Below are 42,365 nucleotides of genomic sequence, written 5' to 3'. Positions count from 1 at the left end.
TTTGCCGAATCGAGCTGCCATTGGCCGAAAGGCGGGCAATCTCGCATCGATCGTCCAGGGAAAGCTGATCGTAACTCCGCCCCATGGCAACACCTCCCTAAGGAAGTGTTGCACTTCGTTTGTGAACTCAGGGGACCCATACGCCGCGGCGGATGTTGTTGAGGCGAGCGGGCGGACGGCTTTCTTTGAAACAACTATTCCCTGTGGTTATGGGTCCCGGCGTTCGCCGGGACGACAACGGAGTGTGCCGATGATGAGCGCCATCTTCACTTCGCCGCAGCCGCCGCCCGCTGCTTCTCGATCCGCCGCTGCAGCAGCGAGAAATACTTGCCCGGCCGGAACCGCTGCAACAGGTCCATGAATTTCGCATCGCCCCCGATCAGGACGCGCGGCGCGTTGGTCTCGATGCCCTTGATGATGGTCTGCGCCGCCACGGCCGTCGTCGTCTTGGCGAACTCGTTGTCGAAGCGCTCGATCGATTCCACCCGGCGCGCATTGTCGGTGATCCCTGCGCCGGTGCGCATGTTGCGCACGATGTTGGTCTTGATGCCGCCGGGATGCACGACCGTCAGCTGGACCGGGCTCTTGGCCAGCCAGAACTCATGCCGCAACGCCTCGGAAAAGCCGCGCACGGCGAATTTCGAAGCACAATAGGCCGTCTGGCCCGCCGGCGCGATGATGCCGAAGATCGAGGAGATGTTGACGATATGCGCCGCCTTTTGGCGTTCGAGATGGGGCAGGAAGGCGCGGCTGCCGTGCACGACGCCCCAGAAGTTGATGTTCATCAGCCATTCGAACTGCGCCTGGTCGATCTCGTTGAACTGGCCGAGCAGCGCCACGCCGGCATTGTTGATGACGATGTTGAGCCCGGGATGGGCTGACGTGGCGGCCTGCGCGAAGGCCTGGATCGCTGCGGGATCGGAAACGTCGAGGCGATGCGTCGTCACCTTGCCCCCGCGGGTGGCGAGCTCGGCGGCTGTGGAAGCAAGGCCCGCCTCGTCGCGGTCGGCGATCGCGACGTCGCAGCCGCGCGCGGCGAGCTCGATCGCCAGCGCCCGGCCGATGCCGCTTGCTGCCCCCGTTATCGCGGCGGCACTTCCGTTGATCGCAGTCATTGCGGCACTCCAGTCGGCTTGGTGAGGGAAGAATTCGCGCTGCAACCTATACGCACCGCCGGCTTTGGCAACCGGCGCGGGGCCGGCATGCTTTCGCCGTCAGGGCAGGTCATGACGGCAGCCGGGGCGGCTTCCGCCATTTCCCGCGGCGTGGTAATTGCCGGGCTGACGCTGTCTTTTCTCCTGACCACGCTGATCGTGGTCGCTTCCCCCGGCACCGGCGTGCTCTACACCCTGGCGGTGGCGCTGGCGCAGGGCTCGCGCGCGTCCGTCGCGGCCGCCTTCGGCTGCACCCTCGGCATCCTGCCGCAGATGATCGGGGCCATGCTCGGGCTTGCCGCCATCCTGCACACCAGCGCGCTGGCCTTTGCGGCGCTGAAATGGTGCGGCGTGGCCTATCTGCTCTACATGGCCTGGCAGGCGCTGCGCGAGACCGGGGCATTGGCGATCTCGGCGCAGCCCTCGCGAAGGTCGGACCGGCGGGTGATCGTCACCGCCGTCCTGATCAACATCCTCAACCCGAAGCTCTCGATCTTCTTCTTCGCCTTCCTGCCGCAGTTCATCGAGGCTGGCGAGGCGCATCCGGTCGCCCGCCTGCTGGAGCTGTCGGTGGTGTTCATGGCGATGACCTTCGTGGTGTTTGCGGCCTACGGCCTGTTCGCCGCCGCCGTCCGCGACCGTGTCATCTCGCGGCCGAAGGTTCTGGCCTGGCTGCGCCGCAGTTTTGCCGCCGGCTTTGCCGCGCTCGGCGCCAGGCTCGCGCTGGCGGAGCGGTAGGCGGAGAGAAGGCAGATAGTCTCTCTTCGTCATGGCCGGGCTTGACCCGGCCATCCACGTCTTCCTTTGCCTCGCCAAGAACGTGGATGCCCGGGACAAGCCCGGGCATGACGGCGGCGAGGAATCTTGCTCCCCCAGGAATCAAAAAGGCGGGCCGCCGCCCGCCATCTTCCAAAAATCAACTCAACAAAACCCTTGGCACCGATTGAGCGCCCGGGCAGAGCGCGCGGCGCTCCGCCCGGGCTGAAGAGCTACTTCTTACCCTTCTTGGCCTTCTTCGCCTTCTTCGCCTTCTTGGCCTTCTTCGCTTTCTTAGCCATAGTATCCTCTCAAGGGTTTAATGGATTGAACGCGACTCCGAGGCATGCATTGTGGCGGAGGGCCAACCTCGCAACATCCTCACGTACATTTCCAACAGATTCGCGGGCTGCTGCCGCGTGCTGTCACGACGCCATGATGGCGTTATCCACAGCTGTTATGCGTTTTGAGGGTCTTTTTTTGAAATTTTCCTGCGCCGCGTCGGCGCGACGCGCGGATCGATGGCGGCGCCGCGCATGCAACAAGGTTAACGCGACACCAATTTCCGCGCGTCATTTGTCTCGCATCGAAGGCGATTGAGCGCATTCATTAAAATAAAACCACGGTTCCGATTGTGCGCCTGCGGTCAGACTCCGTTAAGCCGCCGCGCTGCACCTTGCAGGCAAGACAGCGGGGCAAGACAGCGGGGATTGTCTCAGGCGGTGCACCCAACGGCGGGGCGGTCTTAACTAGGGGAGAAGGGACAATTACTGTCCCGAATTTCGCGATGCTGAGCGTTCCGACGCTTTGGACCGTACTGGTCATCAATTTCCTGGCGCTGGGCCTGATCTGGGCCTACGTGCAGCGGACCTATCCCTCGTTCGAAGCCGCCCGCTACTGGACCGGTTCGGCCTTCATGTGCGCGACCGCGGCCGCCGTGGCGACGCTGCGCGGCGTCATGGACGCATCGCTGCTGCCGCTGCTTGCCGGCGGCACCATCATGGTGCTCGCCACGTGCCTCGCCGCGATGGGCATCCAGTGCTTCTACGAGAAGGAGGTCAACTGGCAGCGGACCGCGCTCATCACGATGAACGCGTTCTTCGGCATGGGCTTCTTCATCTACGTCTATGACAACGCGCCGGCCCGGCTCACGATCTTCACCGTGGCCCAGGCGCTGCCGCTGATATTGTCGCTGAAGATGCTGCTGTCGCCGCCCGATGGCCGCAAGAATTCCGGCGCGCAGCTCGCCGGCATCGTCGTCATCCTCATCGTCACCATCTACTCGCTGCGGCTGATGTCCGGGCTGACCGGCGCCGCCGGCGGCTTTTCCTTCTCGCACTACACCCAGATCCAGTCCCTGCTGACGCTGGTGCTGGTGTTCCTGTCGATGGCGGTGAATTTCGGCTTCCTGCTGATGGCGATCGACCGCCTGCGCTCGGAGGTCGCCGACCTCGCGCTGATGGACGATCTGACCGGGGTCGCCAACCGCCGCCATTTGCTGCAGCGGCTGACCGAGGAATGCGCCCGTTCGGAGCGTTCGGGCGAGGCGTTCTCGCTGCTGGTGATCGACCTCGACGGTTTCAAGGGCATCAACGACACCCACGGCCATGCCGCGGGCGATGCCTGCCTGCAGCACTTCACCCTGATGGCGCAGACGCGGCTGCGGCCGGGCGACATGCTGGCACGCACCGGCGGCGACGAGTTCTGCATCGTGCTGCCGTCCTCCACCTTGCGCGAGGGTGCGCTGATCGCCCGCCGCGTGCTCGAGGTCTGCCGCGCCGATGCCGCCGAATGCGCCGGGAGCGAGATCCCGATCTCCGTCTCGATCGGCGTCGCGCAGTGGACGCGGACCATGGGCGCCTTCCCCGACCGGCTGATTGCCGCCGCCGACCACGCGCTCTACGAGGCCAAGCGCGACGGCCGCAACCGTCTTGCCGTCTACGACCCGTCGCCCCCGCTGATCCCCGGCCTCGAGGCCGATCCGGTCGCGGCCGCCATGCGCAAGCACGCCTGAGTCCACGACATAGCGTTTTCAAGCGAAGCCTGCCCCGGACGTGATCCGGGGTGGGCACCGGTTCGCGTCAAGAAAACGCGTCAAACCAAAAAACGTGCTAAGGCAATAGCGCCACCGGATTTCGACTTCATGAAATTTCGCCTGCCGGCGATGGCGCTCCTCGCCGTCGTTTTCTCATTCCCTGCCACGGCGCAAACCGACCTCGCGACGCTGGCGCGCGCCTCGGGCACGCCCGAGATTCCCGGGCTGAAAATGGTCTGGCTCGCGCCGTGGGGCGACGTCGCCAGGGCGCATCCCTGGAAGAACATCATCGTCCACCAGACCGAGGGGCCGGCGGGTTCGGCCAAGGGCGGCGCGGCGCTGCAGAACAGGAATCCGACGCGGCGCGGCGTCACGGTGTGGGTCGAGACCGACGGCACGGTCTACTGGGCGGTGGCGGAGGACCTGGTGCCGACCCATGGCGACGGCGCCAACCGCAATGACAACAAGTATATCGACAACCGCCCGACCTTCCGGCAGGTGCTCGGCACCAATTCCATCGGCGTGGAGTTCGCCGGCAATTTCCCCGACGTCACCCGCGGGCCGACCGAGGCGCAGATTGCCGCATGGCGCGTGCTGGTGAAGGTCTTGCGCGCGCGCTACCAGATTCCGCTCGAGCGCGTCTACGCGCACAACTGGATCGACTACAAGGACGCGCGCTATTGCGAGGGCTGCCAGCTCGCGAAGCTGGCGCGGGAGTGGGGGGAGTGACGATGACGCCCATGACGATGACGTTCATGACGATGACGGTCGCGCGGCCCATGCGCCGCAAGGCCATGGCTGCCGTGCCGGCGATCGCGCTTCTCCTCTGCGCCTCGCTGCTGGCGGCGCTGGAAACCCCGAGCAAGCCCTTCCTCGACAAGAACAGCTTCTATCTGTCCTCCGCCGGCTTTCGCGTCCAGGTCGCCAACGACGCGGCGGGCAAGAAGGCGCTGCGCGCGCTGCCGCCGCATCGCTTCGTGATCCACCGCTACGGCAACGAGGTGCGCTACCTCTATGCCGAGCCGAACCATTGTGTCTGCATCTTCATCGGCACCGAGGGCGCCTGGAGGAGCTATCGCGACATGTTGGCCCAGCCGATCGACCAGCCCGACAACGTCGCGCCCGACTACAAGACGCAGGCGAGTGCGCTGCTCTATGGCGATCCCTACGATTTCAATTCGGTCGACGAGCCGAACTCGCTCGCGCAATATCTGCGCGATTATTATTGACCACCACCCGAAACGCAGAGCTTGTAGGGCGGATTAGCGCAAGCGTAATCCGCCATTGGATGCCGGCGGATTACGCCTTGCGGCTAATCCGCCCTACGAAAACTGACTGCTACCCGAAACGCAGAAGGCCGGCGTTTCCGCCGGCCTTCCTTGTTCGATCCGCCTGTAGAACTCTCAGTGCGCGGCTTCGAGCGCCGCCTCCTGCTTCGCGATGGTGCCCTTGACCGCGGACTGCACCTTCTCGAAGGCGCGGACCTCGATCTGCCGGACGCGCTCGCGGGAGACGCCGAATTCGGCGGCGAGGTCTTCCAGCGTCATCGGCTCTTCGGCGAGGCGCCGCGCCTCGAAGATGCGGCGTTCCCTAGGGTTGAGCACGTTGATGGCGCCGCTCAAGGCCTGGCGGCGGTGATCGAATTCCTCGCTCTCCGCCATCAAGGCTTCGGCGTTGGGCGAGTTGTCGACCAGCCAGTCCTGCCATTCGCCGGCTTCGCCGTCGTCGCGGATCGGCGCGTTGAGCGAGGCATCGCCGCCGAGACGGCGGTTCATGTCGACAACGTCCTGATCGGTCACGCCGAGGCGCTTGGCGATCACCTTGACCTGGTCGGGGTGGAGATCGCCCTCGTCCAGCGCGTTGATCTTGCTCTTCGCCTTGCGCAGGTTGAAGAACAGCTTCTTCTGGTTCGCGGTGGTGCCCATCTTCACGAGCGACCAGGAACGCAGGATGTACTCTTGAATCGACGCCTTGATCCACCACATGGCGTAGGTGGCGAGACGGAACCCCTTGTCGGGTTCGAACCGCTTCACCGCCTGCATCAGGCCGACATTGCCCTCCGAGACGACCTCGGAAATCGGCAAGCCGTAGCCGCGATAGCCCATGGCGATCTTGGCCACGAGCCTGAGATGGCTGGTGACGAGTTGGTGTGCCGCGTCGCGATCGTCGTGCTCGCGCCAACGCTTGGCGAGCATGTATTCCTGCTGGGGTTCCAGCATGGGAAACTTGCGGATCTCGGCGAGGTAACGGGAAAGGCCGGATTCTCCATTGAGAATCGGCAACGTAGCTGTACGGGCCATTCAGCGCCCTCCAGATGTTCAGGCCCCCGATAGCGGCGGGCCCGGCAGGCGGCCGCTTTGTCAAAGCCGGGCGCGCTGCGATGTTCCGCGCTGGATATTCAGCGCAGGTGCAATATACCCCAAATCCGGGCCGATAGGGAAGGATTGTTGACCTCACGTCCCCGTGTGGCCGGCTTAATCTTTTGTAATAATTGGCGTTTTCCGGTCGCCCTGCGTCATGGCGCCGCGCGCAGGGTTTTCTCCAATAGGAGCAAATCCTCCGGCAAAGCCGTTTCCCAGTGCAGAATTTCTCCGCTTCGGGGGTGCTCCAGGACCAGCAGGTAGGCGTGCAGCGCCTGCCGCCCGAGGGCGGAAAGCGCCGCCTGGGCCTCCGGCCCGAGGTGCCCGGCCTTGGTCTTGAAATGGGGTCCGTAGACCGAATCGCCCAAAAGAGGATGCCCGATATGGGCGAGGTGCACCCTGATCTGGTGGGTCCGCCCGGTCTCGAGCTGGCAGGCCAGCAGCGAGGCCACCGGCTTGCCATCGCGGCCACAAAAGACCTCGCGGATCTCCCAATGGGTGACGGCCTCGCGGCCGCCTTCGCGCACCGCCATCTTCTCCCGCGCAAAGGGATGGCGGTCGATCGGCGCATCGACGGTGCCGCGCTGCCGGTTCGGCACCCCCCAGACAAAGGCGAGATAGCCGCGGCGCATCTCGCCGGTGCGGCCGTGGTCGGCGAATTGCGCCGTGAGCGAAGCGTGCGCGGCGTCGTTCTTGGCGACCACCATCAGGCCCGTGGTGTCCTTGTCGAGCCGGTGCACGATGCCCGGCCGCTTGACCCCGCCGATGCCGGAGAGGCTCTCGCCGCAATGGGCGATCAGCGCGTTGACCAGCGTGCCGGTCTCGTGCCCCGCCGCGGGGTGCACGACGAGGCCCCTGGGCTTGTCGATGACGATGATGTCGTCGTCCTCGAACACGATATCGAGCGGGATTTCCTCTCCCTTGGGCTCGGGCGGGACTGCCTCGGGCACGTCGATTGTGATCGAATCGCCGGCGCCGACATGATAAGCGGGGTCGCGGACGGGGGCGCCGTTGGCGGTCACTGCACCGGCCAGGATCAGCGCCTTCAGCCGCGAGCGCGACAGGTTTGCGCAGCGCGCCGCCAGCACGCGGTCCAGCCGCGGCGAGCCTTCGTCGCCCGCGACCGTGACCTGAAGCCTCTCACCGCCGTTTGTAGAAGTTTCCTGCAAAGAAGAACCTTATGACCGAAGCCGCCATTCCCGAACCCACCCCCGAACAGGCCGCGCTGTTTGCGCGGGTGCGGCGGATGATGCTGATCGCGGGCGCCACCACGGGCATCGCGGTCGCAGCCGTGCTGTTCGCCGTCGGTTACCGCCTTTTCAAGAGCGAGGGAAGCGTGACCACCGCCGCCACGGACGTCACCGCCGCCCTGCCGAAAGGCGCCCGGATCGTCTCCACCGCGGTCGCCGGCGACCGGCTGGTGGTGACGCTGGATGTGGGCGGCTCGGTCGAAATCCGCACCTTCGACGCCAGGACGCTGAAACCGGCCGGAAAGCTGAAATTCGTCAGCGAACCCTGAAGGATTCTCGTCATTGCCGGGCCTGACCCGGCAATCCATCGCCTTCGTAAGCAGATGGATGTCCGGGACCCGTCTCCGCCAAGGCTACGCCGGGCCACGAATACGCGAGGCCGGCGAAGCCGGCAAGCTTGGGCATGACAAAATAGAGCCGCCCCGCCTTGCAGCAGGCCCATTTCAACGCTATTGCCTGAGGCGCACGCTCCCTTCGTCTAGCGGTTAGGACGCGGCCCTCTCAAGGCTGAAACAGGGGTTCGATTCCCCTAGGGAGCGCCAGCAAACTCAGGTACTTAGGTAGCCATCGGCCTCGTTCGTTGAATAATGGTTGAATAAGACGCTGGTGAACAGCGGCGAACGCTTGGGGAATTTGCCGCCGACATCAGCAGACCATTCTCGGCGCGATGCCTCACTGTGGCTGGCGCATTCGCGAAAATTTCCTCGTCGCCCTTGGTGTCCGGAAATATTCAAACCATCGCTGTCGTGCGCTGTCGTGCGCGAGCGCGCTCGGGTGCTCGCATTGACGTTGCTCGTTGCACAATCAACTCTTGTCCTGTCGAGCCTTGTGCGAATTGGAGAGCTACGTGAGATACAATCGACGAGAGAAAACTGGCGGTCAACAGTCACAAGTCAGTCTATTCGCTCCGAAAGCCGCAGAATCGAGCACGATGCCATTCGCCCAGCGGCTCACCTGCACGATTGACGATGCATGCGAAGTGACCGGCTTGGGACGTACGAAGCTTTATGAGTTGATAGGAGCTGGGCGTATCGTCACGACAACGATCGGACGTCGGCGACTAGTACTGGTGCGCTCACTTCTGGCGCTCCTTGACGCCAACATGTCGAACTAGTGGACGTGCGACTTAAGGAAACAACCTCAGCTAGGCTGAACTCGGTCCATTCCGCCTGTCGCAACTCGCCAGATCGCACAAAGACCAGCGGAGGCAGTTTCAGCGCATAAGCGATTGCACAAGAGTCGAGTTCATAAGGCATCATGACGTATTTGTGCGCTGGGTGGATGTAACGATCGCGAGAAGGAGGGTATGCGTGAAATCTGCACTCTTCTTGTGTCATGCCTCGACCGAATCCTGGGCACTGCAAACCCAAAAAGAACAGAAGAAAATAACATGACCGCAATCATACTGACCCGCGTCGATGAGTGCAGGCATATGGCGCGCTACTACAAGCTGGATATTAAGCCCACGCTGTTTGGCGAGTGCTCGCTTGTGAGAAGGTGGAGGCGCATTGGGCGTGCCGGCACTGTTCGGATCGAAACGTATTCGTCCCAAGGGCCGACATAGCTATGATTTCAAAATAGGCGCAAAGCAGAAGCGAGGCTATCGGTGAAACAGTCCGAAGTGAATTGGAGAGCCGGCATTTTCCATCCCCTACACTCCGGAACAATCGCCCAGGCTACCGGGCGGTGACCTGAGCATTTTGCTCGAACGTGATCCCAGTTAGGCCAATGTGTAGCCGATAGCCGCTGTGGGCAGCCACCATCACCATCACCAGCAGGGCTACCAGGGCCGCCAGTCGGTCTTTATTCAGTTTGCCCGGATCGTTTAAACCGTTCGGGGTCATAGTGTAGCTCTGCCTTTCCGGACATCACCTCTGGAACCAGCCGCAACGCGGCGTCGATTACCTGCGAGCGGTTCATGCCCAGCCGGCTGCACACCTCATCCAGTTGCTTGAGGCGTTCGTCCGAAAGTCGAACTGAAATCACGCGCTTGGTCATGTCCAAAACATACGGGCAATTCCTAAATGAAAGCTTAAGTATGTAATACGCCGTACGCGGACGGGACTTGCCGCCATCTGTTGCCGGGAGGACTCGGGTCACAGCTTTTTGCCCGCTCTGGCCGCAAAGCGGGTGGTCATCGCGGCTTCTTCGGCGCTATTGTGATTCGATGAGGTCGATCGCTAGCGAAGATTCAACGGTTTGTTGGGCTGTATCGCGGCATATTAGGGCCGCGCCCCTCCTGAGGATTTAGTCGTGCGAGATCGGGATGTCAGACAGGCTCTGCACCGAAAGGTGCTGAAAGAGCATCACGGCGACGCCGACACTTTGGTGCTCGACGAGTTGGGCCTGCGTCATGGCACCTGCCGGGTCGATATCGCCGTCGTAAATGGCTACCTGCACGGTTACGAGATCAAAAGCGATTCAGACACGCTGGAACGGCTTCCCGCCCAGATCGCCACTTATGGGCTCGTCCTGGACCGGGCGACGCTCGTTGTCGGCGAGCGCCATTTGGAGAAGGCGAAGCCGCTGATCCCGCAATGGTGGGGTATCAAGGTCGTGACGGCGGGACCGCGTGGCGGCATCAGCTTCGAGACTGCGCAGGCCTTTGCGCAGAACCCCACCATCGATCCGCTCGCCCTGGCCGAATTGCTCTGGCGACCGGAAGTCGTTGAAATCCTCCAGGAGCGCGGCGCACCGCCGGCTTTGCTCAGAAAACCGCGCGGCGTTCTCTACAAATACCTGGCCGAAACCGTCGACCTGCAGGAGCTTCGGCCGCTTATTCGGCAGCGACTGAAAGCGCGTGCGCGCTGGCGAGGTCATCGACCACCTTCGTCAGATGCCGGTTCGTCGACACCCACACCCACGTCGACAGATTTCCCGTCGTGACGGTGCCTGCCGCGCAGTCCGCGATATAGGCGTCGCCGGCCGAGAACGCGCGGCCACTGAAATAAGGCAGGGCAACCAGCGTCGCGCACATCTGCTGGTACTGGCCGAAGCCGTGGGTCCGTACCGGCGTCCCGCGGGCGACATGCCAGTGGTCGGTGATGGTGTAGCGCAGCTTCGCGAACGGCTTAATCATCCGCATGTCGAGCTCGACCAGGTCAGGGTGGGCGACGGCGTAGTCCCCGAAGGTCGGTATCCGCGTCTCGTGACCGATGGTTGCGATGAACGCGCGATAAGCCTGCCATTCATGGCGCGGCAGCAACTGGTACGGCGCGGCGATGTTCGCCACCGAGTTCGGGTAGGACGTGCCGGCGATGGTGACGGTGCGCCATTGGTTGAGCATGGGGACCCGGGCCATCAGCGTCTGCATGATCGTCACCATGATCGCGATCGGCACATAGGTCGGCGTGCCGAGATCGATCACCAGGTCGCATTCGCCATAGCCGTCCGCCATGGGGCGCAGCAGGTTCTCGATGTCGGCCTGGAGATTGTGCCGGTCGAAGTCGGGAAGGGACAGGCGCAGGCAGACGCCGCGCCGGTCCTGCCGGGAAACGGTGGCCACGGCCGCCAGGAATGCGGCGTCGTTTGCGAAACTGACGACCGGGATGGCCGCGCAGCCTTCGGCGCGGGCAGTCTCGAACAGAACCTCGACGCAGTGGCGTCCCCCAGCGCATCGGGTCGCCGCGGGCAGGTGCTTCAAGTCAACAAAGCAGGGCCGGGCCTGCCACTTGGATTTCAGGCGCTTGCCGAAGTCGCCCAGGTGGTCGTCTGCGCTCTCCTTGTTCCGCTGCGTCTCGAAGTCGAACCCGACCGGGGGGATTTCGAGGAGGGGGGTGATGCGGTCCTTGACCGGCCCCGCCAGGCGGCTGAGCGCCTGGTACTCTCCCATTTTCCATTTCAAAATTGGCACGTAATGGCGATGATTGAACACAAAGGCCTCCAGAATTGATTACAAAATGGCGTCACCACAATCAGGCTGGCATTTATGTAGACAATTTTGATGGAACTGTCAATCGGCTCCCCATTTTGTTGCGAAATTTTGACTGCGGTCCCAAAAAGCTCGCCATGAAGGGCCGGCCCACGATGGACGGTGCATCGCGGAATAGCTCGCATTTTCAACGGGCTAAATTGGGAAAAGAGGCCCGGAGCGGATGCTCGATCGGGCCTCTCTAAAAACTTGCGAGAGTATGCAAATGAGGACCCAAGCGGGCGTACGTCTAACCTCTAGCCTTTCGAGACATCCTGTCCCTGTAACGGCCGCTGGTTTCTCGATTGGGTCAAGCTGCGAACGGCTCCGTGCTCGAATAGCGGTCGATTATGAGCCAGCCAAGCTGGCCCCAGCGTCGACTTGGGGTAACGTCTCGCCATGAATTACAGCGAATACATTGTCTACATCGACGAAAGCGGCGATCACGGCCTCACCAACATCAACCCGGATCACCCGGTTTTCGCGCTCGCCTTTTGCGTGGTCGAAAAGGCCAAATACATCGAAAAGATCGTGCCGGCTTTCCAGCGGTTCAAATTCGACTTCTGGGGCCATGACAGCATAGTGCTGCACGGTCATGAAATCCGCAAGGCGACCGGCGATTTCAACATCCTGCTAAATCCTAACACGCGGGCATCGTTCATCGACCGGGTAACCCAGCTGATCGGCGACGCTGAATTCACACTCATTGCCGCGGTCATCGACAAGGCTAAGCACGTCAAGAAATACAGCGACCCGGCGGACCCCTACAGCATTGCCCTGGGCTTCTGCATGGAGCGCCTGCAGCGTTTCCTGATCGACAAGGGCCAGGCGAACGTCCAGACCCATTTGCAGGTCGAATGCCGTGGCAAGACCGAGGATGCGAAGCTGGAGCTGGAGTTTCGCAGGATCTGCGACGGTCAAAACGCCGTCGGCAAGATGCAGAACCTCGAAATCCGCTTCATGGACAAGAAGCACAACTCGACCGGCCTACAGTTGGCTGACCTTGTCGCACACCCCATTGGGCGCCACGTCATCAAGCCAGATCAGCCCAACCGGGCCTATGATGCCCTGAAGTCCAAATTTCGGGCGAGCCCTAACGGCAAGATCGAGGGCTACGGCTTGAAGATTTTCCCCTAGCCCAAAAAGCGAAGGGCCCCGGTGTTCACCGAGGCCCAGCGCCGATCGAGCATTCCCAATCCATTTGATCCCTAAATAGGACGTTTTGTCCTAAAAGTCAAGGTGTCCCCGAGACCCTTGCGTCTCCCCCGGGAGACCCCAAAATCTAGGCGGGGCGACTTTAAACACTTCCCCCCGGAAGACCGGCCCGCCCTCCAAAAAAGGATACGCATAATCACACGTCATTCCCATACGCCCATTGCAGCATTCCAATACGCATAGGGGGAGGGCTCCAGGGTCTCCCCGGCGAAGTTGCGCAACGGCGAAACACGCTCATATTGGCGGCAACACGTTGTTTCGGGAAAACACTATGTCGAACACAGTGCGGATTCCGACGAAGTCGCCCGGGTGTACCGATATGAAGTCGCCCGGGGATTCCGAGACGATGTCGCCCACCTCTCCGATTTGATCTCGCCCGGGGGCGAGGCGTTCTAGCTGCTGAGGTTCTCTGGCATTGGGCAAGCCGCACGGTCAACTGGAATCGCGGCTTGAGCTTGTTGTGTTTCTGTTGCGTTTGCTGTGGGCATGTGGGCAACGCCTTGGCGTTGTCCAAGCGCAGCGGCATGTCCACAGCGTCACGGGCTCAGGTCTTTCGGGCGGATTGCCGGGTTCGGCGCAGGCTCTCGCCAGTAAGGTCGAGCCGATGGGCATTGTGGACGAGGCGATCGAGCACGGCGTCGGCATAGGTAGGATCTCCAATGAGCACATGCCACTGGTCCACGGGGAGCTGGCTGGTGACGATGGTGGAACGATGACCATAGCGATCTTCGAGGATTTCCAGGAGGTCGTGACGGGCACCAGCGTCGAGCGGCTCGAGCCCCCAGTCATCGAGGATCAGCAGATCGACACGGCCGAGCCCGCGCAATAGGCGCGGATGGCGACCGTCGCCGCGCGCGAGAGCGAGGTCATCGAACAGCCGCGGAACACGTTGATAGAGCACGGAGCGATTGTCACGGCAGGCCTTGTGGCCGAGCGCCGAGGCGAGCCAGCTCTTGCCGACGCCGGCCGGGCCGCAGATCAGCAGGTTGGCATGGTCATCGATCCAGCGGCCCTCGACAAGCTTGGCGAACAGCGGGCGGTCGAGGCCGCGCGGGGTGCGGTAGTCGATGTCCTCGACGCACGCTTGCTGACGCAGCTTCGCATAGCGCAGGCGGGTGGCGAGCCGCTTATCGTGGCGCAGTGATGCTTCACGTTCGAGCAGCAGCGCGAGCCATTCGGCGTGACCGAGGCTTGCGGCCTCGCCGGTTGCTTCGATATCGACGAAGGCATTGGCCATGCCGTGGAGGCCGAGGGCGTTGAGGCGGTCGAGGGTCGGATGGGTGAGCAAGGGATGGTCTCCTAGTTGTAGTAGCGCGGTCCGCGGATGTTGGCATGCAGGATCGGCGCATCGTCCGCGGAGCGCTGATGAGCGGGACGCCGATCGAGATTGTTGGCGAGGATCGATTTGACCGAGCCGTAGGTGCGCGCGCCGATGTCGATCGCCCGCGCAGCCGCGGCGTCCAGCCGTCCGCGCCCATAGGAGCCGGCGAGCCTGAGGATGCCGAGGCAGGCGCGGAAGCCTTGCTCGGGGTGCGAGCGCTCGTCGAGAATGAGGTCGCACAAAGCGCTGGTCGCCGGCCCGATCGCGGCAGCGTCCTGTCGGATGCGCGCGATGGTCCAGCCGGCGTAGCGCCGATGGCTGGAGGCCATGTGCTCCGGCACGGTGGTGTGTTTGTGATTACCGCTCATGCGCTGATGCGCGGCGATCCGCTCGCCCTTGTGGAAGATCTCTACGGTGCGGGCAGTGAACCGCACCTCGACCTCGGCGCGCACAAAGCGATGCGGGACGCTGTAGTAATGCTTCTCCACCTCGACGTGGTAATCGAGGCTGACGCGGCGGATCCGCCATTCGGCGAGTACGTAGGGGCTCGCCGGCAATGGCTTGAGCGCCGGCCGATCGACCTCCTCAAGCAGCCGGCGGCGCGTCACGCCGAGCCGCCGGATCGGCCGCTCCTCGTTGAGCCTGGTGAGCAGCTCGCCGATCGCCGCATTGACCTCGGCCAGGCTGTAGAAGGTGCGATGACGCAGGCGGCCGAGCAGCCAGCGCTCGACGATCAGGACGGCTTGCTCGACCTTGGCCTTGTCGCGCGGCTTGCGCGGCCGGGCCGGCAATATGGCGGTGCCGTAATGCGCCGCCATCTCCGCATAGGTCCGATTGATCTGCGGGTCGTACAGGCTCGCCTTGATGACCGCGACCTTGGTGTTGTCAGGCACCAGCAGCGCCGGTATGCCGCCGATCGCCGCGAAGGCGCCAACATGAGCGCTGATCCAGTCGGCGAGCCCCTGCGTCCACGTCGCCTGCGCGTAGGTAAAGCTCGAGGCGCCGAGCACGGCGACGAAGATCTGCGCCATTCTGCGCTCACCGGTGAGACGATCGACCACCACCGGCACGCCGTCGCCGGCATAGTCGACGAACAGCTTGTCGCCGGCTGCGTGCGCCTGGCGCATCGTCACCGACAGGCGGCCCTCCCAGGCGCGGTAAAGCTCACAGAAGCGCGAGTACCGGTATCCGTCGGGTTCGGCGGCGATGTACTCCTCCCACAGGATCGACAGCGTCACGTGCTTGCGCTTGAGCTCGCGGTGCACGGTCGTCCAATCAGGTTCGGCGATGCGGCGGTGACCCTGCCGGTTGCCATTGCCGGTCTTGGCGAACAGGCGGAGTTCCAGGGCCGCGTCCGTGAGCTCGTCGGGCAACGGCCAGGTCAGACCCGCGGCCTCGAACCGCCGGATCGCCAGCCGCACCGTCGAGGGCGCCGCTCCTACCCGTCGCGCAATCTCGCGGCTCGGCAGACCGGCCGCCTTCATCCTGATCACATCGCGCACACGGCGCATCGCAAGCCTCTCCGTCGGCATCCAGGGTCCCCCTTCGCAAAGCCGAAAGGGTTGACCTATGGGAGCCAGAAGAGGCCTCGTCACCCGGGCGACATCATCCCGGAATGGTGGGCGACATCATCTCGGAATGGGTGGGCGACTTCAAATCGGAATGGTGGGCGAGATCATCTCGGAATGCTGGGCGACATCGAGCGGAATCCGCAAACACAGCACCAGCACCGGAAGTTACCCAGCTTAAGGTCAACGAAAAGAAGTGGACCGCCACCTTGATGAAGGCCGGGTGGACGGTCCTGCCGAACGTCATCTTTGAACGCCAGCGTGCCCTGGGGCTGGATGCGATCGACATCAACATCATCCTGCACATCGCGTCCTATTGGTGGACGGCAGAAGGCAAGCCGTTTCCGTCCAAGCGAACCATCGCAGCGGCCATGGACATCGAACCGCGGACCGTTCAGCGCAGGATTGCTGCCATGGAAGCGGCTAGACTAATCAGGCGGGAAGAACGGCGCAGCTCAGCAAACGGTAGCCAGACCAATGTCTACCACCTGGACGGCCTGATCGCGGCCGCCAAGCCATATGCGCTCGAAAAAATCCAGGAGCGTGATGAAAAGATTCAGGCAAAGGCCGCAAGGGCAAGCAGGAAGGGCAAGCCCAAGCTTTCGGTTGTGAAGGGAGGGGCCTAACCAGCTTCGCGCCGTAGCTCAACCGGATAGAGCCCTGCCGTTCTTTGAAATCCTAGCTGACACTTGGAGAGTAGGGGCAGGAGGTTGCAGGTTCAAGCCCTGCCGGCGCGTCCATACCCCCGGTTTTTAGTTCACTTTGAATCGTGCAATCGTATTTGCGATTGCACGGTCGTCCTACACCGTGAGTTTGTCGGTCGTGACCAAGTCTTTCAGCTTCTTTGCTGACGGCGGGATTCCAGGCCCAACGACCGGCTTGCCATCGGCTTCAGCCGAGGCGACAGCTTCGTTCAGCTCCAGCAGTGCTTCCAACACATCGGCCTTCTTGGACATGCCGTAAGCGTCGCGTACGGCGTCGTCCAGCGCTTTATGTGCTTTCTTCAGGGCGTGTTCTCCGGGCCCTTCGATCGCCCGATATAGCTCTCGTAGTGAAAGCTCATGCTTCGCCCGCAGATGTGATCGCAAGCGCCGCACCTCGACCGCCCGCTTGGCGACGAGGCGAACCGCCTCGGTTGTCGGCTGCTGAGGCCAGGGGAAGCTGTCGAAGACGGTATCCGACGTATAGCGAAAGTCTGCCTTCAGCGTTGAGCAGCGATTGATGAACCACTCCCAATGGATGCCCGACTGGAGGATACCGAAAGAGTAGTCATCTTCCAGCGCGAACACGCTCAGTGCATCATTCGGATGAATGGCCGTCGAAACAAATTCGAAGATCGGCCGGTGTGTGACCCGTGCACATACGATGTATCGCGACAGCGGGGCGAGGGTCCGCATCAGGTCTTCGCGCGGGTAGGACATCAGCCACCAGCGCTTTAAAAAGTTTTCGTGGTGCTTGTTGACCTTCGCCTCGGGATCGTCGTCCAAGGCTTCCTTATTTCGTGCACGCTCCTTCTTTGCCGCTTCCTTCCGTGCGGGGAGCACCGTCTGCTCCAGATGCTCAAACGGTTGCTTGAATGCCTTGGCCTTCAAAAGATCGCGCGGCTGAAAGTCGATGACGTATCTGCATTCGAGTTTGTCTACAGCGCCGAGGAAGTCGTCGGCGATCAAGAACGGGAAGAGCACCTGCGCGTTCGCCTTGTTGGCCTTCATCATCGCTTTCGCTTCGGTCGGCTCTAGAAGGAAACCCTTGTGACCGTGTGTCTGACCCTGGTAGCAGCCGCCTTTTTCAGCGTTCGCCTTGATGCGTTCCGCTTGGCTCACGTCAGTCGAAAACGAGAGCGAGGTATTGATCTCTTCCAAATCTTTGTAGTCCCAACCCCCGGCGGGGTCGTTTCCCGACTGGATGTATAGGCGTTTCTTGCCATCGTCCTCGCCCTTTACCCAGTTCACGATCGATACGTGGACGACCGCGTCGCCTGACCACGGCATAGTCGAGACCGCTTCGGTGATCGTGCCATCATGCTTGACGATATGGTCAAGGCCGCTGATGCGGGAATAATTCTGGCGAATCGTGTTTGTGCCGACCAGGCCCGCCCTCTGACCCGGCTTAAGCTGGTCGTGCGCTTTCCTAAACCAGTAGACGCAGTAGTCGGCCCGTCCGTCGATATCCGGAAAAGCCCCTCGAATAGTGTTGAGATAGGCGCGTCCGAATTCTTGCTGGGCCTTGTTCTTGCTCTGGTACGGCGGATTGCCGATGATCGTATCGACCTCGGGCCATTCTGACAGCAGCGCGTCACGGCACAGGATATTTCCGTCGAGATTGTCGAGAGGAAGAGCATCATCTTCCGCCAAGGGCAATTCGATCTGGTCGCGCTCCAGAACATCGGCGGCCTCGTTCAAGGCGAGCTTTTTCGCGAGCATCAGCGTGACTTTTGTAAGCTCGACGCCGAAAGAGTCCCGATCAACGCCAAAAAATTGACGAGGACTAATGAGTGACGTGGCCTGGGCCTGCTTCTGAATGGTCTTCCAGCTGAACTCTTTGTCCAGCCTGGCCATGAGTCTGATTTCGAGGCGTACCATCTCTCTGTAGGCGACATAAAGGAAATTGCCGCTGCCACAGGCCGGATCGAGCACACGGAAGTTGAGGAGCGCTTTTCTAATCTCCAACAGCTCCGTCATTGTCTTTGCGGCGTCAATACGCTCCCGCCAGGGGCGCACGATCGTAGGCCCGACGATCCGTTGAATGTCGGCCTCGTGAGTGAAATGCGCGCCATAGGCGTGCCGTTCTCCCTTATCCATGCTCTGCTGGAAGATGGTGCCGAAGATCGCTGGATTTATCTTGGCCCAGTTCTGCCAAGCGGCCCCTTCATCCTTCTTGCCGAGCAGCTCCAGCTCTTTCTTGGTCAGCTCGACGGGCGCAACCGTGGCAAAAAGACCGCCGTTGAAATAGGGAACGCCTTTGTAGCGACCGCCCTTGGCAGCTGTCTTGTTGTTCATCTGCTGGAACAGGCCGCCAAAAACATCGTATGAGTTTTGCCCGTGCTCAAGGCAATCCTGCACCAGTCTCAGGGTCGTTCCGGCCGGCATCATGTCGATGTCTTCGGCAAACATCGCGACGACCGCCTGCAACACGAAACGCTGCGCCTGCTCTCGCGGAACGCCGCGTGCGACCATCGATCGGAACAGCTGAGCGACCTTTGCTGCAGCAATACGCGAAACCTCTTCGCGGTCGTTGCCGAAAAGAGGGTCCGGATTGTCCGCGAACAGGAAGTTTAGCGCCGTGTAGCGGTTCGGCAGGTCTTCGAGCCGCACGATATCCACGGGCTCGTTGAGCTGCTTGTCGAAATCGTAAATCCAGAACTCTTTGAAGTTGCACAGAACGACGTAACGAGGGCGATTGGGAACCGCGTTCAGCCAGTAGTCGAAAGCCTGTTGGTAATGAAGATGCAGCTTTTCGCTGCCCTTCTTCATTTCGATAAGAAGTCGCGGCTTCCACACCAGGTCGGCGAAGTTCGTTCCTTTGCCTGAAGCCTTTTTCACTCGGTATTCGAGTTCGGCACCGGCCTCTTTGTAACCCTTATGGCCGAAAGCCTGGAATAGCCGGTCGCAAAAAACCTGAGCTTCTCCCTTCTCGTCACCCTTCAGGGTTTTTGCGTAAGCGACGAATGCCTCAATTCCCTTTGCGAGTTCGCTCATCCCGCTTTTCTCTCGGTGTCAGCGTCATGCTCCAAAAGCTGCACATCTAGGCTCGGAATCTCCGGCATGGCCTTGCCGGCGATGGCCTGAAGGTCTCCGACCATGCCAACCGTGGAGTCGACGACCGCCAATATCTGCGTCTCGCGCTTGGCCCACTGGCGCCCCATGAATTTGCGTTCCCTATCGAGATCGTCGCGCATGTCGTTGAATTTCTCGACTACGGCTTCCACCCGCTGCTTGAATTTGGTTCCGGTCAGGTAATGGTAGACCTGCTCCATCTTTGTCTGCTGCCCTTGCTGGACGAGACGAGAGCTGCTCACGTCGACCAGCGCTTGGCGCAGAGCGACGGCAACCGGCAAGGCACAGCGCGGGTGAGCCACCCATATGCCGTCAACCAGGTCAAAATGCTCAATGTGTTTGGGCAGGGTATGAGAAACGATGAGCGCCACATCGGCCCCGGAGCGGCGCTGATCGTCGCGCAACTTGGCCAGCCACCCATCGCTCCAGGCTTTGGTGCGCTTGGTCTCCCACAGGATGATGCCAGCAGGCTGGCCAAGCTGGCCATTGACCTGCTGGATCATATCGGCACCAAGTTCACCCTTGCCGACGGGCTCAATGACGTCCATGGGAAAACGGCTCTTCAGAAGTTCCTCAAGCTCAAGTTCGAGAACCTCACCCTGCGACTGCTGCGATCCTTGCTCGGCCTTACGCTTCAGCTCCTCGATGGTCCGCGTCATCGACTCTATGGTCTGGTCTTTCTCCGCAACCCGCAGCCGTGCGGCCTCATCGGCTTCCTGCCGGGCTTTTGCGTGAATCTGGTCGACCGACGCTTGGACGCGCTTTTCGATGGTTAGATCGAGTTCACGCTTTTCCTCATCGAGCGCCCGCTGCTTGCGCATCAGCTCGGCCTGGGCCTGCTGCGCTTCGGCAAGCTTGAGGTTGTTGGCCTCCAACGCTTGGCGGAGCTCGGCCGTCTCATCTGCCTTCGCCTTCAATTCGGCTGCGGCAGCTTCGCGCGCCTTTTTGGCCTCAGCGGCAACCAACTGGCTCCTCTCCGCGGCCAGGCGTTGCTTGACTTGGTCATCGAGCGTTTCCCGATCCTTAGCGAGCTGTTCGCGCTGCTGGCTCAGCTCCTCGGATTTGCGCGCGACCTCGGCATCCTTGCTGGCAAGCTGTTCCTGAAAACGTTGGCGAGTCTCCGCGAGGAGGGGGGCCGCCAGTGACTCCGTCAGCCGGATTTCGTAGTTGCAATTGGGGCAGTTGAGGAGGGGTTCGTGCGCAGTTCCAGCCACGGTTGCTTTGAATGACATGAACCCCCCAGTACCTTTAGGCCGGAATGAACGTGATCCGGCCGGCCTCGCCGCGCTTCCTGTGCGGCTTTACCGTTATTTCGACATCCTGGTCGAACGCTGTCAGCATCCGCATCAGCTTTTCCACTGAAACCAGCTTAAATTGACCCCGGAGCAGCTTGGATAAGTCAGGTTGTTTCATTTCGACCAGTCTAGCGGCTCGGTCTCCTTTTGTTGCCTTATAAATAGACTCGGCGTCCCGCAGGCGTTGCCGAATCAGGTCAACGTGCCTTTGCGGTGTGGCAATTCCCCTGGTGGATTTCTTCTGAAACGCGTGCAGGACGTACAGGACCCTCCAGCCGCGTTGTGTAGGCCGTCCGATAGGTATCGCCGTCAAAGTTGTCGCGAATCTCCAGTACACCGCTGAAGCCTTTAAGCGGCTTCGCATTGCGCGGATGTTCGCCGAGCTGCGCTTCAAAAAGGGACTGGCCGATCTCGCTTCAGGCGGCCACGGGGAACGGGGTGCCCCCAGCCTGCAGCTTGACAATACAACCTGACAGACATCCACTGCACAATCCATGATTTTATCTATCTATACCTACAATCGGTATTGGGGTGGCCATGACAGGCGACAGCGATTTATTTGATTGGTGTGCGGCACGTCCCAGCTGGCAACAGGAAGCCATCCGGCTCTTGACCGCCAAGCCCAAGCTGGACGCTGAAGAACTCGACCAGCTTGAGGAGGCAGTAAAGAGGGACGCAAGGATCGCTGCGGGAACGTCGCCGGTCTGGCCTGCCTTGACAAAGACGCATCTCAAGGCCGGCAACAAGTTCGCTCCCGTCACCGTTCTGGGCTCGATCGGCCCGCTTCGCAACATCGACCGTCTGGCGGCGGGGCAACCACCGATCAAGTTTGCTATCAATGGCATCACACTCATCTACGGGGCCAACGGTTCGGGCAAGAGTGGCTATTGTCGCGTCGCCAAGAAAATCTGCCACTGTCTGCATGACGTGACCTTGCGCGGCAACGTGTTCGAGCCGGCCTCAGCCGATCCACGCGAAGTCACCCTGACCTTCCGTGTCGATGGGGAAAAGGCCCGTACCGTCGTTTGGGATGATCGGAATGCGCCGCCGCCCGAACTGGGCCGCATATCCGTCTTCGACAGTGATGCGGCCGGGCTTTATGTCGACGCTGAGCGCAACATCGAGTTTTTACCCTTCGAACTCGCACTGCTGACCAATCTCGCTGAGGCGGTCCGCACCCTAGACGGGCGCTTCAGGGCCGAAGAGGCGCGATTGGTCAAAGCCCACCAGGCCCCATTGCCGCAGGGATATGACAAGCCCACGAAAATCTCGACCATGCTGGCAAGGCTGAAAGCTGACGAACAGCTACCAGACGAGGCTTCCATGCGGTCTTTCGCCGTGTGGGAGGAGAAGGACGAGGCTGATCTTCAGGCAATCAAGCTGGAGCTGGGGAGCGACCCGGCACTTGTTAAGAGGGTCAAGGAGGCGGCCAAGTCAGCGGTCGATACGTTTGTCGCCGATGCGAACGCTATCTTTAAGGCCCTCGGCAACGATGGCCTAGCGGCCCTGAAAGAGGCGCGGCAGAAGGCTGCTCAGTCACGGGACGCCGCGAAAGCAGCCGCTTCCGCCCTTGCAGCTGAATCAGCGGTCCCGCAGCTGGGCAGCGATACTTGGCGTCAGATGCTGATGTATGCGCGCGATTTTGCGGCCGAAGCGTTTCCCACCGTTGAGCCGCCCCAGCTGGCTAATGCCAATACGTGCGTGCTCTGTCATCAGCCGCTCGATGCGCAGGCACAAGAACGCTTGGCCGCTTTTGATGCGTATGTTGAAGGCCGCGCCAATGCCGACGCTGAGGCCGCCAAAAAGGATTTTGGCGAAAGGGCCAAAGCGATCCTCGACCTCAAAATCGTTGGCGGTCAGGACATCAAGGACAAGCTGGTTAATTTCGTCGAAGCATCGAAACCCCGCCAAGCGCTGGTGGATCGGCTTGACCAGTTTTACACCGCCAGCCAAGAGCGCCACAGTCTTGCTTCATTAGCCATTAAGGCCGTCGACTACGCGAGTCTTGGTGGTCTCCCAGATCTAGACCGCATTGTGATCGACGATCTGGTGGCAGAAGCCACTGTCCTCGCGAAAGAGATCGACGACCTGAAACCGACGCCGGATCAGGCCGCCAAACGCATTCAGCGTCAGCAAAAGCTCGATGAACTTGAAGCGCGGAAGAAGTTCTCCGCCGATATTGAAACGTTCGTGGCGCGGCGCAACTCGCTTGAGCTGCTGGTCAAGACCAAGGCTTGCACGACAGCCTGTTCGGTGGCCGGCATTACGTCGCTCATTACGCGTATGCGGCGCAAGGTTTTGACCACATCCCTGCAAAATAGCCTTCAGGACGAGATCGGCGCCCTCGACCTCGGGCATCTGCCGCTAAAACTGTCTGACCGGGGAGAGGTGGGCAAGAGCAAAGTCCAGATCGGGCTGGAGGCGAAGCAGAAGGTCGGCAAGAACAGCGACATTCTGAGCGAAGGGGAAAAGCGCGCACTTGCTCTGGCAGGCTTTCTTGCCGAGCTGAAAGAGGTCGGCGTGAGGCACGGCATCGTCGTTGATGATCCGGTATCGTCGCTTGACCACGCCCGGATGGAGGCGGTTGCAAAGCGGCTGGTGAAAGAGGCAAAAGCCCGTAGGCAAGTGATCATCTTCACGCACAACCTGTTCTTTCATCACGCCGTATTCGAAGAAGCTAAGGATATGAAGGTCCCCCTGCGGCAAGAATGGATTGCCAAGCATGGTGACGGACGCTTCGGCATTATCGATGACGGCCAGCAACCGTGGGTTTCGATGAGCGTTACAAAGAGGCTTCCGATCATCGATGGTCTGCTCAAAGCAAAGAAGCCAACGTATTCGGAAGCCGACGAGGCCGAGCGATCGTTTGTGACTAGTATCTACACCAAGATGCGCGAGACCTGGGAGCACACCATCGAGGAAGTTCTATTCGCCGGCGTGGTCGGGCGATTTCGACCAAACGTGGCCACCATGCAATTAAGAGCAGCCCATGTCGACAAGTCGGACTATGAGACGGTGTACGCTGGAATGACGCGGTGCTCCAAGTACTCCGGCCATGATCAAGCCGCAGGCGTCCCCGCCGATCTACCCAAGTTCACGGAGATCGAGGCGGACTTTAACAAGCTCAACTCATATGTGGTTGCGGCGAATACCCGCCGGAAAAAACTCGAGGACGAAGGCCGCAATTCTGAAAAGAGTCCGATGCCAGCTGACACTCTTTGAAGCATGGGTCATTGACCCTCGGGCGGAATTCGGTCACCGCAAATGCCGCAATCTTTATGAGCTTCCGTGCGCGGAATAACTCTGGTTTGTCCGCAGTTCGGGCAGGAAGCCTTCATGCCTGCCGGCACGAAAATTGGTTCCGGCTTTTTGACTGGCGGCCAACCCTTGTAGGTGCCGGGTACAAACCGGACTTGCCACTGACGATCCTCGTTCTTTCGGACAGAATAGCCGTTGTCCCGCAGTGAATCCTTGTTGGCGTGCCAAATAGGCCAAAACCCCGGCTTGACCGGCCCCCATTTCGCATGCCGCGGCGCCCACCTGGGTTTCGACATCAAGCCTCCTGCCTATCGATACAATCGAGAGCAGTTAAGACATTCAAGTGCTCGGGAACTAGTGTCGCTTCACGCGACTGGTAAGCGGGTCGGCCTTATTATCCAGTATCTTCAGAATCCCGACCGCTTTCAGCCGAGCGCTTCTCATCCATGTCTCGTCGATTCTACCATTGACCACCGCCGCCTCTCCAGCGGCTGCCTTCAACACGGTCTCTATCGCTTGCGCTGCATCGTTGATCGCGACGGCGTACATTTCGTGACCGATTTGATCTTTGTCCTTGGTGACCAAGACCGTCACCATCCAACGCGCCATGTGAATTTCCTGGTTAGCCCGTGAGGGGCGCGTCGGCACATACGATCCGCCATTTCCTAACCAGTTGCGTCCACGGGTTTCAACCGGGATATCGTCGAGCAGCTCACGTTGAAGCCGGAGGCAACTTCCTCCATCCGGCTTCGCCGGAAGCGGGCTCTACTCGCTTCGCTCTCCGAGCCGCCTGCGGCGCCTCGGCCCTTCGGGTACCCTTCTCTACCGATCTCGTCGCTGCATCCGGTCCCGCGTGCCGCCTTCGGTGTCGCTATGCTCATGCTCCTGCGGGGGGCCGTTTTCTGCTGAGGCGATGCGGCATTGGCGCGCTGATCGAGCCTGCGGCCTTAAGGCGAAGCCCGCCCGGCGACGCATGCGTATAACGCGACCAAGACATAGGTGACCTTGCCGTGACGAGCGGCCGCTGGTTTTGCCCGTCATACCGCCGACCCGGGCGGGTCTTCCTTGACACCGCGGGCGACGATCCGCAGCGTCGCGTCGGGTAGAGGCCGCTGCAGCTTTTAGCGCTTCGTCCGAAGGAGCCGTCGTCCAAGTCTCAACCTCTTCCGGCGTCGTCAGGATCACCGGCATCGCCTTCGGGTAGACGGCGCCGATCTCGGCGTTCGGCTCCGTCGTGAGGAATGCGTAGAGGTCATTCGTGGTCTCGCCTTCCTTGACCTTCCGCACGGACGTTCAGTTGATCCAGATGCCGGCGAAGCAGGCGAGGGGACGGGGCTCATCGAGCGCGAACCAGATATCGCCGCCTTCGGCCTTGTTGAACTCACTGAACGAATTGAACGGTACCACGCAGCGGTTTTCGACGCCGAGCCAGCGGGTCCAATGTTTGCTCTTCACGTTGCGGATGTTGGTCGTGCCGTTGTCCGGCTCCATTCTGAGCAATTCATTGAAATCGACGGTCTTGCCCTTGGCCTGCAGTTCTTCGGCCCGCTTTTTAGTGGCGGCCATCAACGCCTTTGATGACGACGGCATTCCCCACCGCGCGGTGGCGAGCTCGCGGCCCTGGCTCCGTTGCGGACGATCGGCGCCTGGTAGTCCGGAAACACCCCCGGCATCGGTGCCAGATTGCCAACGTATCGGTTCACGACGCGAAACGGCGCGATGATGGCAGCCTAGTTTGTCGTGATCGAATAGAGGTTATGCCGACGTCGGCATATAAAGATTGCACATTTCAGCGGTCGCTCTCGGCGGGCAACGACATCGCCAGGCCGCGGCACTTCCCGTGACCGAACACCACTTGGTTTGCATGTCCAGCCGTCACGATGACTTCCTCACCCCGTTCTGTTCAAATGATCGCATCACGATGCCGTCGAGAATCTTGCCGGCAGCGGCCCGAACCTTTCGCTCAGTATCTCGAGGCATCGGTGGCAGCTTTTGGCTCGCCACGAGATCGGTAAGTTCCCTATGTATATCCGTACGGAAGCCACGCGGGTCATCCGCCATTTCCGACAGAAGCTGAAATAGCGTCATGAGCATGAACTGGATCGCCATGTCGGCTCCCATCTGCTCGGCTTGGTCAGCCGTGATGAAAGACCACGTGTTCTGATGTTTCATCGCTATTTCACCACACCTGACCCTATCCTGTGTAGGTCCGAAAGCGTCCGCGCGTGTAGGCATGCGATACGGCGTTCCTCAACTCCGCTATCTCCGATTCCAGGAGATTGTTCGCAATGATTAGCGCGCGAACAGCCGCACGCGGATCGCCGTCGCAGACGGCGATCGCCTGGTCGACGGCGGCTTCAAGACCGTTGTCGTGTTCGTTCGGCTGGGAGACCGAGGACATGGTCTGATCTTGGTTGGCCGTCGATGATGCATGTTCGTATTTTGTTCTCGTGGAGTCAAGTGCGCTGGACCTACTCCCAACGAGGTGGGCCAGGTCGCCTCCGTCGGCCTGATTCGAATTTGCCCGCGGCTAGTGGTTCATCACAGTGATTTTGACGTTTTGATACCGAGCCATTCGAGGATCGGCAGGGTTTCCGGCGGCACGAGGATTTCGATGCTTCTGGGGACGCCGGGTTGACGTCGGATGAAGCCGTTTCGTTCGAGGGTGACGATCATCTGGTGGACCGAAGGCGGGCTGACGCGGAAGTGGCGCTGGATGTCGGCTTCAGCGGGTGGACGTCCGAACATGTGGGCGTAGGTATGGATGAAGGCCAGGTAATAACCCTGCTTCTCGGTGAGGCGCGCGCCTGATTTTTGACTCATCGTTGGATTCGTCCCGGCCTCCGACAAGGAGGCAAAGCATGAATGTACGTTATCGGGTCGAATTGAGCCAAGCCGAGCGCGACGAACTGACGGAGATGCTCGGCAGCGGCAAGAACGCCGCCCGCAAGCTTAAGCGGGCGCAGATTTTACTGGCGGCCGATGGAGGCTGCCGCGACGAGGAGATTGCCCGGACCGTGAGTGTCAGCCTCTCCACCGTCGGCCGGACCAGGCGCCGCTTCGTGGAAGGCAATCTGGAGCGGGCCCTGAGCGAGGAGCCGCGTCCGGGCGCTGAGCGCAAGCTGACCGGCAAGGAGGAAGCCCTGCTGGTGGCGACCGCATGCGCCAAGCCGCCCGCTGGCTGCAAACGCTGGACGCTGACGCTGCTGGCCGACACGATGGTCAAGCTCACCGATCACAACAGTCTGTCGGGCGAGACCGTGCGTCGCCGGCTGGCCGAGAACGACCTCAAGCCGTGGCGCAGGGACATGTGGTGCATTCCCCATGTCGACGGCGAATACGTTGCCCGCATGGAGGACGTGCTCGACCTCTACGCCGAGACGCAGAATCCCGCCCGGCCGCTGGTCTGCTTCGACGAGACCCCCATCCAGCTGATCGGCGAGGTGCGCCAGCCGGTCCCGGCCCAACCGGGACAGCGCGAGCGCTACGATTACGAGTATCGCCGCAACGGCACCGCCAATCTCTTCGTCACCTTCGATCCACATCGGGGCTGGCGCAACGTCAAGGTCACCGACCGCCGCGCCGCCGTGGACTACGCCCACTGCATGCGTGATCTCGTCGACGTCCATTATCCCGACGCCGCCTGCATCCGTGTCGTGCAGGACAATTTGTCGATCCACAAGCCTGGGGCGCTGTATGAGGCCTTCGCGCCCGCCGAGGCCCGGCGCATCCTGCGCCGCCTCGAATTCCACTTCACCCCGAAGCACGCCAGTTGGCTCAATATGGTCGAGTGCGAGATCACCGTGCTACAGCGTCAGTGTCTCGGCCGCCGCATCGACGATCCCAAAAGGCTCCGAAACGAGATCGCAGCATGGCAAAAGAGGCGGAATAAAACCCGAGCCCGCATCAAATGGATGTTCACAACAGACAAAGCCCGCACCAAACTCGGCCGCGCCTATCCAGCCACCGCCAAAGAGTCATAATCACTGTGATGAACCACTAGCATGGTTCTGTGGTAGAAGGAACTTGTGCGGGGGTGTGCATCGATGCCCATCTATCGCCTACTACAAAATTCTCCGCTGGGCCCGGATGAAATAGCGGTTTTGACCAATGCTTATGAGCGCACCTTGCGCAAGCTCAGCTTGGTTGATCGCGGTGATCCCATCGCAGAATTGATCGCCAAAATAGTTATTGAACTTGGTCAGCGCGGCGTTCGCGACGCGAAACAATTATCCCCCTCGCCATTAAAGAGCTTGGCGTCGAATAGGCGGTAGGGGAGCCATGCTATCGGCAGTGATTATGGGTTTGGTCGGACTTGTGGTGGTGATCGGGATTGCCATCCTGATAAGCCATTTCAACGCCCGCGCGTGAACAGTCGCCATCAGAAAGTTAAGACCGCCTCAGCCTGGCCCCTTCGTCGGACAACACGAAGCGCAGATATGATGGCGTTTAGCGCGACGCCAAACGCGGCGGCCGGGGAATCTATGACTTTACCGCGGCTAGATCCGCGCAAACGGAAAGCCCTCCGACTGTTCGGACGACGCAAATGCCCATCGCTGATGAACTCCAGTGCGGCGCGTTCAATCCACAACGACGGTGACCTATCCCCACAGTCGCGCAGGTGGCTCTGGCGTGGTTTGGGCGACTCACGCTAACCCATCAATCTCAACCGCCTCACTGCACCAAAAGGACAAAAATGGTTGCAGCCAACCGTGAACTGCCGGCTTCTGGTTATGCGCTCGAAGTGGACGGCCGACTCAAAACCGAATTTGCAACCAAAGACGGCGCAAGGGCAGGTGGAGAAGAACTAAAGAAACGTTTTCCCATGCTTCAGATCAGGATCTATGACGCGCAGACGAATTCGCGCGAGGAAATTTAGCTCAAGTCTAGGCGGATTCTCTGCTTGTGCGCATCCGCTAGCCGCGGACCGGGCTCTCGTGTTGGGGTGGACGGCCCCCTTCCGCCACACTGCGTGGCAAGATGAGGTCGTCGCTGACCCAAACGAAGGAGCCGCCCGTGGAAACGATTGTTCGCATCGGTTTGGATACGTCAAAGAGCGTATTTCAGTTGCATGGCGTTGACGGGACCGAGCAGCCGGTTTTACGGCGTAAGTTGAGGCGCGGACAGGTTTTGGAGTTCTTCAGTCGTTTGCCGCCTGCGCTTGTCGCGATGGAGGCGTGCGGGGCATCGCACTATTGGGCGCGGGAGTTGCAATCGCTCGGGCACGAGGTGGTGATGATCCCGCCGCAATATGTCAAACCGTATGTGCAGCGCGGGAAATCCGACGCTGCGGACGCCGAGGCAATTTGCGAGGCGGCAAGCCGGCCGAAACTGCGCAAAAACTTTGTGCCTATCAAAAGCCCCGAGCAGCAGGGCGCACAGATGGTGGCGCGCGTGCGCAACCAGTTCATCGGTAGGCGGACCCAGCTCGCCAACTCGATCCGCGGCTATGCCGCGGAATTCGGCTTTACAGCGCCCAAGGGACTTTCGCGGCTTCAACAATTGCTGATCGACATTCAGGCTGACGCGACAGTCCCGGAGTTGACGAAGGAGTTGGTGGACGCTTTGGCAACAGAACTGACGCGCGTCGATGACCAGATCGCCAAGCTCGACAAGAAGCTCATGCAACTACACCGGAGTAACGAGATGAGCCGACGGCTGGCGGCTATTCCGGGCGTTGGTCCGATCGGCGCGACGCTGCTGTCGATCAAGGTCGTGGATGCACGCGCGTTCAAGTCGGCAAGAAATTTTGCCGCCTGGCTTGGCCTGACACCAAAGAATCACTCGACGGCCGGAAAGAACCGGCTTGGCGTGATTACACGCGCCGGTGACGGCATGTTGCGAACCGTTTTGGTGGCCGGCGCGACGGCTGTGATCGCAGATATGCGCCGACGGGAAAGTCGCTCCTGGCCTTGGCTGAAAGACATCATCGCACGCAAGCCGCCGAAGCTGGTGGCCATAGCGTTGGCAAACAAGCTGGCGCGGATCGCCTGGAAACTGATGGTCAGCGGCGAGCGGTACCGACCTGCAAGCAACGTCATGCCGATGCCGACATAGACTTGAACGAAATGCAGAGCTTGGCGCCAGACCGGCAGGTTTGACGCTGGGGGCGGAACTTGCAGGACAGGAAGAGGTGGTACGTTCGGCGCGAGCCGGTCAGTGAAATGCTCCGCTCGGTTTACCGGCAGAAAATGCCGCTCTCGTGTTTGGATCTCACTGTCCGCGAAGCCCATCTTGGCCAGTGGTCGCAAGACCTGAAAACAGGCCGGACATATGAGCGCAAGCGATCCGAGCATGCTGCCAGAGCCAATCCTTGCAAGTCGGGGGCCGTCCACATATGAACCGAGCCGCTGACGCTTCTCGGCCGTCCCGGCTTCGATCCCTTGCGCGATACGGTGTCGCTCGCCGGAGGCTCTCGCGTTAGGGGCCGCCGGCATTGCATGCCGGCGCCGCTATCACTGCCCCGAACGCGGGTGCCTTGTTAACCGGTCTCGCGACTGCAGTCGCCTCGGTGCCCGCGGGCATTGCATGCCCGCGTCGCTATCACTGCCCCTTCGTCGGCTGCCTTCTCTCTTGCCTCCGCTGCGCTTCGGCCTCAAAGGGACGGCGCTGACCAGTCGTATGGCAACTCTGCGCGTGCCAACGGTGTGCTCGGTTCTTCGGTTCGAGGGTGGCGTGGCTGCCAAGCCAATTGTATTGGGGTCGTCGCGGGGCGTCGGCCCGCCTTGGCGCATTTGCGGCGGCGCAGCCGGCTGGCGAGATCGTGCACGAAGGTGGCCGGCGGATGCTTCACCGCCGCGAGGTTGACCTCGCTCGGCGTCTTGCAGCGCGCGCACCTGATCTCAAGCCAGGGGTGGCCTCCATTTACGGCGAATGCGCGCTCCGTGTCCCCGTCACCGTCGCGGAGAGTGAGAGTGCGGGCCGGGTCCGACGCGACGGGTTGAAGATCGGGGGAGAGGCCTCCGGCGCCCGTCGCGGAGAACCGCGATGTCTGGACATACCGCCCGAGTTCGTGCCGGCAACGACCGAACGAGCCTTTACACCGAAATCACTGACAAGATCATAGCCGAGCTGGAGGCCGGCCGTTTTCCGTGGGTTCAGCCCTGGGGGACGGCGTCGATCAAGGCGCCGCTCGCGATGCCGCGCAACGCGTCGACGCAGCGCGGATATTCCGGGATTAACGTGCTGATCCTATGGGGTGCCGTTATCGAGCACGGCTTTTCGGGACAGAGCTGGCTTACCTTCCGCCAGGCACTCCGGCTCGGCGGCCATGTCAGAAAGGGCGAGCGGGGAACGACCGTCGTCTATGCCGATCGCTTCACCCCAGACGACGAACGTCGGCGCGCCACGGAGGCCGGCGAGGAGCCGGGTGCCATCCCGTTTCTCAAGCGCTTTACCGTCTTTAACACGGATCAATGCGATGGCTTGCCCGAGGATGTCGCTGCTTTGGTGGTCCCGCCGCCACCAGGCCAGATTGAGCCGCGAGCCGAGGCCTTGATCGCGGCGACCGGCGCGGATTTCCGCATCGGCGGTGCGCGCGCCTACTACAACACGACGGGCGATTTCGTACAGGTGCCGCCGCCGGCTGCCTATTTCGAACCGATCAACTGGCACCGGACCGCTTTCCATGAGCTCGGTCATTGGACCGGCCAGGCATCCCGCCTCAACCGCGACCACACCGGTTCGTTCGGCTCAAAATCATACGCGCGCGAAGAGCTGGTCGCCGAAATGGCGGGTGCCTTCGTTTGTGCCTCGCTCGGTATCGTGCCGACCGTGCGCCACGCTGACTACATCGGTTCCTGGCTGGAGGTGCTGCGCGAGGATAATCGCGCCGTCGTCCGTGCGGCGAGCGCGGCATCGAAGGCCGCCGATTTCCTGCTCGGCTTTCTGCCGCCCGCGATCGATTCCGTGGTTGGGGGCAGCGAGGAAGCTGCATGACGGATCCGCACGCTGTGCCCGTATCTGTCCTCAGTTGATGCTGCGCGTCAGAGAGTGAGAGGCGTGCCGGCTTGTCTGTGACGGGAAGGAGGTCGGGAGAGAGTCTTTCGGCCGCCCGTCATGGAGAATCCGACATGGCATGCGTCGTCCAGAAGATCAAACTCAGTCCCTCCCGCGATATTCCCTTCAACAAGCTGGTGCTGAGCCAGTCCAACGTCCGGCGCGTAGAGGCCGGCGTCTCGATCGAACAACTGGCAGAGAGCATCGCTCAGCGCACGCTGCTACAAAGCCTGAGCGTTCGTGCGGTCGTTGACGCCGACGGCCAGGAGACCGGTATGTTCGAGGTGCCCGCCGGCGGACGCCGTTACCGCGCGCTCGAACTGCTGGTCAAGCAGAAGCGTATGGCGAAGACGCAACCTGTCCCCTGTGTCATCCGGGATGGCGGTATCGCCGAGGACGATTCCCTCGCCGAAAATGACGAGCGGGTCGGACTGCATCCGCTCGATCAGTTCCGCGCGTTCAAGCTGCTACATGACGGCGGCATGAGCGAAGAGGATATCGCCGCGCGGCACTTCGTCTCGCCGGCGATCGTCAAGCAGCGCCTTCGTCTGGCGTCAGTCTCGCCGAAGTTGCACGACGTCTATGCTGACGATGGTATGACACTCGAACAGTTGATGGCATTCTCGGTCACGTCCGACCAGGCGCGTCAGGAGCAGGTCTGGGACAACATCAGCAGATCCGGCAATGACGAGCCATATCAGATCCGGAGGATGCTGACGGAGAACACCGTGCGCGCTTCCGACCGTCGCGCCCAGTTCATCGGACTGGATGCCTACGAGCAGGCCGGCGGCGCCGTGATGCGGGATCTGTTCGCGCACGACGATGGCGGATGGTTGCAGGATGTGCCGTTGCTTGATCGTCTCGTTACCGAAAAACTCAAAGTCGAGGCCGAAACGATCGCCAAGGAGGGCTGGAAATGGATCTCAGTCGCCGTGGACTTTCCCTACGGCCATGCTAGCGGCATGCGTGAGCTAGAGGGCAAACCTGTCGATCTCTCACCTGAGGAGCAGGCCACCATCGACGCCCTCAACGCCGAGCAGGCGAAGCTTGAATCCGACTACCAGGATGCCGACGAATTGCCCGAGGAGGTCGATCAGCGTCTCGGCGAAATCGAGCAGGCTTTGATGGCATTCGAAGACCGGCCGGTGCTCTACGATCCGACAGAGATCGCCCGAGCTGGTGTCTTCATCAGCATCGATTCCGAGGGACGCCTTTCCGTGGACCGGGGTTACGTCCGGCCAGAGGACGACGTGCCGGCAACTGATGCTGATATCGAGCAGAGCGCCGATCCGTCGTCGACCGGAGGGCAGGAGGCAGGTGCTTGCATTCGGCGAGCGGTGATCGCGGTTGCAGGCAGCGCTGCTGATGCCGACGAAGATGATGAGGATGCGGCCAAGCCTTTGCCGGATCGGCTCATCACAGAGCTGACGGCGCATCGTACGCTGGCGCTGCGGGACGCGCTGGCAGAAAGTCCTGCGATCGCGTTCCAGGCAGTGTTGCACAACTTTGTGCTGACTGCCTTTTACCGGTTCGCATCATCAGGAAGCTGCCTTGAGATCGGGCTTCACACGCCGACCTTTCCCGCCCAAGCCCCTGGCTTAAGGGAAAGCGCGTCCGCGAAGGCCGTCGAGGCGCGGCATGAGTCCTGGAAAGCACGGCTGCCGAAGAGCGAGAAAGATCTGTGGGACGCACTCACAGCCCTCGATGGCGGTGCGCAAGCGTCTCTGTTCGCTCACTGTGCGTCATTTGCGGTCAACGCCCTCTATGAGCCGGCCAACCGCTACAATCAGGGTCGCGTCTCCGCTCACGCCGTCCGCACGCGGCTCGACCAGGCCGACGTGCTGGCCCGCGCGGTGGGCCTCGACATGGTCCAGGCTGGCTGGAGACCCACTGTCGACAATTATCTCGGCCGGGTCACCAAGCCTCGCATTTTGGAGGCGGTGCGGGAGGCAAGGGGCGAGTCTTCCGCGCAGCTGATCGACCACCTGAAGAAGGCCGACATGGCCAAGGAGGCCGAGCGCCTTCTCGATGGTTCGGGCTGGTTACCGGAGCCGCTGCGTCTCGTCGACCCCGCCGCGTCGCCAGCGGAAGAGGAGGGTGAAGCGGGTCCGCTGCCCGATTTCCTCGCCGACGAGGAGGAAGGGGAGAACGCCGGCGACGATGATCCGCAACAGCTCGATGCGGCTGAGTGACATCACAGAGCGGGATGGCTCCGGCTGTCCCGCAGTTTTGGGGACCGGTGCAGAGCGCCGGTCCCCTTTTTATTGGCGATGGCTGAGAGGTAGAGGCGGGCCGGGAAGGGTTTTGAGTCGCCGCGGTCTTAAAGGAGAGCGCCGAGCGGTTCAGCCCATTCCTGCTCTCCCGAGAAATCCTCCCATGACCGAATCTCTCGCCGGCGGCGCCGTCGCGCCGCTCTCGATCCGTGCCACCGCAGTTGTCGCCTCGAGTGTCATCAGGGCTGCGCGACAGCTTTTGACCGATCTCGAGCGCAGCCGCCGGATCGATGCCGCTGTCCTGCGCGGCGCCATGGAGGCTGCCTTCGGCGCCTCCGATGCGACCGGGGTCTGGAACTGGAAGACGGCCTACAACGCCTGCGAGGCGGCGACCGTCCTGTTGCTAAGGCGATATGGCGCCGTCATGCGCACCAAGGCGACGTCGCCAGCCGCGATGCTGCCGATGCTGATGAGGATCGCGAGCCTCCTTCCGACTCAGACACGCCGATCTGTGGAGAGTGAATCCCTCCAGCAGTTCTCCACTCCTATCGGGCTGGCGTTTGTAGCCAGCCGAGCGGCCGCGATCACGCCTACTGACGTCGTTCTCGAACCTTCAGCTGGCACCGGCCTTCTCGCCATCCTGGCCGAACTTGACGGCGCCTCCCTGGTCCTTAACGAGTTCGCCGAGAGCCGTGCTGGCATTCTCGCGCAGCTGTTTCCCGGCGCCTCCACGACCCAGTTTGACGCCGCTCACATTAACGACCACCTCGATGCCGGCATCGTGCCTGATGTCGTGCTGATGAACCCGCCGTTCTCGGCTGCGGTCCATGTCGATCGACAGATGCGAGAGGCGGCACTGCGTCACATCGGATCCGCCCTGGCTCGACTTCCCGAAGGCGGACGGCTGGTTACCATCACAGGCGCAAACGTCGCGCCCGACAATCCCGCATGGACCTGTTCCTTCAAGCGGCTGCAAGAACAAGGCCGTGTCGTATTCTCGGCGGCAATTGACGGCGCCGTCTATGCCAAGCACGGCACCAACGTCGACACCCGTCTGACCGTTATCGATCGAGTCCCGGCTGACGACGTCGCCTCGTTCCCAGTATCTCCCGGCATTGCGCCCGATCTGCCGACTTTGCTCGGCTGGGTCCAACAGCACGTGCCGCCGCGTCGTCCAATGGCTGGCACAGCGGCTGGCGTGGTGCCGGCAATTGCCAGCCCTGCAACGCCTCGAACAGTACGTGCCTACGTCGCTCAGCGCCAGTCGGCTGCAGCCGTGCCGGCAATTGCTCCCGTGGCGACCGAAGTCGCCTACGAGCCGGTGGATTGGACGCCCACGGATGGCGGCAGCATCACCGATTCGCTTTATGAGGCTTACACACTGCAGTCGATCCGTATTCCAGGCGCGCAACCGCATCCCACAAAGCTCGTGCAGTCCGCCGCGATGGCTTCCGTCGCACCGCCGGAGCCGTCCTACCGGCCGCACCTGCCGGCTAACGTCATATCGGATGGCATCCTATCCGATGCCCAACTCGAGAGCATCATCTACGCCGGCGAGGCGCATTCCGCGTTTCTCGCAGCGCCTGGACAGTCGATGCGACTTTTGACGTCGTGGCGGCCGCGCGCGACGACGCGGAAAATGCCGTTCGCTTTCGCCGGGGCTGGTTCCTGGGCGATGGCACTGGCGCGGGGAAGGGCCGGCAGGTCGCCGGCATCCTGCTCGACAACTGGCTGAAAGGTCGCCGCCGCGCGGTCTGGATCAGCAAGTCCGACAAGCTCATTGAGGATGCGCAACGCGACTGGTCGGCGCTTGGGATGGAGCGGCTCCTCGTCACGCCGCTTTCCCGTTTCCGGCAGGGCACGCCAATCCGGCTCACGGAAGGCATCCTATTTACCACCTACGCCACGCTGCGGACCGACGAGCGCGGCGAGAAACTTTCGCGCGTGAGGCAGATCGTCGAATGGTTGGGCTCCGATTTTGACGGAGTGATCGTCTTCGACGAGAGCCACGCCATGCAAAATGCGGTTGGTGGCAAGGGCGAACGCGGCGACCAGGCGGCCTCTCAGCAGGGGCGTGCGGGCCTCAGGCTCCAGCACGCCTTGCCGAATGCGCGGGTGGTCTACGTCTCCGCGACTGGCGCCACCACGGTACACAACCTCGCCTATGCCCAGCGTCTCGGCCTATGGGGCGGCGAGGATTTTCCGTTCGCGACCCGGGCCGAGTTCGTCGAGGCGATCGAGGAGGGCGGGGTTGCAGCGATGGAAGTGCTGGCGCGCGACCTCAAGGCGCTTGGACTCTATGCCGCTCGCTCGCTGTCCTATGAGGGTGTCGAATACGAACTGGTCGAGCACCAGCTCACAGCGGAGCAGGTCCGCATCTATGATGCCTATGCCGGTGCATTCAGCATCATCCATAACAACCTCGAGGCGGCGATGCGGGCCGCTAACATCACGGGCGAGACCGGCACGCTGAATGGACAGGCAAAGTCCGCGGCCCGGTCCGCCTTCGAAAGCGCCAAACAGCGCTTCTTCGGCCATCTCTTGACCTCGATGAAGACGCCATCGTTGATCCGCTCGATCGAGCGCGATCTCGACGCCGGCCACGCTGCCGTCATTCAGATCGTCTCGACGGGCGAGGCCCTCATGGAGCGACGGCTCGCCGAGATCCCGACCGAGGAGTGGGGTGACGTCCAGGTTGACATCACCCCTCGCGAATATGTCCTCGACTATCTCGCCCATTCCTTCCCGGTTCAGCTCTACGAGCCTTTCACTGACTCGGAGGGAAACCTCTGCTCCCGGCCCGTCTATCGGGACGGCCAGCCGGTCGAAAGCCGGGAGGCTGTCGTACGCCGCGACAGCCTCATCGAGAAGCTCGCGTCATTGTCGCCGGTGCCCGGCGCGCTCGACCAGATCGTTCAGCGATTTGGGACGGACATGGTGGCCGAGGTCACGGGCCGCTCGCGCCGCGTGATCCGCAAGGGCCAGCGTCTCATCGTTGAGAACCGTGCGGCATCGGCGAATCTCGCCGAGACCACGGCGTTCATGGACGACGTCAAGCGCATCCTCGTGTTCTCCGACGCGGGCGGCACGGGCAGGAGCTACCATGCCGAGTTGTCGGCGCTGAATCGCAGGTTGCGTGTTCATTACCTGCTCGAACCCGGCTGGAAGGCGGATGCCGCCATCCAGGGCCTCGGCCGCACGAACCGGACCAATCAGGCGCAGCCGCCGCTATTTCGGCCGGTCGCGACAGACGTGAAGGCGGAGAAGCGCTTCCTCTCCACGATCGCTCGCCGCCTCGACACATTGGGCGCCATCACCCGGGGTCAGCGCCAGACCGGAGGGCAGGGCCTGTTCCGGCCCGAGGACAACCTCGAAAGCCAGTATGGCCGTGATGCATTGCGCCAGCTCTACATGCTGCTGGCGCGCGGCAAGGTCGAGGGCTGCTCGCTTGAGAGATTCGAAGATGCGACCGGACTGAAGCTTATGGATGCCAACGGGCTCAAAGATGAGCTTCCGCCGATCACGACCTTCCTGAACAGGCTGCTGGCGCTCACTATCCAACTGCAGAATATTCTGTTCACCGCCTTCGAGCAGCTACTGACCGCCCGTATCGAAGGCGCGATCGCATCGGGTACCTACGACATCGGACTGGAAACCCTCCGTGCTGAAAGCTTTGTCGTCACTGATCGGCGAACGATCTATACACATCCGGTGACGGGCGCCGAGACCCGGCTCCTCACGATCACTCAGCGCCAGCGCAATCATCCTGTAAGCCTGGATGATGCCCTCGACCGCCTGTCGGATCAGCGTGCTGTCCCGCTGATCAATGAGCGCTCCGGACGAGCCGCCGTGCAGGTCCCAGCCCCGAGCTTCATGCTCGATGATGGCGAGATCGAACGACGCGTCCGGTTGATCCGGCCAATGGAGCAGCACAGCCTCCCCCTGAAGATGATGGCGGAAAGCCATTGGGTTGAAGCCGATCGCGAACGCTTCGCCGCGGCCTGGCAGGTAGAGCTTGCCGAGGTGGCCGAGTTCACCGAAAGCACGATCCACATCGTGGCGGGCTTGTTGCTGCCGATCTGGAAGCGGCTGCCGAACGAGTCGACGCGGGTCTATCGGCTGCAGACGGATGCTGGCGAACGCGTCATCGGCCGCAAGGTCTCGGCAGCCTGGGTCGCGAATGTCCTTGCCGTTGACGAGCCCAAGCTCGCGACCGACAAGGCCTTTGCCGCGCTGATGGAGGGGAGGACGGTCCTTGAGCTCGCCGAAGGCCTCCAGCTCCGCCGTGTCCGGGTCATGGACGCATATCGCATCGAACTTTCTGGATTCAACGACGCGATGCGCGACCGGCTGCGCGCGTACGGCCTGTTCGGGGAGATCATCACCTGGAAGCTACGCATGTTCGTGCCAACTGACACTGATGGCATCGAAGTCCTGGCGAAGGTGCTCGACCACTACCCAATCGAGCGCATCGCCGAACGGGAGGCTGCGTGATGGCCCGCGACGCCTCCGAACTGGCACACTGCCTCGCGCGCGAAGCCGAAGCGGTGTGCCGTTATTATCTCTCCAACGGCAGGCGCCAGGGGCGGTACTGGCTGGTTGGCGACGTGCACAATACGCCGGGCCGCTCGATGTTCGTGCGGCTCCAGGACTCACCGAAGGGACCCGCTGGCAAATGGACGGATGCCGCAACCGGCGAGCATGGCGATCTCCTCGACATCGTCAGGGAAAGCCTTGGTCTTCCTGACTTCCGCGCCGTCGCCGAGGAGGCAAGACGCTTTCTCAAGCTACCCCGGGCTAAACCGGAAGGTGCCTCAAAACCGGCTCGCCCCATCACCGCGGTTGGCTCACAAGAGGCCGCAAGACGGCTGTTTGCGATCTCAGGTCCGATTGAGGGTACCGTCGTTGAGACTTATTTGCACCGTCGCGGAATAGCCCGCGTGTACCATGGTGGCAGCCTGCGCTTCCATCCGCGCTGCTACTACCGGCCTGACGAGCATTTGCCGACCGAGACCTGGCCGGCAATGATCGCTGCCGTCACCGACCTCGATGGCGGGATCACCGGCGTGCACCGCACCTGGCTCGATCCGGACGGCTTTGATCGCGTTCGGCTCGGCAAGGCACCGGTCGACACGCCACGACGAGCCATGGGCGACCTGCTCGGTAACGCAGTTCGTTTCGGTGTGGCTGACGACGACGTGCTTGTCGCCGGCGAAGGCATCGAGACCATGCTATCGCTACGCTGTGTGCTTCCGACGTTGCCGATGGCCGCTGCGCTTTCAGCCAATCACCTCTCGGCCATGCTGCTGTCGTCGAGTTTGCGCCGGCTCTATATCGCCCGCGACGCCGATGCTGCCGGAGACGCGGTCCGGGCAATCCTGACGCAGCGCGCAGCAGCCGCCGGCATCGAAGCCATCACGTTGTCGCCCCGGCTTGGTGATTTCAACGAGGATCTCTACATCTTCGGCCTCGATGCTCTCCGTACGGCTTTGCGGATGCAACTCGTACCAGAGGACGTCTCCCGCTTCCTGCTCTTGTCGACCGCTGTCGCATAGGCGCGTTTTGTTTCGACGCCGACAGCTCGGTCGAGGCGGTGCCAATGCCGAAGAGGCGCGCGACCTCGGCCTTCTAGAGGGCGATCGGACGGCAAGCGGCCCGGGCCGCCAATGGCTGCGGTGCGGCTATTTTCCGCCGGCCCTGCGGGCCTTTGCATCGCGAAGCAAAATAGCCGCACCTCTGCCATCCTCCGCTGGCGCTTCGGCCCTCCGCTTCGCTTTCGGGTTCTGGCCCGCTCCGCCCGCCGCCTGAGTGATCGCCACGAAGGCCGCGATGGGCGCGGCCGATCCGGCAAAGGACCTCTTCCATGACCGACCATGACGACATCGAACCGCCGCACGCCGCCTCTGCAACCGACCACGTCCTCAGCGAATTGCAGCTCTTCGGCTACCGTCCATTTGACGATGAGCCAGATCCGAGACCGCTACCCGAGGGCAAGATGATCGCCGGCGCAGTCGCCGATATCTTCGACGCCTTGGTTGCCACCTTGAGCGATACGCGGCTCGAGCCGGACCTTAGCGATTTGCTCTGGTCGACCGTCAACCTGTTCCATCGTGCCGCGGACCGAATTGATCGCCATCTCGATGACAACGAACAGGCTCAACGCAAGAGCCAGCGCGAGCAGAATGGTTCGGAAGTACGATCGGTCGAACTCGAGCGCCTGACGGCCGAAGGCATCACACTGATCGAGCGCCGCAACTGCCTGGAGCTGTTCCGCGATCAGGCCATCGAGCACTTTGAGCTCCACACCGGTTCACCCTGGCGCCCCCGCTCGGGTTCGCTTGTCAACCATCGCACGCTCACGGCGGCAATGATCGACTCCCGGGATTTCATCGCAGCCAAGCGCCGCGCAGAGACCGAGGTCTTGTTGCCACCTGGGCCCAAGATCGCACTCACTGGCGGCCTCGACTTCAACGACCACACCTTGATCTGGGATCGTCTCGACAAGGTTCACGCCAAGCATCCGGACATGGTCCTGATCCATGGCGGCTCACCAAAGGGTGCCGAACTGATCGCCTCCAAATGGGCGACCAACCGGAAGGTTCCACAGATCGCCTTCAAGCCGGACTGGACCAAGCACGCCAAGGCGGCGCCATTCAAGCGCAACGACGCCATGCTCGAACTCGTGCCGATCGGCGTCATGCATTTCCCGGGCACGGGAATCCAGGACAACCTGGCCGACAAGGCGAAACGACTCGGCATTCCCGTTTGGAAATTTGGCGGCGCGTGAGCGCCGCCTTGCCACCTTCCGAACCACCAAGGCGGAGTTGCAAGCGCCGCAACTCCGCCTCGTTTCGGTTGCATATCCAGAATCGCGCCGCGGTGGTGGTGGAAGGCGCGACCGTTACTCCTTTGCATACGGAGCCACCACCATGATCGCCCTTGGACTTGTCCTCAACACCGTCGGCATCGGCTTGTTCTGCTGGCTGATCTTGACGCTGGCCGTGTACGCTTTGCCGTTTTTTGTCGCCGTCAGCGCCGGGGTGGCGGCATTTCATAGCGGCGCCGGCATCCTCGGTGCGCCGCTCGTCGGCATTGTCGCCGGCGGCGTGACGCTCGCGATTGGACAGACCGCATTCGCGATCGCGCGGTTTCCGATCTTGCGTGCAGCCATAGCGGCCGCCTTCGCCTTCCCAGCCGCGATTGCTGGCTATCATGTGGTCTTCGCGATGTCGCAACTCGGGATGCCCTCGCTGGCATGGCGTGAGGTCTTCGCGTGCCTCGGCGCGGTCTTTATCGGTGGTACGGCGTGGACACGGTTGGCTGTCCTTGCGGAGCCCCGTCCATTGGAGTCGGGCAGGGTCGTGCCAAGCGCATCTCCGGCGGGTCTTTCTGCCGCTACGCACGACGGATAGTCCCTCTCCACCTGCCTCCTCGATCAGATTCGCGCAGATCGGAGCGTTGAAGGAGGGATCGTCGAACTCGAGCGAACGTAAGCGTTCCTTCGTGCGGAGCCCATAGCGAGCTGCGTCATCTCGGCCCGGCCCATATAGTTGCGATGGTGAGGCCCTTCGGTCGCGGCTATTTGTCGTCTGACAATTCCGCCGTTTCCTGCATGTCGTTTCTTTCTCTACGCCTGGAAATTCCGACTTCTTGCACATTCGAACCGAAATTGGCCAAGTCTTCTCCCCAGGTCGTGGTTCAGCACGCGGACGCACGTGGCCTCTTTGATGGCTTGATCTGGCCGAAGACCGGCTGCGCCTCGATCGTCTGAGCCGCAACGCCGTCGCTCAAGACTTTCTTCCCCTGGGCTACGCCCATTCCTCGCGAGGCAAGAAAGTCTTTACGACGTCGTCCTCCGCTTCGCTCCGGCCCGCAACCGGGTGCGTCGCCGATCGTCCTCGGCCTGTCCATCGCCATCGAGGCCGCGGTGGTCGCGGGCTCGAAACACAACAGGAGAAGTGACATGGCTAACATCGGTTCTTTCAAGAAGGTCGGCAACGATTTCCAGGGCGAGATCATCACCCTCAGTCTGCAGGCCAAGGGCGTCCGCATCGTCGCCGAGCAGAACCGCTCCTCTAACGAGAACGCGCCCAGCCACCGCGTCTTTGTGGGCCGGGCCGATTATGCGAAGCGTGGCGTTATGCGGAGTGGTGGCGTCTGAGTGCAGGTTTTCCGCGGGTTTCGGGACCGCCGCGCTCCGCATAATATCGTGAGAGAAGCAGCGGCGCCTCGCGCAGGGCGAGGCGCCGCAAGCTT

At 61.8% G+C, this 42,365-nt stretch carries 35 protein-coding genes, 2 tRNA genes and 4 pseudogenes; 24 read left to right on the top strand and 17 right to left on the bottom strand.

All coding sequences use genetic code 11. From position 1 onward, the window contains the following. Positions 1–266: 266 nt before the first annotated feature. A complete protein-coding gene (locus tag HZB49_RS02020) occupies positions 267–1,115 on the bottom strand; it encodes an SDR family oxidoreductase (RefSeq protein ID WP_291608768.1) in 849 nt (282 codons plus the stop codon). Positions 1,116–1,280: 165 nt separating this feature from the next. Between HZB49_RS02020 and HZB49_RS02015 the strand changes: the two genes are divergently transcribed. From HZB49_RS02015 to HZB49_RS02000, 4 genes are all read left to right on the top strand, one after another. Continuing rightward, positions 1,281–1,892: a LysE family translocator gene (locus tag HZB49_RS02015; protein ID WP_291608771.1), complete on the top strand. Its 612-nt coding sequence runs from the start codon at positions 1,281–1,283 to the stop codon at positions 1,890–1,892. 805 nt (positions 1,893–2,697) lie between these two features. Further along, a complete protein-coding gene (locus HZB49_RS02010; RefSeq protein ID WP_291608767.1) occupies positions 2,698–3,924 on the top strand; it encodes a GGDEF domain-containing protein in 1,227 nt (408 codons plus the stop codon). Between the two features lie 129 nt (positions 3,925–4,053). Next, positions 4,054–4,674 carry a peptidoglycan recognition family protein gene (locus HZB49_RS02005; protein ID WP_291608766.1) on the top strand — a complete coding sequence of 207 codons (621 nt, stop codon included), beginning with the start codon at positions 4,054–4,056 and terminating at the stop codon, positions 4,672–4,674. Between the two features lie 2 nt (positions 4,675–4,676). Beyond that, a complete protein-coding gene (locus HZB49_RS02000; RefSeq protein ID WP_291608770.1) occupies positions 4,677–5,174 on the top strand; it encodes a hypothetical protein in 498 nt (165 codons plus the stop codon). 174 nt (positions 5,175–5,348) lie between these two features. On the opposite strand, the gene rpoH is transcribed toward HZB49_RS02000, so the two are convergent. Together rpoH and HZB49_RS01990 are read right to left on the bottom strand one after the other, a co-directional pair. Continuing rightward, entirely contained in the window at positions 5,349–6,245 is an 897-nt protein-coding gene (gene rpoH / locus HZB49_RS01995; protein WP_291608765.1) for an RNA polymerase sigma factor RpoH, read from the bottom strand. Positions 6,246–6,460: 215 nt separating this feature from the next. After that, positions 6,461–7,474, bottom strand: coding sequence for an RluA family pseudouridine synthase (locus HZB49_RS01990; protein WP_291608764.1), 1,014 nt, complete (start codon positions 7,472–7,474; stop codon positions 6,461–6,463). Between the two features lie 11 nt (positions 7,475–7,485). On the opposite strand from HZB49_RS01990, the gene HZB49_RS01985 reads away from it, so the two are divergent. From HZB49_RS01985 to HZB49_RS30020, 4 genes are all read left to right on the top strand, one after another. Then, complete coding sequence (locus HZB49_RS01985) at positions 7,486–7,824, top strand: hypothetical protein (RefSeq protein WP_291608762.1); 339 nt, start codon at positions 7,486–7,488, stop codon at positions 7,822–7,824. Between the two features lie 198 nt (positions 7,825–8,022). After that, positions 8,023–8,097, top strand: a tRNA-Glu gene (locus HZB49_RS01980). A 389-nt stretch (positions 8,098–8,486) separates the two neighbouring features. Then, complete coding sequence (locus HZB49_RS30025; RefSeq protein ID WP_035650343.1) at positions 8,487–8,669, top strand: helix-turn-helix domain-containing protein; 183 nt, start codon at positions 8,487–8,489, stop codon at positions 8,667–8,669. A 192-nt stretch (positions 8,670–8,861) separates the two neighbouring features. Beyond that, the gene (locus tag HZB49_RS30020) at positions 8,862–9,119 is read left to right on the top strand and encodes a WGR domain-containing protein (protein WP_349643776.1); all 258 of its coding nucleotides are present in this window, start codon (positions 8,862–8,864) and stop codon (positions 9,117–9,119) included. A gap of 239 nt (positions 9,120–9,358) precedes the next feature. On the opposite strand, the gene HZB49_RS01970 is transcribed toward HZB49_RS30020, so the two are convergent. Then, positions 9,359–9,553: a ribbon-helix-helix protein, CopG family gene (locus HZB49_RS01970; protein ID WP_035650346.1), complete on the bottom strand. Its 195-nt coding sequence runs from the start codon at positions 9,551–9,553 to the stop codon at positions 9,359–9,361. Positions 9,554–9,808: 255 nt separating this feature from the next. Here HZB49_RS01970 and HZB49_RS01965 point away from each other — a divergent pair, with 255 nt between their 5' ends. Next, positions 9,809–10,441 carry a sce7726 family protein gene (locus HZB49_RS01965; protein WP_021077410.1) on the top strand — a complete coding sequence of 211 codons (633 nt, stop codon included), beginning with the start codon at positions 9,809–9,811 and terminating at the stop codon, positions 10,439–10,441. On the opposite strand, the gene HZB49_RS01960 is transcribed toward HZB49_RS01965, so the two are convergent. Beyond that, positions 10,332–11,429 (bottom strand): beta family protein, encoded by a 1,098-nt coding sequence (locus HZB49_RS01960; RefSeq protein WP_021077411.1) that lies wholly within the window; start codon positions 11,427–11,429, stop codon positions 10,332–10,334. The two genes, HZB49_RS01965 and HZB49_RS01960, sit on opposite strands and share 110 nt — an antisense overlap. A gap of 435 nt (positions 11,430–11,864) precedes the next feature. Between HZB49_RS01960 and HZB49_RS01955 the strand changes: the two genes are divergently transcribed. Beyond that, the gene (locus HZB49_RS01955; RefSeq protein ID WP_021077412.1) at positions 11,865–12,602 is read left to right on the top strand and encodes a DUF3800 domain-containing protein; all 738 of its coding nucleotides are present in this window, start codon (positions 11,865–11,867) and stop codon (positions 12,600–12,602) included. A 622-nt stretch (positions 12,603–13,224) separates the two neighbouring features. On the opposite strand, the gene istB is transcribed toward HZB49_RS01955, so the two are convergent. Next, positions 13,225–13,968: an IS21-like element helper ATPase IstB gene (gene istB / locus HZB49_RS01950; RefSeq protein WP_021075688.1), complete on the bottom strand. Its 744-nt coding sequence runs from the start codon at positions 13,966–13,968 to the stop codon at positions 13,225–13,227. A gap of 11 nt (positions 13,969–13,979) precedes the next feature. Next, positions 13,980–15,512: an IS21 family transposase gene (istA, locus tag HZB49_RS01945; protein ID WP_021075689.1), complete on the bottom strand. Its 1,533-nt coding sequence runs from the start codon at positions 15,510–15,512 to the stop codon at positions 13,980–13,982. 104 nt (positions 15,513–15,616) lie between these two features. Here istA and HZB49_RS01940 point away from each other — a divergent pair, with 104 nt between their 5' ends. Together HZB49_RS01940 and HZB49_RS01935 are read left to right on the top strand one after the other, a co-directional pair. Beyond that, a complete protein-coding gene (locus HZB49_RS01940; RefSeq protein WP_291608761.1) occupies positions 15,617–16,195 on the top strand; it encodes a helix-turn-helix domain-containing protein in 579 nt (192 codons plus the stop codon). A gap of 7 nt (positions 16,196–16,202) precedes the next feature. Next, a tRNA-OTHER gene (locus HZB49_RS01935) sits at positions 16,203–16,309 on the top strand. Between the two features lie 60 nt (positions 16,310–16,369). On the opposite strand, the gene HZB49_RS01930 is transcribed toward HZB49_RS01935, so the two are convergent. The 4 genes from HZB49_RS01930 to HZB49_RS30015 all read right to left on the bottom strand — a co-directional run bounded on the left by HZB49_RS01930 (position 16,370) and on the right by HZB49_RS30015 (position 21,050). Beyond that, entirely contained in the window at positions 16,370–19,267 is a 2,898-nt protein-coding gene (locus tag HZB49_RS01930) for a DNA methyltransferase (protein ID WP_021075691.1), read from the bottom strand. Beyond that, the gene (locus HZB49_RS01925; protein ID WP_021075692.1) at positions 19,264–20,577 is read right to left on the bottom strand and encodes a DUF2130 domain-containing protein; all 1,314 of its coding nucleotides are present in this window, start codon (positions 20,575–20,577) and stop codon (positions 19,264–19,266) included. Before HZB49_RS01925 ends, HZB49_RS01930 begins: the two co-directional genes overlap by 4 nt. A gap of 16 nt (positions 20,578–20,593) precedes the next feature. After that, positions 20,594–20,767: an XRE family transcriptional regulator gene (locus tag HZB49_RS01920; protein ID WP_365856335.1), complete on the bottom strand. Its 174-nt coding sequence runs from the start codon at positions 20,765–20,767 to the stop codon at positions 20,594–20,596. Positions 20,768–20,837: 70 nt separating this feature from the next. Further along, on the bottom strand, positions 20,838–21,050 hold the full coding sequence (locus HZB49_RS30015; protein ID WP_349643769.1) for a type II toxin-antitoxin system RelE/ParE family toxin: 213 nt from the start codon (positions 21,048–21,050) through the stop codon (positions 20,838–20,840). Between the two features lie 127 nt (positions 21,051–21,177). Here HZB49_RS30015 and HZB49_RS01915 point away from each other — a divergent pair, with 127 nt between their 5' ends. Then, entirely contained in the window at positions 21,178–23,862 is a 2,685-nt protein-coding gene (locus HZB49_RS01915) for an AAA family ATPase (protein WP_021075693.1), read from the top strand. A gap of 390 nt (positions 23,863–24,252) precedes the next feature. Here the strand turns inward: HZB49_RS01915 and HZB49_RS01910 are convergent, their stop codons facing one another. The 5 genes and pseudogenes from HZB49_RS01910 to HZB49_RS01890 form a co-directional block, all read right to left on the bottom strand. Further along, a complete protein-coding gene (locus HZB49_RS01910) occupies positions 24,253–24,507 on the bottom strand; it encodes a hypothetical protein (protein ID WP_021075695.1) in 255 nt (84 codons plus the stop codon). A gap of 428 nt (positions 24,508–24,935) precedes the next feature. Continuing rightward, a pseudogene (locus tag HZB49_RS01905) lies at positions 24,936–25,622 on the bottom strand (SOS response-associated peptidase family protein). 151 nt (positions 25,623–25,773) lie between these two features. Beyond that, positions 25,774–26,070, bottom strand: coding sequence for a hypothetical protein (locus tag HZB49_RS01900; RefSeq protein WP_035649268.1), 297 nt, complete (start codon positions 26,068–26,070; stop codon positions 25,774–25,776). A gap of 22 nt (positions 26,071–26,092) precedes the next feature. After that, positions 26,093–26,299: a hypothetical protein gene (locus HZB49_RS01895; RefSeq protein ID WP_021075698.1), complete on the bottom strand. Its 207-nt coding sequence runs from the start codon at positions 26,297–26,299 to the stop codon at positions 26,093–26,095. 140 nt (positions 26,300–26,439) lie between these two features. Then, on the bottom strand, positions 26,440–26,721 hold the full coding sequence (locus tag HZB49_RS01890) for a helix-turn-helix domain-containing protein (RefSeq protein WP_021075699.1): 282 nt from the start codon (positions 26,719–26,721) through the stop codon (positions 26,440–26,442). Positions 26,722–26,759: 38 nt separating this feature from the next. Here HZB49_RS01890 and HZB49_RS01885 point away from each other — a divergent pair, with 38 nt between their 5' ends. The 4 genes from HZB49_RS01885 to HZB49_RS01870 all read left to right on the top strand — a co-directional run bounded on the left by HZB49_RS01885 (position 26,760) and on the right by HZB49_RS01870 (position 29,955). After that, a complete protein-coding gene (locus tag HZB49_RS01885) occupies positions 26,760–27,881 on the top strand; it encodes an IS630 family transposase (protein ID WP_021075700.1) in 1,122 nt (373 codons plus the stop codon). A gap of 63 nt (positions 27,882–27,944) precedes the next feature. Then, a complete protein-coding gene (locus tag HZB49_RS01880) occupies positions 27,945–28,172 on the top strand; it encodes a hypothetical protein (protein ID WP_082770528.1) in 228 nt (75 codons plus the stop codon). A 422-nt stretch (positions 28,173–28,594) separates the two neighbouring features. Next, positions 28,595–28,777 carry a hypothetical protein gene (locus tag HZB49_RS01875; RefSeq protein ID WP_021075702.1) on the top strand — a complete coding sequence of 61 codons (183 nt, stop codon included), beginning with the start codon at positions 28,595–28,597 and terminating at the stop codon, positions 28,775–28,777. A 137-nt stretch (positions 28,778–28,914) separates the two neighbouring features. Continuing rightward, a complete protein-coding gene (locus tag HZB49_RS01870) occupies positions 28,915–29,955 on the top strand; it encodes an IS110 family transposase (protein WP_021075703.1) in 1,041 nt (346 codons plus the stop codon). A gap of 601 nt (positions 29,956–30,556) precedes the next feature. Here the strand turns inward: HZB49_RS01870 and HZB49_RS01865 are convergent. Continuing rightward, positions 30,557–30,769: pseudogene (locus tag HZB49_RS01865) on the bottom strand (hypothetical protein); the annotation flags it as partial. Positions 30,770–30,885: 116 nt separating this feature from the next. Here HZB49_RS01865 and HZB49_RS01860 point away from each other — a divergent pair. The 7 genes and pseudogenes from HZB49_RS01860 to HZB49_RS01830 form a co-directional block, all read left to right on the top strand. After that, a complete protein-coding gene (locus tag HZB49_RS01860; protein ID WP_021075704.1) occupies positions 30,886–31,836 on the top strand; it encodes a zincin-like metallopeptidase domain-containing protein in 951 nt (316 codons plus the stop codon). Positions 31,837–31,970: 134 nt separating this feature from the next. Continuing rightward, positions 31,971–34,088 carry a ParB/RepB/Spo0J family partition protein gene (locus tag HZB49_RS01855; protein ID WP_021075705.1) on the top strand — a complete coding sequence of 706 codons (2,118 nt, stop codon included), beginning with the start codon at positions 31,971–31,973 and terminating at the stop codon, positions 34,086–34,088. A gap of 184 nt (positions 34,089–34,272) precedes the next feature. Then, positions 34,273–38,603 (top strand): annotated as a pseudogene (locus HZB49_RS01850) (strawberry notch-like NTP hydrolase domain-containing protein). After that, the gene (locus tag HZB49_RS01845) at positions 38,603–39,664 is read left to right on the top strand and encodes a toprim domain-containing protein (protein ID WP_021075708.1); all 1,062 of its coding nucleotides are present in this window, start codon (positions 38,603–38,605) and stop codon (positions 39,662–39,664) included. Before HZB49_RS01850 ends, HZB49_RS01845 begins: the two are co-directional and overlap by 1 nt. Positions 39,665–39,972: 308 nt before the next feature. Next, complete coding sequence (locus HZB49_RS01840; protein ID WP_021075709.1) at positions 39,973–40,896, top strand: DUF2493 domain-containing protein; 924 nt, start codon at positions 39,973–39,975, stop codon at positions 40,894–40,896. A gap of 142 nt (positions 40,897–41,038) precedes the next feature. Then, positions 41,039–41,521: a hypothetical protein gene (locus HZB49_RS01835; protein WP_021075710.1), complete on the top strand. Its 483-nt coding sequence runs from the start codon at positions 41,039–41,041 to the stop codon at positions 41,519–41,521. Between the two features lie 551 nt (positions 41,522–42,072). Beyond that, a pseudogene (locus HZB49_RS01830) lies at positions 42,073–42,231 on the top strand (DUF736 family protein); the annotation flags it as partial. Between the last annotated feature and the right edge of the window lie 134 nt (positions 42,232–42,365).

Origin of the sequence: Bradyrhizobium sp., assembly GCF_016219575.1 — a bacterium.
Lineage (GTDB): Bacteria > Pseudomonadota > Alphaproteobacteria > Rhizobiales > Xanthobacteraceae > Bradyrhizobium.
The sequence above is the reverse complement of the archived record's forward strand: the minus strand, read 5'-3'. Positions and strand labels throughout refer to the sequence as shown.

Coding starts and splice junctions, on each gene's coding strand:
- HZB49_RS02005 (WP_291608766.1), top strand. CDS start 4,054: ATGAAATTTCGCCTGCCGGCGATGGCGCTCCTCGCCGTCGTTTTCTCA.
- HZB49_RS01900 (WP_035649268.1), bottom strand. CDS start 26,070: ATGAAACATCAGAACACGTGGTCTTTCATCACGGCTGACCAAGCCGAG.
- HZB49_RS01970 (WP_035650346.1), bottom strand. CDS start 9,553: ATGACCAAGCGCGTGATTTCAGTTCGACTTTCGGACGAACGCCTCAAG.
- HZB49_RS01845 (WP_021075708.1), top strand. CDS start 38,603: ATGGCCCGCGACGCCTCCGAACTGGCACACTGCCTCGCGCGCGAAGCC.
- HZB49_RS02020 (WP_291608768.1), bottom strand. CDS start 1,115: ATGACTGCGATCAACGGAAGTGCCGCCGCGATAACGGGGGCAGCAAGC.
- HZB49_RS01940 (WP_291608761.1), top strand. CDS start 15,617: ATGGTGGGCGACATCATCTCGGAATGGGTGGGCGACTTCAAATCGGAA.
- HZB49_RS01955 (WP_021077412.1), top strand. CDS start 11,865: ATGAATTACAGCGAATACATTGTCTACATCGACGAAAGCGGCGATCAC.
- HZB49_RS01930 (WP_021075691.1), bottom strand. CDS start 19,267: ATGAGCGAACTCGCAAAGGGAATTGAGGCATTCGTCGCTTACGCAAAA.
- HZB49_RS02000 (WP_291608770.1), top strand. CDS start 4,677: ATGACGCCCATGACGATGACGTTCATGACGATGACGGTCGCGCGGCCC.
- HZB49_RS01895 (WP_021075698.1), bottom strand. CDS start 26,299: ATGTCCTCGGTCTCCCAGCCGAACGAACACGACAACGGTCTTGAAGCC.
- HZB49_RS01915 (WP_021075693.1), top strand. CDS start 21,178: ATGACAGGCGACAGCGATTTATTTGATTGGTGTGCGGCACGTCCCAGC.
- HZB49_RS01925 (WP_021075692.1), bottom strand. CDS start 20,577: ATGTCATTCAAAGCAACCGTGGCTGGAACTGCGCACGAACCCCTCCTC.
- HZB49_RS01985 (WP_291608762.1), top strand. CDS start 7,486: ATGACCGAAGCCGCCATTCCCGAACCCACCCCCGAACAGGCCGCGCTG.
- HZB49_RS01890 (WP_021075699.1), bottom strand. CDS start 26,721: ATGAGTCAAAAATCAGGCGCGCGCCTCACCGAGAAGCAGGGTTATTAC.
- HZB49_RS01910 (WP_021075695.1), bottom strand. CDS start 24,507: ATGGCGCGTTGGATGGTGACGGTCTTGGTCACCAAGGACAAAGATCAA.
- HZB49_RS01875 (WP_021075702.1), top strand. CDS start 28,595: ATGGTTGCAGCCAACCGTGAACTGCCGGCTTCTGGTTATGCGCTCGAA.
- HZB49_RS01860 (WP_021075704.1), top strand. CDS start 30,886: ATGTCTGGACATACCGCCCGAGTTCGTGCCGGCAACGACCGAACGAGC.
- HZB49_RS30025 (WP_035650343.1), top strand. CDS start 8,487: ATGCCATTCGCCCAGCGGCTCACCTGCACGATTGACGATGCATGCGAA.
- HZB49_RS01855 (WP_021075705.1), top strand. CDS start 31,971: ATGGCATGCGTCGTCCAGAAGATCAAACTCAGTCCCTCCCGCGATATT.
- HZB49_RS01880 (WP_082770528.1), top strand. CDS start 27,945: ATGCCCATCTATCGCCTACTACAAAATTCTCCGCTGGGCCCGGATGAA.
- HZB49_RS30020 (WP_349643776.1), top strand. CDS start 8,862: ATGCGTGAAATCTGCACTCTTCTTGTGTCATGCCTCGACCGAATCCTG.
- HZB49_RS01885 (WP_021075700.1), top strand. CDS start 26,760: ATGAATGTACGTTATCGGGTCGAATTGAGCCAAGCCGAGCGCGACGAA.
- HZB49_RS01835 (WP_021075710.1), top strand. CDS start 41,039: ATGATCGCCCTTGGACTTGTCCTCAACACCGTCGGCATCGGCTTGTTC.
- HZB49_RS01840 (WP_021075709.1), top strand. CDS start 39,973: ATGACCGACCATGACGACATCGAACCGCCGCACGCCGCCTCTGCAACC.
- rpoH (WP_291608765.1), bottom strand. CDS start 6,245: ATGGCCCGTACAGCTACGTTGCCGATTCTCAATGGAGAATCCGGCCTT.
- HZB49_RS02010 (WP_291608767.1), top strand. CDS start 2,698: ATGCTGAGCGTTCCGACGCTTTGGACCGTACTGGTCATCAATTTCCTG.
- istA (WP_021075689.1), bottom strand. CDS start 15,512: ATGCGCCGTGTGCGCGATGTGATCAGGATGAAGGCGGCCGGTCTGCCG.